Source organism: Paenibacillus sp. FSL R7-277, assembly GCF_000517965.1.
In the GTDB taxonomy this organism is placed as follows: domain Bacteria; phylum Bacillota; class Bacilli; order Paenibacillales; family Paenibacillaceae; genus Paenibacillus_AQ; species Paenibacillus_AQ silagei.
Window position 1 is genome coordinate 1 of record NZ_ASPX01000085.1, and the last position, 57,671, is coordinate 57,671.

The 57,671-nt window shown below is 55.7% G+C and carries 35 protein-coding genes; 4 read left to right on the top strand and 31 right to left on the bottom strand.

Annotation, left to right across the window (positions count from 1 at the left end):
- Nucleotides 1-246: 246 nt before the first annotated feature.
- The 8 genes from C173_RS25565 to xylA form a co-directional block, all read right to left on the bottom strand.
- Nucleotides 247-2,634 carry a glycoside hydrolase family 95 protein gene (locus C173_RS25565; RefSeq protein ID WP_036730349.1) on the bottom strand — a complete coding sequence of 796 codons (2,388 nt, stop codon included), beginning with the start codon at nucleotides 2,632-2,634 and terminating at the stop codon, nucleotides 247-249.
- 108 nt (nucleotides 2,635-2,742) lie between these two features.
- Nucleotides 2,743-4,485 carry an ABC transporter substrate-binding protein gene (locus tag C173_RS25570; protein WP_036730350.1) on the bottom strand — a complete coding sequence of 581 codons (1,743 nt, stop codon included), beginning with the start codon at nucleotides 4,483-4,485 and terminating at the stop codon, nucleotides 2,743-2,745.
- A gap of 192 nt (nucleotides 4,486-4,677) precedes the next feature.
- Entirely contained in the window at nucleotides 4,678-5,577 is a 900-nt protein-coding gene (locus C173_RS25575) for a carbohydrate ABC transporter permease (RefSeq protein WP_036730353.1), read from the bottom strand.
- 14 nt (nucleotides 5,578-5,591) lie between these two features.
- A complete protein-coding gene (locus C173_RS25580; RefSeq protein ID WP_081751337.1) occupies nucleotides 5,592-6,578 on the bottom strand; it encodes an ABC transporter permease in 987 nt (328 codons plus the stop codon).
- A gap of 127 nt (nucleotides 6,579-6,705) precedes the next feature.
- Nucleotides 6,706-8,484 (bottom strand): sensor histidine kinase, encoded by a 1,779-nt coding sequence (locus C173_RS25585; protein ID WP_081751338.1) that lies wholly within the window; start codon nucleotides 8,482-8,484, stop codon nucleotides 6,706-6,708.
- A gap of 184 nt (nucleotides 8,485-8,668) precedes the next feature.
- On the bottom strand, nucleotides 8,669-10,222 hold the full coding sequence (locus C173_RS25590) for a response regulator transcription factor (protein WP_036730357.1): 1,554 nt from the start codon (nucleotides 10,220-10,222) through the stop codon (nucleotides 8,669-8,671).
- 221 nt (nucleotides 10,223-10,443) lie between these two features.
- Entirely contained in the window at nucleotides 10,444-11,940 is a 1,497-nt protein-coding gene (gene xylB, locus C173_RS25595) for a xylulokinase (protein ID WP_036730359.1), read from the bottom strand.
- Between the two features lie 707 nt (nucleotides 11,941-12,647).
- On the bottom strand, nucleotides 12,648-13,967 hold the full coding sequence (gene xylA / locus C173_RS25600) for a xylose isomerase (protein ID WP_036730361.1): 1,320 nt from the start codon (nucleotides 13,965-13,967) through the stop codon (nucleotides 12,648-12,650).
- Nucleotides 13,968-14,334: 367 nt separating this feature from the next.
- Here xylA and C173_RS25605 point away from each other — a divergent pair, with 367 nt between their 5' ends.
- Both C173_RS25605 and C173_RS25610 read left to right on the top strand, forming a co-directional pair.
- Nucleotides 14,335-15,495: an ROK family transcriptional regulator gene (locus C173_RS25605; protein WP_036730363.1), complete on the top strand. Its 1,161-nt coding sequence runs from the start codon at nucleotides 14,335-14,337 to the stop codon at nucleotides 15,493-15,495.
- 142 nt (nucleotides 15,496-15,637) lie between these two features.
- Entirely contained in the window at nucleotides 15,638-15,832 is a 195-nt protein-coding gene (locus C173_RS25610) for a hypothetical protein (RefSeq protein WP_036694925.1), read from the top strand.
- A gap of 179 nt (nucleotides 15,833-16,011) precedes the next feature.
- Here the strand turns inward: C173_RS25610 and C173_RS25615 are convergent, their stop codons facing one another.
- From C173_RS25615 to bglB, 14 genes are all read right to left on the bottom strand, one after another.
- On the bottom strand, nucleotides 16,012-16,248 hold the full coding sequence (locus C173_RS25615; protein ID WP_036694922.1) for a glutaredoxin family protein: 237 nt from the start codon (nucleotides 16,246-16,248) through the stop codon (nucleotides 16,012-16,014).
- A gap of 83 nt (nucleotides 16,249-16,331) precedes the next feature.
- Nucleotides 16,332-17,273 (bottom strand): thioredoxin-disulfide reductase, encoded by a 942-nt coding sequence (gene trxB, locus C173_RS25620; RefSeq protein ID WP_036730365.1) that lies wholly within the window; start codon nucleotides 17,271-17,273, stop codon nucleotides 16,332-16,334.
- 162 nt (nucleotides 17,274-17,435) lie between these two features.
- A complete protein-coding gene (locus C173_RS25625; RefSeq protein ID WP_036730543.1) occupies nucleotides 17,436-19,382 on the bottom strand; it encodes a heavy metal translocating P-type ATPase in 1,947 nt (648 codons plus the stop codon).
- A 438-nt stretch (nucleotides 19,383-19,820) separates the two neighbouring features.
- Complete coding sequence (locus tag C173_RS25630) at nucleotides 19,821-22,316, bottom strand: GH36-type glycosyl hydrolase domain-containing protein (protein ID WP_036730367.1); 2,496 nt, start codon at nucleotides 22,314-22,316, stop codon at nucleotides 19,821-19,823.
- Nucleotides 22,313-26,731: a glycoside hydrolase family 2 protein gene (locus C173_RS35105; RefSeq protein WP_036730369.1), complete on the bottom strand. Its 4,419-nt coding sequence runs from the start codon at nucleotides 26,729-26,731 to the stop codon at nucleotides 22,313-22,315. The genes C173_RS25630 and C173_RS35105 overlap by 4 nt, the downstream gene beginning before the upstream one ends.
- A gap of 2 nt (nucleotides 26,732-26,733) precedes the next feature.
- Nucleotides 26,734-27,399, bottom strand: coding sequence for a hypothetical protein (locus C173_RS25640; RefSeq protein WP_036730371.1), 666 nt, complete (start codon nucleotides 27,397-27,399; stop codon nucleotides 26,734-26,736).
- Between the two features lie 644 nt (nucleotides 27,400-28,043).
- Nucleotides 28,044-30,323, bottom strand: coding sequence for a helix-turn-helix domain-containing protein (locus tag C173_RS25645; protein WP_036730373.1), 2,280 nt, complete (start codon nucleotides 30,321-30,323; stop codon nucleotides 28,044-28,046).
- A gap of 82 nt (nucleotides 30,324-30,405) precedes the next feature.
- Nucleotides 30,406-34,485, bottom strand: coding sequence for an Ig-like domain-containing protein (locus C173_RS25650; RefSeq protein WP_036730375.1), 4,080 nt, complete (start codon nucleotides 34,483-34,485; stop codon nucleotides 30,406-30,408).
- Between the two features lie 35 nt (nucleotides 34,486-34,520).
- Complete coding sequence (locus tag C173_RS25655) at nucleotides 34,521-36,296, bottom strand: hypothetical protein (protein ID WP_036730378.1); 1,776 nt, start codon at nucleotides 36,294-36,296, stop codon at nucleotides 34,521-34,523.
- A 30-nt stretch (nucleotides 36,297-36,326) separates the two neighbouring features.
- Nucleotides 36,327-37,991 (bottom strand): extracellular solute-binding protein, encoded by a 1,665-nt coding sequence (locus C173_RS25660; protein WP_036730379.1) that lies wholly within the window; start codon nucleotides 37,989-37,991, stop codon nucleotides 36,327-36,329.
- A 58-nt stretch (nucleotides 37,992-38,049) separates the two neighbouring features.
- Entirely contained in the window at nucleotides 38,050-38,925 is an 876-nt protein-coding gene (locus tag C173_RS25665; protein ID WP_036730382.1) for a carbohydrate ABC transporter permease, read from the bottom strand.
- A gap of 16 nt (nucleotides 38,926-38,941) precedes the next feature.
- Nucleotides 38,942-39,925: an ABC transporter permease gene (locus C173_RS25670; protein ID WP_081751341.1), complete on the bottom strand. Its 984-nt coding sequence runs from the start codon at nucleotides 39,923-39,925 to the stop codon at nucleotides 38,942-38,944.
- 170 nt (nucleotides 39,926-40,095) lie between these two features.
- The gene (locus tag C173_RS25675) at nucleotides 40,096-41,148 is read right to left on the bottom strand and encodes an SGNH/GDSL hydrolase family protein (protein ID WP_051478412.1); all 1,053 of its coding nucleotides are present in this window, start codon (nucleotides 41,146-41,148) and stop codon (nucleotides 40,096-40,098) included.
- Nucleotides 41,141-42,205, bottom strand: a complete 1,065-nt coding sequence (bglB, locus tag C173_RS25680) for a beta-galactosidase BglB (RefSeq protein WP_036730383.1) — start codon at nucleotides 42,203-42,205, stop codon at nucleotides 41,141-41,143. Before bglB ends, C173_RS25675 begins: the two co-directional genes overlap by 8 nt.
- A 324-nt stretch (nucleotides 42,206-42,529) precedes the next feature.
- Here bglB and C173_RS25685 point away from each other — a divergent pair, with 324 nt between their 5' ends.
- Nucleotides 42,530-43,330, top strand: coding sequence for a polysaccharide deacetylase family protein (locus tag C173_RS25685; RefSeq protein ID WP_036730385.1), 801 nt, complete (start codon nucleotides 42,530-42,532; stop codon nucleotides 43,328-43,330).
- Nucleotides 43,331-44,200: 870 nt separating this feature from the next.
- Here the strand turns inward: C173_RS25685 and C173_RS25690 are convergent.
- From C173_RS25690 to C173_RS25725, 8 genes are all read right to left on the bottom strand, one after another.
- Complete coding sequence (locus C173_RS25690; RefSeq protein ID WP_036730387.1) at nucleotides 44,201-45,265, bottom strand: hypothetical protein; 1,065 nt, start codon at nucleotides 45,263-45,265, stop codon at nucleotides 44,201-44,203.
- A gap of 773 nt (nucleotides 45,266-46,038) precedes the next feature.
- Nucleotides 46,039-47,334 (bottom strand): homocysteine synthase, encoded by a 1,296-nt coding sequence (locus C173_RS25695; RefSeq protein WP_036730388.1) that lies wholly within the window; start codon nucleotides 47,332-47,334, stop codon nucleotides 46,039-46,041.
- A gap of 145 nt (nucleotides 47,335-47,479) precedes the next feature.
- Nucleotides 47,480-48,454 (bottom strand): alpha/beta fold hydrolase, encoded by a 975-nt coding sequence (locus C173_RS25700; RefSeq protein WP_235192023.1) that lies wholly within the window; start codon nucleotides 48,452-48,454, stop codon nucleotides 47,480-47,482.
- Nucleotides 48,455-48,756: 302 nt separating this feature from the next.
- The gene (locus C173_RS25705) at nucleotides 48,757-49,503 is read right to left on the bottom strand and encodes a GntR family transcriptional regulator (protein ID WP_200869589.1); all 747 of its coding nucleotides are present in this window, start codon (nucleotides 49,501-49,503) and stop codon (nucleotides 48,757-48,759) included.
- Nucleotides 49,490-50,503: a sugar kinase gene (locus C173_RS25710; RefSeq protein ID WP_036730392.1), complete on the bottom strand. Its 1,014-nt coding sequence runs from the start codon at nucleotides 50,501-50,503 to the stop codon at nucleotides 49,490-49,492. The genes C173_RS25705 and C173_RS25710 overlap by 14 nt, the downstream gene beginning before the upstream one ends.
- Nucleotides 50,496-51,251 carry a 2-dehydro-3-deoxy-phosphogluconate aldolase gene (dagF, locus tag C173_RS25715; RefSeq protein WP_036730394.1) on the bottom strand — a complete coding sequence of 252 codons (756 nt, stop codon included), beginning with the start codon at nucleotides 51,249-51,251 and terminating at the stop codon, nucleotides 50,496-50,498. Before dagF ends, C173_RS25710 begins: the two co-directional genes overlap by 8 nt.
- Complete coding sequence (locus tag C173_RS25720) at nucleotides 51,251-52,357, bottom strand: DgaE family pyridoxal phosphate-dependent ammonia lyase (RefSeq protein WP_036730396.1); 1,107 nt, start codon at nucleotides 52,355-52,357, stop codon at nucleotides 51,251-51,253. The genes dagF and C173_RS25720 overlap by 1 nt, the downstream gene beginning before the upstream one ends.
- Nucleotides 52,335-53,435: an amidohydrolase/deacetylase family metallohydrolase gene (locus C173_RS25725; protein ID WP_442792674.1), complete on the bottom strand. Its 1,101-nt coding sequence runs from the start codon at nucleotides 53,433-53,435 to the stop codon at nucleotides 52,335-52,337. Before C173_RS25725 ends, C173_RS25720 begins: the two co-directional genes overlap by 23 nt.
- A 270-nt stretch (nucleotides 53,436-53,705) precedes the next feature.
- On the opposite strand from C173_RS25725, the gene C173_RS25730 reads away from it, so the two are divergent.
- Complete coding sequence (locus tag C173_RS25730; protein WP_063830956.1) at nucleotides 53,706-56,042, top strand: helix-turn-helix domain-containing protein; 2,337 nt, start codon at nucleotides 53,706-53,708, stop codon at nucleotides 56,040-56,042.
- Nucleotides 56,043-56,472: 430 nt separating this feature from the next.
- Here the strand turns inward: C173_RS25730 and C173_RS25735 are convergent, their stop codons facing one another.
- Complete coding sequence (locus tag C173_RS25735) at nucleotides 56,473-57,489, bottom strand: glycosidase (RefSeq protein WP_036730400.1); 1,017 nt, start codon at nucleotides 57,487-57,489, stop codon at nucleotides 56,473-56,475.
- Nucleotides 57,490-57,671: the final 182 nt, after the last annotated feature.

Sequence of the window (57,671 nt, forward strand, 5' to 3'; positions counted from 1 at the left end):
CCCCAGCTACTGGACTGGCCCTTCAATTGAAGGTACAGCCTGTTGGTGTCCTGGCTCACCTGACCGATCTTCGTCTGCAGGCGCCGGACTTCATCTTCGTTAAATACTAGCTTTGTTGATGCCATAACCATCCTTTCCGCCGAATGCTAAAACTCACTGGCTTCTAATTTTAATCAATAAATCTCCCTTAGTCATACAGGCTACCTCCTATTACTATCGGATTTATTTTCCATTATATTTATAGTTTTACACCTCCACCCAATACACCCCGCCAGCCGTAACCTCAAGCGCACCACTCACTGTCTGGAGGCGTCCGTCTGCAAGCTTCAGCTTCAGCTTCAGCTCTTGCGTATAGCCGAGCCACAGTGTTCCATCGAACCGGGCTGTAATCCGCGCGTATACCAGAACTCCGGCCCGCCATTCGAGGTCCACCTCATACCCGCCGCGCGCCTTAAGACCCCGGATACGGCCATTCTTCCAGGCTCCAGGCAGCGCCGGAAGCAGTGTAAGCTCCCCGAGATGACTCTGAAGCAGCATCTCTGCGATGCCGGCAGCCGCGCCGAAATTACCGTCAATCTGAAACGGCGGATGCGCGTCGAACAGGTTGGGATAGACGGAGCGGGTTAACAGCGCGCGAACATAGCCGTAAGCCGCATCGCCGTCTGCGAGCCGGGCATAGAGGTTAATCAGCCAAGCACAGCTCCAGCCGGTATGTCCCCCGCCGGAAGCAACCCGCTGCTCCAGCGTTAAGCGGCTGGCTTCCAGCAGCTTCGGCGTGTCCCGCCTGTTAATCCGGCTGCCCGGATACAGGCTGTACAGATGGGAGACATGGCGGTGCCCCGGCTCGGCTTCAGCGAAGTCATAGAGCCATTCCTGCACCCGTCCATCCTTGCTAATCCTCAGCGGAGACAGCCGGGCAAGCGTCTGTTCCAGCTCCTCCTGTAGCTCAGCGTCCACGCCGAGAATGCGCGCAGCCTCCAGGCAATGCTGCATCAGCTCAGCGATCAGGCTCATATCCATGGCCGAACCCATAGATATACTGCAAGCTCTGCCGTCCTCCGTGATGAACCGGTTCTCCGGCGAAGTAGACGGACTGGTAACGAGCCACCCATCCGTTCCTTCCACCAGCCAATCCAGGCAGAAGAGAGCAGCTCCTTTCATTAGCGGATAAGCGGTCTCACTCAAAACCTTCACATCCGGGTTGAATTCGTAATGCTCCCACAGGTGACGGCATAGCCACACGCCGCCCATGGGCCAGAAGGCCCAGCTGGCATCTCCGCCGGACGGTGTGGAGGCCCGCCACAGGTCAACATTATGATGGGCTACCCAGCCGCGCGCCCCGTAATGAATAGCAGCCGTTCTGGCCCCGGTCTCACTAAGCTCCTTAATCAGCTCAAGGAGCGGCTCATGACATTCGCTGAGATTGCAGACCTCCGCCAGCCAGTAGTTCATCTGTGTATTGATATTGGTCGTGTAATTGCTGTTCCATGGCGGCTGAACATGGGCATTCCATATCCCCTGCAGATTCGCTGCCTGGGTTCCGGCGCGCGAGCTACCCATCAGCAGATAGCGGCCATATTGGAACAGCAGAGCTTCCAACGCCGGGTCTTCTGCCCCCTGCTGATATGCGGCCAGACGTTCATCGGTGGGCCGCTCATCCGCCTCGTGACCGCCAAGATCCAGATCCATCCGGCGGAAGATCGCCTGATGATCTGCAACGTGGCGTGCGTACAGCTCCTCATAAGTCTTACCGGCCGCAGCGCTTAATCTGCTCGCGCACAGCTCCGCCGGACTTATCCCAGCTGCGGAATACGATGCTGACGCAGCGGATCTATGACTTGCTCTGGACCGCACCTCCTCATAGTCCGTTCCGGCAGCCAGCAGCAGCAGCACACGATCTGCGCCGGTGATCACGAGCTTGCCTGCGGAATGCCGGATACTCCCCCCGGTTACCTGTACATGCAGGTGCAGCTCGAACGCAACTCCAAGCCCCGCTTCATAGAGCACCGCAAGCGGATGATCCTGGTGGTAATTGTCGGCAATATGCGAGGGACAGCGCCCCTGCATTACCAGCCGGTTCCCTTCCCCGGGACTAACGCTATGCTGTAATTGGCTGTCCAGTGCCAGCTCTAGCTGAATTCCCCCGGGCTGATCGCTTGTCAGATGCACGACACCGACCTGGTCCGGGGTACTGATAAATACTTCACGGGTGAAGGCTCCCTGCCCTGTCTTATAGGTCACTCTGGCAACTCCGCTATCCAGATCCAGCTCTCTTTTATAGGCTGTATAGTTCTCTGCGCCCGGCTGCGTAAGAATCAGATCCCCGAGCGGCATATAGGCCTGGGCGTTGACCCCCAGCATATGAGCATTCACCATATCCTCGGCCTCCCCATACTGGCCTGCAGCGATTAGCTCCCGGGTTCTTTTCAAATACCTGAGCGCTTCGTAATTATTGGTATCCCGGGGGAACCCGGACCATAAGGTATCCTCATTCAGCGAGATCAGCTCTTTATCCGTACCGCCGAATACCATAGCCCCCATATGCCCGTTCCCGAGCGGCAGCGCCTCTTCCCAGACAGCTGCGGGCTGACGGTATCTGAGCTTCCATGCGGATGTATTTTGTTTAGTTTCCATGTTCTCCTCACCCTTCGTACTAAGTTCTGGATACAACAAAAGGCCCTGACCTAAGTCGGGCCTTCTGCTTTCTGCTGTACACTTGATCATGCTACATCCCGTTAGGATTTACAGATTTTTGCCTGTCCACAGGGATACTCTCTTTTTCACCAGCTCAGTGAATTCTTTTTCCATATCCTGAGCACCGGCTTTGTCCAGCTCGGCCAGGAAGGCGTCATAGACTTTATCGAAATCAGCCGGTTTGGACAGAATCGCTTCCGGGATACGTTTACGTACGATATCCTGGGTCTTTTTGAAGATGACCTGATATTTACCGTCTGTCGGAACCGGCAGGTTGTACAGGGCACCTGTTTCTTTTACAGGGAATTCATCCTCTTTCGGGAACAGGTCCTTCCAGGTAGTCGCCTTATATCCGGCAAGGGATTCCTTCTCAGCTTCGGAGTACGAAGCAACAATCTGCTCAGGGAAGCTTGTGGTGTAATAGTTGTCTGTTGAATCCTTCACGCCGTCGCCATACCGTGCACCGAAGATCAGGTACTGGCCGATCCCGGTTGTTTTTTGAGTGTTCGCTGTATCATTGGCTAGGCCGTCACGGATCTCAGGCAGAACCTCACGCTTGCCATTGGCATCCACAGTATAGTGCTTATCTTTAATCCCCCAGGTTCTCAGGACCTGGCCTTCATCGGAGGACATCCAATCCAGCCATTTGATGATCCGCTCAGGATCTTTGGCTGCCGTAGTGATTGCAATCCCGTAGCCGTCAATTCCCGTCTGCATGAAGGAATGATCCTTATACTCTTCGGTCAGGGTTACAGGGAAGTGTCCATAGGTATACTCGTCTTTGCCGGCAGCCTTCAGGGCATTCTCACCGTCGGAGTATTCCCATTCCTGGGAGATCAGACCGAGTACACGGCCGCTGGCCACTTTCGCTTTGTATTGGTCATCCTTTTGTACGAAGGTGTCCTTGTCGAGCAGGCCTTGATTGTACATGCCGTTCAGCCAGCGGAAATATTCCTTTTCTTCGGCGCGTTTGTAGTGAAGCTTCGCTTCGAAGGTCTCAGGGTCCACATAATATTCACCATCATCCGGTGCGCCGGTTGTAGTGAAGGCCGGGTTCGTCACGGTGATCATAATCTTCCAGTCATCGGCGTTCAGCGTCAGAGGAATGGTGGGCTGTCCATCGGTTTCCGGATGCAGCTTCACATAATCCTTAAGCACCTTTTCAAAATCAGCTACAGTCCGCACCTTCGGATAGCCAAGCTCTTTAAGCACACGATGCTGAATTTCAAATCCGCCTGTGGCATCAAAGGATTTTTGGCCGACACCCACATTCGTAGGGATCTGATAAATGCTCTGGTCATCCAGGCTGTACTTCAGCCGGTTCATATTCTCGCCGTAGACCTTCTTGAGGTTGGGGCCATATTTGTCAATCAGGTCCGTCATATCAATGATCAGGCCCGCATCCACCAGGGTACTCAGACTTCCTTTAGCGAAAATAATATCAGGAACGTCGCCGCTCGCCGCCATCATCGCAATCTTCTGGTCGCCGCCGCCGCTGCCTACATCGAATTCAGCTTCAAGGGTAACCCCTGTCTTCTCCGTAATCGCTTTACCTACATCATCCTGCATCTTGTTCCAGTTCGGGCTGGCATCCGCACCGAAGAAGGTGAACGTAGCCGGTGAGGTATCTAGAGCCGTATCATCTGCTGCGGCAGTAGCATCAGGTGTAGTTCCTGAGTTGTTAGGCGTCGTATTGTTGGCTGCATTATTGCCGTTGCCTCCACAACCGGCGATCAGCATCGAGCTCATCAGCAGGAGTGTGAAGATCGTCTTGGTACTCTTGCGGTTCATTGTGTATCCCCCTTGTATCTTAATATGTTGCCTCTATGCATATCAGGTGAGACCTGAATATACCATTGTGAACGCTTGCAAAACTACTATAAATATAAATTACCACTAATTAACACTTCACCTTAAGCGGGTTAGCTGCCCGGCTCTGCACTGAACCCGGCAGCTTCTCCCCCTGTCACTCTGGGTTAAGGCCTAAGCCTTGACTGCACCCAGCGTCATCCCGCCGACAAAATACTTTTGCAGGAACGGATAGACCACGAGAATCGGCACCGTTACGACAATGGTAATCGCCATCTTGATCGACTCCGGTGAAATCTGCGCCATCTGTCTGGCCATATCATTCGCATTTGCCATGCCGCTGCCCTGATTGGTCGAAGACAGGACCTTCATCAGCTCGAACTGCAGCGTAGTCAGATGCGGCTTGTTGCCGTTGTAGAGATAGGTGGTGAACCACTCATTCCATTGCCCCACGGCCAGGAACAAGGCGATAGTCGCCAGCACCGGCTTACAGAGCGGAAGAATGATTTTGTAGAAAATCATAAAGTCATTCGCCCCATCCAGCTTAGCGGATTCCTGCAGGGCAAACGGCAGGCCGTCCATGAAAGAGCGGATAATGAACACGTTGAACGCGGATACCATACCCGGCAGGATGTAGATCCAGAACGTTCCGATCAGATTCAGGTCCTTCATGAGAATGTACATCGGCACCATACCGCCGGAGAAATACATGGTCAGGGCCAGGAATACCGAGACGAATCTTCTGGCTCTGAACTCCGGACGGCTGAGGGTAAAGGCCAGCATGGAAGCACTGATCAGCCCCAGAAGAGTACCGGAAAGGGTACGCAGAATCGATATTTTGAAGCCTTGAATCAGCCCCGTATAGCTGAAGATCCGCTGGTAATTCTCTAGAGTCCAGACCCGCGGGAAGATATAGATGCCACCCCGGACCGTATCTGTAGATTCATTGAAGGAAATCGCCAGCACGTTCAGAAAGGGATATAACGTCACAATCATAATCAGGATTAGAGCGATGTAGAGAAAAATATCGAAGACACGTTCACCTTTTGACATTTGGAATGCTTTGCCACCCATGGATGATCCCCTCCTTACATAATGCTTTCTTTGGCAAATTTCTTCATCAGACCGTTAGCGGTGAACAGCAGGATGACACTGACTACCGAGGTGAACATGCTTATCGCGGTACCATAGGAGAACCGTCCAATCTGTATCCCGTATTTAAGCGCATACAAATCCAGCACTTCCGAATAATCGGTAACCATGTTGTTCTGCAGCTGGAATTGCTTCTCGAAGCCGATCCCGACCAGATGGCCGATATTCATAATCAGCAGCACCATCACCGTTGTGCGGATACCCGGCAGCGTAATATTGAACATCTGCTTGACCCGTCCTGCACCATCGACTTTGGCCGCTTCATACAGCTCTTTATCAATGCCTGTAATCGCTGCCAGATAGATGATCGCGTTCCAGCCCGTTTCCTTCCAAATGTCAGCAGCCGTTAAGACTCCCCAGAAGTATTTCCCTTTGGCCATGAACTGAATCGGCTCATCAATCACATTCATCCAGAGCAGCAAATCGTTCACGATCCCTCCATCGATGGCAAGCGTCTTGTAGACAATCCCGCCTACAACGACCCAGGATACAAAGTGGGGCAGGTAAGATATCGTCTGAACCGATCTCTTGAAGACGTTCCCGCGCAGCTCGTTGAGCATCACGGCGAACAGGATAGGAACCACGAAGCCGAAGATCAGTCCCAGCATGCTCATCGCCAGTGTATTTCTTAATACGAGGTAGAAGCGTTCATCCTGGAACAGCTCCCTGAAGTTGTCCAGTCCGACCCATTTCTGCTCGCTGAACGACCTGACCGGCTTATAATTCTGGAAGGCCATTAGCCATCCCCATATAGGCACATAGCTGAATATAAATACCCAGATTACGAATGGAAGGGACATCAGGTATAAGTACTTTTGCTGGAGTACGCTTTTCCAAAATCCACTATTCCGTTTCGCAGGTGGGCGGGGGGTTACGCTTTCATTTGCTGTAACACCGCTTTCAGTGAGCGCTTTCACGATCATTATTCCCCCTTCGCTTTGATAGCTTTATCTTATCCCAGCGCCGGGGGCGAGAATACCCAACAGATTTCACGTAAAAACCTATAGAAATTAGACATTCTCCCCGCCTGTATCCCCTTAAGCCTTCAAATCACTGTCCCTTCGGGATTGAAAATGTAATCCGGGTCCCCTCTCCCTCCCGGCTTGAGATGTTCAGCCCGTGCTCCGCTCCGTAATACAGAGTCAGTCTCTGCTGCACATTGCGCAGCCCGATCCGGCCCTGCTCCTCTTCTTCCGCCTTGGTGATGACCTCCATAATCTCGGCCAGCCGTCCTTCCTTCATGCCGATCCCGTCATCCATTACAATCACCTGAATCTCCTGATTCTCCGTGAGGGTAATGGCGATGCTGACGTGCACCGTGCCTTCCTTGTTCTCGAGACCATGAACGACAGAATTCTCCACCAGCGGCTGGATAATCAGCGGCGGAATCATCACCTCAGCGGCGTCGGGATCGAAGGCAATCTCATACTCCAGCCTGTCCTCGTACCGGAACTTCTGAATCTCCAGATAGGAGCGGATCATCTCAACTTCTTCCTTGATCGGCGCCCGTTCCCTGCCTACTTCCAGGTTCTTGCGCATAAGCTTACCGAGCAGTCTGACGATATTCGCAATTTCCTTCTCGCCCTTAAGATGGGCATTCATGCGGATCGATTCCAGCGCGTTGAACAGAAAATGCGGATGAATCTGGCTGGCCATCATCTTCAGCTTAATCTCCCGCTGCGCGATCTCCAGCGTACTGTTCTTCTCATTGCTCTCTATCACCTGGGTAATCAGCTGGTTGATGCTGGCTACCATGTAGTTGAACTGGCGCGACAGCTGGCCGATCTCGTCTGTTCCGTCAATGTGGGAGACGACGTTCAGGTTCCCGAGAGCCACTTGATTGAGCTGGCGGCTCAGCCGCAGCAGCCGGTTGCTCGTCAGCAGCGAGATAGTATAGACCAGTACAAGCGCAACCAGCAGCACCCCGATTACGATAAACAGCCCCAGCTGACTCACCTTGTTGGCATCGCTCAGAATGCTTTTGGTTTCAAATACGGAAATGATCTTTAGCTTGCTGACACTCAGCTCAGGGATCATCTCATCGATCATGACGTAGGAATCCTTATCCTTCACCTGGGTCATGAACACACCTTTGGATTGCGACTGCACATTTATCCCTATGTCAAAAGCATCCACCGTGCTGCCTACCAGCTGCGGATTTTTGGCGGATACAATATAGCCCTGCTCATCAATAATGATCGTCTCGAACGGCTCCTGGTGCAGCATCTGGTTCAGCTCATCCTGATTCACCTGCACCATCAGAATTCCTGACTTGCTGTATTCAGGGTAGGGAACCTGGCGGATCAGACTCAGCTTGTTGATGGTCCCTTTGGGGCTGTTGATATAAGGGTCCTTGTCGTGGATATACATCCAGTAGATCTGATTGTTCTGCATAGCCTGTGTATACCAGTTTCTCGTACGGATCTCCGGCGTTACCGGCGCGATAGACATATCATCCACCAGTGTGGGATTATCGATGAAAAAGCGGATATTGGAGATTTCCCGGTACCGCAGCACATATTCCTTGAGGTCGGTATAATTCAGATAAGCCTTGGTCAGCTCCAGAATACTCGGATAATGCGTATTGACCAGCCGCTCCAGATCCTCATCGAAATAGAGCAGATTCGAAATATCTGTAGGGACACGCAGCTTGCTGTACAACTGGCTTTTGATCTTTTCTACGTTGTTGGTGGCCTGATCAATCGCTCTGTTCAAGGCTCCCTCCCGAAAATAATTCGTTAGAATCACCCCTGCAATCAGCACGGGAATCATCACCACTATGATATAAAAGAAGATCAGCTTGTATTTCAGCTTCATGTTATTGACCATCCGCACCAGCTTCTTGATATCAATCTCCCCTCTCTATACAAACAGGCTGCTCCCGGATCTTCTGCAAGAAGGGGAACAGCCTGTATATCATAAGCCTCATACCTGATCCTCTGCAAGCTTACCGCGACCTACAGTTTCAAATTCCCCCTCCGCTTCTTTTTGCTTTTCGTTAAATGCCTTAAGTCTAGTTCTCCTTGCGGTACGCGCTTGGGGAGACGCCGACATATTTGCGGAATTTGGCATTGAAATAATCAGAGTTCATGTATCCGACCTGCTCGGCCACCTCATAGACCTTCATGCCCTGGGTCAGCAGCTGCTTGGCCTTCTCGATCCGCACCTTATCCAGATATGTGTTGAAGTGCTCACCCACCTGGTTCTTGAACATTTTACCCAAGTAGGCGCTATTGTAGTTAAAAATCTCCGCAAGTGTGCCCAGCTTCAAATTCTCCTTATACCGGCGCTGGATCAGATCCGTAATCCGCTTAATCTCATCGCCGCGTCCGCTTCCGCTGCCCGTCAGCCTGGAAAGCTGCTCCATATAGCCCGACACCAGCCGCTCTGCATCATGCAGGTATCTGCTGCTGTAGACCTCGCCCATCGGCGAGGCTTGTCCGGCAATCAGCGGGCGCAGCTCAGGACTCGCCGCCTCCAGCCGGGCAATCGTGCTGCTGACAATCCGCAGCAGCTGGTCCTTGATATAGGTCTCGTCCCGCTGGGTATGCACGAGCTTGCGGATAATCTGCAACGTAAGCTCCCTGGCTACCTCGCTACTGCCAGCCTCTACTGCCAGCAGCAGCTGCACCTCGATATCACGCTCGGGGTCCAGCTCCTCCTCCGGTTCAACCGCGCCTTGTGCAGGCTGCTCCCACAGGTTCGGCATTCCACAGAGCAGTGTGTTCTTCTGCCCGAAGAAGGCATCCTCCAGCCGGGCGCGCGCAGCCCCGAAGGACTCTCCGGCCTCCTCCGGCCGGCCGGCTGTTCCGCCCGCTGCGGCCACGAACTCCAGCCCCTCCTTCGAGATCAGGTGGTGCAGCTCCTGCCAGAGCGCCGCCCGGGCGCGTTCATCCCGAAGCGGCTCCTTCAGCAGAATTCCCATGTATGGGGGGAGGGTGAAGAAGAAGCCGTGCCCCTCCTGCTCCTGCCAATGCCGCTCCATCAGCCGCTTCACCGCATCCTCACGGGCATCCTCGCCCTTGTTAAGCCCTTTCAATTCCAGCAGCACCACTTCGCAGCCGCTGTCCGTGAGGCCCAGTTCAGCCGCGGCTTCCCCGCCTTCCTTCGAATTCGACTGCAGCAGCTCCCGCACCAGCACCTCGGTGGTTCTTGCCGGCTCCAGCGCCTGCCATTCGTTGATCCGCTCTTCCAGGCTGATCTTCTCCCGCAGCTCCTGCAGATAGCTGATCAGTTCCTCCTCATCCACCGGCTTGAGCAAGTATCCATCAATATGATAAGAGATGGCCTGCTTCGCATATTCAAAATCGGCATAGCCGCTTAGAATCAGCACATGGCAGCCCGGACTTTCCTTGCGCAGTTCAGCGATTAATTCCAGTCCGGTCATTCCCGGCATACGGATATCCGCCATCACAAGTCCAGGTTGCAGCTCACGGAATTTGTCCAGCGCTTCATAACCGTTAGCCGCTGTCGCCACCACGGTATACCCCTCTTCCTCCCAGGGAATCAAGGTGCGCATCCCTTCCCTCAGCTTGGGCTCATCATCCACAATCAGTACTTTGATCAATAGGGGGCCTCCCTTCATGCCGTACTCGAGCTTCCGAGCCGGAATTTATCATACTAAATAAGGAACACTTAAAATTGTACTTGAAGCAGTGTCGTAACTGCGGTGAACATTTGGACTTCCGGCCGCTGTTGTCACCAGATAGTCTTCTTATATAGATCTTATACCCTAAAGAAAACAAGCTGCCACCCTTTACAGGATGGCAGTCATTCCGTGCGGATATTCTATTTACGGTAAGAAGCCAGCTTCTCATTCAGCTCGCGGGTCTGGCCGTATACATCCTGATACAAAGCGAAGATCCCGTCATATAGCGCCGCCTGATCTGCATTAGGGGTATAGGTCTCTGCCGGACGGATGAAGGCTTCCGCACATGCACCCAGGGACTCGAACCAGCCTGCGCCATAGGCTGCCAGCATAGCTGCGCCCATAGCCGGACCCTGCTCGCTCTCCAGCTTGATGATCGTAGCGCCGAAGATATCAGCCTGCATCTGTAGCCAGGCTTCATTCTTAGCCCCGCCGCCGATCGCCACGACCTCGGTAATCTCTTTGCCGGATTCACGCACAATCTCAATCGATTCACGCAGCGAGAACGTGATGCCTTCCAGGACAGCGCGGGTAAAGTGGGACAGGGTATGTCCGGAATCCATACCGATGAAGCTGCCACGGATGCTGGCATCCGGGTGCGGTGTACGTTCCCCGCTGATGTAAGGGGTGAACAAGAGACCGCTGCTGCCAGCCGGGATATCGTTCACTCCCTGCAGCAGCTCGTCGAAGCTCTTGTCTGCTGCAAAGGTCTCCTTGAACCAAGTCAGGCTGTGTCCTGCCGCCAGGGTAACACCCATGATATAGAAGGCATCCTTCTCACTGTGGTTGAAGAAATGCACCTTGCCTTCGAGGTTAAGATCCTTGTTGCTCTCGTAGGACAATACCACACCGGAAGTCCCGATGCTGCACATCGTCCGGCCTTCACCCAGAATGCCGGCTCCCAGTGCGCCGCAGGCATTGTCTGCCCCGCCGGCGAACACCTTGGTGGTAGGAAGCAGGCCGGAGGCTTCGGCCACCGCCGGAAGCAGGGTTCCGGTCTGCTCGAAGGATTCCACGAGTCTCGGGCAGAGGGAGACCGGCAGATCGAACGCTCCGGCAATCTCTGCACTCCACTGCTTCGCGCCTACGTCGAGCAGCAGAGTTCCGGCTGCGTCAGAGTAGTCCATAGCGTAGTCACCCGTCAGGTGGTAGCGCACATAATCCTTCGGCAGCAGGAACAATTCAGCCTTCGCGAGCACCTCAGGCTCATGCTCCTGGACCCACAGAATCTTCGGAAGCGTGAAGCCTTCGAGCGCGCGGTTGCGGGCGATATCGATCAGCTTGCTGCCGAGCTTCTTCTCAATTTTGCGGCATTCCGCAGTCGTACGCGTATCATTCCATAGAATGGCGGGACGCAGCGCCTTGCCTTCGCCGTCAACGAGCACAAGCCCGTGCATCTGGCCGGAGAAGCTGATACCGTCGATCTGTCCAGGCTCTGCACCCGATACTTCCATCAGACGCTTCAGACTGGCGATGGTTCCCTTCACCCAATCCTCCGGGTTCTGCTCACTCCAGTTCGGCTGGGGTCTGCTGAGCGGATACGCTTCAGAATGCTCGAAAGCCACCTTGCCCTGAGGATCTACCAGTACAGTCTTGACCGCACTGGTTCCAAGATCGACACCAATTACATATTTCATAGTTATCCTCCTAAAAGTTATATGAAGCATTACTTCTCTTGGAACATCTCCGCAATATAACTCGCTTCGTAAGCATAATCTTAAGTTTTGCGGGGTTCCGCATCATGTATTCTCTTCGAGCAAAACTCGCTTCGTAAGCATCAGCCGTTCCAACGGTTTCAATCCACTGAAGATGCGGCAGCGATTGTATTTCCTGCAATAGATTCTCGTTAAATCGGCCGAAAATCCTAGGCAATTGTACTTTGTACACTAGAATTCCATGAAAAGGCTGTTTTGTACGGTATCCTCAAATATCTGTTGTATGGAATACAGCAGAATGCTATTTTGCAGCCAAATTAGAGCATTCTACTGCACAAAATACACTCACACAGTCCTAGTAGAGCATCAGAGCTAAACAAGCTGAACCGAGCCAATTGGTGATAGTTGTATTCTGTACATCTAAATACAGTGAAAAGAAAGGTTTTCCTCCTCTAACTGTACTCAGTACAACTAAATCTGCCCAAATAGGCAAAAACCCGGGTACGGAGGCAGTTTAATTGTACGAAATACAACTAAACGGATATTCGGCGATACATAAGATGATTTAGTTGTATAAAATGCATTTCCAGTATTAAAAAAGGGGCTGCCGAAGAATGCTCTCTTCAGCAACCCCCGTTGCGTGTCTTCTCTAATGAATCTGCGGGCAATCCCGCAAATCCGGCAGCGTCTTACTCAGCAGTCAGGATGTACTGGTTAAGTGTAGCTCTCAGCAGTTCCTGACGTCCGGATTTGTTCGGACGCGGGCTCTCGTTGTTCAGCGCGTAGTCAGCCAGCGAAGCCAGTGTCGCTTTGCCGGATACGATGTCAGCGCCAACGCCTTCGTTGAAGCTGCTGTAACGCTCAGCGATGAAGTTCTCGAATACGCCATCTTCCAGCAGCTTAGCAGCTACCTTCAGGCCCTTAGCGTATACGTCCATACCGGAGATGTGTGCCAGGAACAGATCCTCAGGCTCGAAGGAAGGACGGCGTACTTTGGAGTCAAAGTTGATTCCGCCTTTGCCCAGACCATCGTTCTTCAGTACTTCATAGAGAGTCAGTGTAGCATCGTAGATGCTTGCAGGGAATTCATCTGTATCCCAGCCGAGCAACGGATCGCCCTGGTTCGCATCGAGTGATCCCAGCATGCCGTTAATACGGGCTACATGCAGTTCATGCTCGAAGGTGTGGCCAGCGAGTGTAGCATGGTTCGCTTCAAGGTTCAGCTTGAAGTGCTTATCCAGGTTGTACTTCTGCAGGAATGCGATGCAGGTTGCTGCATCGAAGTCATATTGGTGCTTGGTAGGCTCTTTCGGCTTAGGCTCGATCAGGAACTGGCCGTCGAAGCCGATTTCCTTCGCATAATCTACAGCCATGCTGAACAGGCGGGCAATGTTGTCCTGCTCCAGCTGCATATTGGTGTTCAGCAGTGTCTCATAACCTTCACGGCCGCCCCAGAATACATAGTTGTCAGCGCCCAGACGTTTACCCACTTCCAGACCTTTCTTCACTTGTGCAGCAGCGTGTGCGAATACGTCAGCGTTGCACGTGGAGCCTGCACCGTGCATGTAGCGCGGGTTGGTGAACATGTTGGCAGTGTTCCACAGCAGTTTTTTGCCGGAAGCCTTCATGCCTTGTTCAAGGATGTCTACGATCGTATCGATGTTGCTGTAGAATTCACGCAGGGACGCGCCTTCAGGAGCGATGTCCACATCATGGAAGCAGTAGTACTGCAGGTCCATCTTCTCCATGAATTCGAATGCTGCTTCTGCACGGGCCTTAGCCTTGTCCAGCGTGCTCAGTTTGTCCCAAGCGCGGACTGCAGTTTCAGCGCCGAACGGGTCGGAACCGCCAGCTGTTAATGTATGCCAGTAAGCCATTGCAAATTTCAGGTGTTCTTCCATTGTTTTGCCGGCTACGATTTCTGTAGGATTGTAGAATTTGAATGCATAAGGGTTGGTGGAACGGCTTCCCTCGTAAGAGATCTTGCTCACTGTTTCAAAATAAGCCATTTGTAAAATCCTCCTCGATATTTTGCTTCGCCCGCAAGCGTTTACAGCATCATCTTAACACATCTCTTTGACTTTGTATATTGGTTAAACAAAGTTTTTTTATTTTTATTTTTCCCGCTGTTTCGCGTGTCTACCGGAGCTTATATTCACCTTCATAAGTTCCAGTTATTTAAAAATATGTAACGTTCGGACCGTCCAGCTCCAACGGATATAGTTGCATTTTTACGCTCTTCATTCTAGACTAGGGGGCATACCCGCGCAGCGGAGAGCGTCTTCACAGCTACCCTCTTCCCGCCTGTGCAAGGGCCCAGTAATCTACTCGGTTCTATACTGATAAATTCTTATATTGTAAAAGGAAGTGTGCTTCTTGAAAGTTACCGGTGATCAGGCGCTGGTCAAAAAAATAAACAAATCGATTATTTTACATACCATCCGTATGCATTCCCCCATCTCACGGGCCAAGGTGTCCGAGGTGACAGGATTGAATAAAGCTACCGTCTCCAATCTGGTAGCCGAGCTATGCGGGCAGCAGCTCGTAACCGAGGCTGGACCCGGAGAATCCAGCGGCGGGCGTAAGCCGCTGATGCTGCATTTTAACGAAATGGCGGGAAGTGTGATCGGGATCGAGCTGCGCGTGAAACAGCTTAAGGCCGTACTCTGCAACCTGGGGGGCGGCATTCTTCATGAACGGGACAGTGTGCTGGAGAACCACGACTTCCCTTATGTGCTCGGGCAGATGCAGCAGATGATTTCGGAGCTAATCGCTACGGCCCCGCCTTCACATTATGGACTCGTCGGCATTGGTGTCGGCGTCCCGGGAATGGTCGATGAGCACGGCGTTGTCCTGTTCGCGCCCAACCTGGGCTGGGAGATGGTAGACCTGCGTTCGATTCTGGAAAGCGCCTTCGCGGTGCCAGTCACCATTGATAATGAGGCCAACGCAGGGGCTCAGGGTGAGCTGAACTTCGGGGCGGCCCGCGATGTGCGCCATCTGCTGTATATCAGCGCAGGCTCGGGGATCGGGTCGGGGATTATTATCGGCGGAGAATTGTACAAGGGCGCGCGCGGCTATGCGGGTGAGACTGGACATATGACGATTGAAGCGGAAGGCAAGCCTTGCAGCTGCGGCAGCCGGGGTTGCTGGGAGCTGTACGCCTCCGAGAAAACCTATGATAACCCCGGCCTCTCCCTCCCGGCCCGCACAACGACCGGACTGGTCAAGTATGCGCTTGAGGGGCAGCCCGATACGCTAAGCCATTTCAACTCCATTGGAGAGTATCTGGGGATCGGAGTTACCAATCTGATCAACAGCTTCAACCCAGAGCTGATCGTGATCGGCGGCGCTCTATCGGAGGCGGAGCCGTGGCTCGGCGAGCCGCTGCGCCGGGTGGTAGCTGAGCGTACCCTCCCCTACCACAAGCAGCAGCTCGAAATCACCTTCTCCAGGCTGGGAAGCCGGGGAACCATGATTGGAGCGGGTTTTTCAGCGGTGATGCATTTTCTGGGCAACATCCGCGTCACTCTATAGACCCTTAAATTCTTATATTTCTTAAAATCGCCGCATTTTTTTCTGCATTTCCTGCTCTATAAGGAGTGGCTATCCTATATAATAAGGATACTCGTGTGACATTTGTCACCACACCCCTTTTTCTGAAATGGAGAGAGAATCCATGACTTATGTTGATACGTCTGATATTTCGGCGAAGATGTTCATCGCAGTGCTGCTGCTGCTGCTCATCATTGCTCCGCTCGTCAGCCTCGGTGTCCTGCGTCTGTTCCAGTCGCGGAAGAAATCGGGATTCCTCCTTATCGCAAGCGGCATTGCCGTCTATGCTGTCTTTCAGATGTTCATGTCTCTTACCTGAGGTCTGCAAGCAGACAGAAATGACGTAAGCAAGTAGAGAAGCAGCATTTAAGATTGTTCATTTTCGCTAAAACAGGCCTGGCCAATGGGCAGATTTAAATGTTGTTTTTCCTCCGCATGCACCGCAAAAAGCCGCCTCCCACCGGGAAGCGGCTCTATATATTTCAGGACTGCCGGCTATTATTCCGTCGCAGCCAAAGCCTTGTCGAACTTGGTCTTGTTCATGCCGACGATCTTCATATCCCCGATCACCGTAATCGGCACAGCTCTCATGCCCATATCCCACACCTGCTGGGCGTACTCTTCATTCTGCTCGATGTTGCGTTCTTCGTAGGCTACCCCTTTATCGCTCAGGAAGCTTTTCACCTGACGGCAATGCGGGCAATTCGTCGATGTGTACACAATTACATTCTCCATAGTATGATTTCCTCCTCGTATCTAAGTATTAGACTCTGAGCTCTATTGTAGCACCGTAATCCCTGCTTCTCCAAATGCCAGACTTACATAATTACTGCGCTGTGCTCCAGGCTCTCGATATATTTCTCGGCATCCATAGCCGCCATACAGCCGCTGCCCGCAGCCGTAATGGCCTGTCTGTAACGGGTATCCTGCACGTCGCCGCAGGCGAATACGCCGGGAATGTTCGTCTCGGAGGTGCCGGGATTCGATACGATATAACCGTTGGCATCCGTAGTGATCTGTCCGCCCAGGAATGCCGTATTCGGATGATGGCCAACCGCCACGAATACCCCGCTGGCTTCAATGAACTCTTCTTCGCCAGTCTCGTTGTTGATCACCTTCAGGCCAGTTACACCCTTGTCTTCGGCAATCACTTCAACAGGGGTACGGTTCAGTCCCCAGGTCACTTTGGCGTTATCGCGGACACGGTCCTGCATAATCTTCGAGGCCCGCAGCTCTTCGCGGCGGTGCACCAGGGTTACCTTGGATGCAAAACGTGTCAGGAAGCCCGCTTCTTCAAGCGCGGAATCGCCGCCGCCGACCACCACGATCTCTTTGCCGCGGAAGAAAAATCCGTCACAGGTAGCACAAGTGCTGACCCCGCGGCCAATATTATCTTGTTCCCCGGGAATTCCGAGATACTTGGCTGTGGCACCCGTGGAGATAATCAGCGTATCCGTAATCAGTGTGCCCATACCCTCCACGTTAAGCTTGAACGGACGGTCGCCCAGCTCCACGCTGTTCACCCAGCCGGTCACGAACTGTGCGCCGAATCGCTCAGCCTGCTTGCGCATATTATCCATCAGATCGGGACCCAGAATGCCTTCCGGGAATCCCGGGAAGTTCTCGATCTCCGTTGTAGTTGTAAGCTGTCCGCCTGGCTGCGGACCTTCGATAACTAGCGGGTTCAGGTTCGCACGGGCCAAATATATAGCAGCTGTCAATCCGGCCGGTCCAGTACCGACAATAATTGATTTGTACATGATGATATCCCCCTTGAGATGGACGGAAAAGACGCCATTCCTTATTTAAAATAATTATAATCTAGTATTTATTATGATCACCTCAAGGGGAGTTGTCAATATACCAGACCCGTTGTAAACGCTCCATTTTGTGAACAATTCAATTTTAAGCAATCTAAAGTGTTATCGCAAAAGACGCAGGCCGTTAAGGATGACGAGAATCGTACTTCCCTCATGCCCGACCACCCCGAACGGCAGCGCAATCCCCTGCACAAAGTTGCTGATCATCAAGGCGGCAATGACCGTTACGGCAAAAATCATATTCTGCTTCACAATCCGCTGCGTCCGGCGCGCCAGGGCAATCGTCCCGGCAATCTCCTCAATGTTGTCATTCATCAGCACCACATCGGCAATCTCCAGGGCAGCCCCGCTGCCCTTCATCCCCATGCCCATGCCAACCGTTGCGGTAGCGAGCGCAGGTGCATCATTCACCCCGTCGCCTACCATGATGACATGCCCGTATTGCTCCCGCAGCGCTTTGATGTGTGATACCTTATCTTCCGGCAAAAGCCCGGCGAACACGAGATCGACGCCGCTCTCACCCGCAATGACCCGGGCTGTAGCCTCGCGGTCACCGGTCAGCATCGCTACCTTGATCCCCAGATCATGCAGCTTGCGCACGGCAGCCGCCGCCTGGGGGCGAACGGTGTCCCGCAGGGCAATCATTCCGGCGATCGTCTCTCCGGCAAGGATCAGCGATACCGTTTTGCCTTCCTGTTCCAGCCTGCTGCGCAGAGCCTTCCAATTGTCCGTATCCCCCCCGGCAGCCGCCCCTTCCGCTTCATCCAGCAGATTCGACTTGCCGATCCGCCACAGCTGGCCGTCGATGACGCCTTCAATTCCCCAGCCGGTGACCGACTGGCTCTCTTCAATATCCCGCAGTCCGATCTGTTCCGCTTCCGCCAGCGCGACAATGGCCTCTGCCAGCGGATGCCCCGACAGCTTCTCAATAGAGGCGCTCACGGCCAGCAGCTCTTCCCGCACATAGCCTTCTCCGGCGATGAAGTCCGTGACCTGCGGGATGCCTTCCGTCAGGGTACCCGTTTTGTCAAAAGCAACGACCGAGGTCCGCGCCATATTCTCCAGATGTACCCCGCCTTTGAACAGGATGCCTTTGCGGGCGCTCTTGGAGATGGCCGACAGCATGGCGGGCATGATGGACGATACCAGCGCACACGGGGAAGCCACGACCAGGAACACCATTGCCTTGTAGAACGTATTGCTCCAGCTCCAGTCCAGCACAAACGGCGGCAAGGTGATCAGCAGGACCGTGGCAGCCACGACAACTCGGGCATATACGGATTCAAGCCGTTTGATAAAACGCTGCGAATCCGGCACCTCATTCTCAGCCTCTTCGACCATGCGGATGATTTTGGCGAACAGCGTATTCTCGGCCGTCTTCGTCACTTCTATATAGAGGGGGCCTTCTCCATTGACGGTACCGGCGAATACTTCACTGCCGGCAGCTTTGTCTACGGGAAGCGATTCTCCCGTGATGGAAGCCTGATTCACAGAGGATTCCCCCCGGCATACCTTGCCGTCAGCGGGAACCAGCTCACCCGGACGGATCAGCAGCAGATCTCCGAGCATGAGCTCATCAATCGTTACCTCACTCATCGCCCCCTGCTCAATCCGGACCGCAGTGGCAGGCTTGAGGGCCAGCAGAGCGGAGATGTCCTTTTTGCTGCGCTCCATCGTGTAGCTCTCCAGTGCTCCACTTAGGGCAAAGATGAAGATCAGCATCGCCCCTTCATTCCAGTAGCCGATGGAGGCGGCACCCAGCGCTGCAGCGATCATCAGCAGGTTGACATCCAGGTCACGTTCCTTGACCAGCGTCTCCACGCCCTCCTTCGCCTTCATCCAGCCGCCCAGCGTGTAAGAGATCACATAGAGGATGACGGATAAGACCTCCGACCAGCCGCTGGTGGCCCAGGCTATGAGCATAATCAGCCCGCTTCCCAGAGCGGCCTGCATTTCGGAGTTGCTGAGCATCGCCAGCGGATCGAAGCGGCGCGGTCCCGGAGTGCGGGGCTGCTGCGCCCCTCCTTGACGCGCTATGGATTTGGGCATTGATTTCGAGGTTGCTTGCATGAACAATCACCTTCCTGAATGGTTTTGGTTAAGCGCACACTTGAGAATGAGAGCCATTATTAACACCCTTAAAATGACACATGCTGCCCCGGCATCGCCGGGACAGCATGTTGAATGGGTATGGTAGTTGAGGATAATGACTGAGAGATAAATGAGAATGATAATCATTGTTGCAATAGAGCAACTATATTTCCTTCGTGCAACTTATAACTATACTATACCACGCCAGGCGTAAAAGTAAACCCGGGGGCAAGCCTGATTTTTGGGAAAGAGGGGGTTGCATCAACCGGCTGTCGTTGAACACTAACAAAAAGTCCCGCCGGGGCGCTGCTAAAGCCGTTAGCGGGACACTTTTTATACACTGCTTATATACTCTGAATCTAACTTAGACACTCTGTCTATACAGAAAGCCTATCGTTATAATATGACCTCCACTTTCACTGATTGCTTGTGCGGATATGCGGGAATGACTGTTCCTTCGAGACGCTCGCCGTCCACCCGGATTTCTTGGACGCCTGAGCAGACATGGCTGTTGTTCTTCACGGTAATCTCATACTCGCAGCCACGGAACCGCCGGGTGACCGAGAAGCCCTCCCAGGCAGACGGGATGCACGGGTTAATGGACAGTCCGGCCAGCACCGGCTTGATGCCCATAATGTACTGTGTAGCAGCTACATACATCCACGCAGCCGTCCCGGTCAGCCAGGATACATTCGCCAGACCGAAGCGGTCGGACTCTGGCCCGAACAGGTTCGAGGCATAGACATACGGTTCTGCCTTGTAGCGCCAGATTCCGGCTTGCTCCATAGCGATGTTCGGGATCAGCTGGCGATAATATTTGTACGCCTGATCCCCTCTGCCCAGCATGCACTCCGCAATAATCGCCCAGGTATTGGCGTGGCAGAAGACGGCCCCGTTCTCCCCGGTTCCTTTGTTATAGTTGGTTAACGGATCGGCGGGATCGGGAAAGGTGGTGATGGACGGATGCAGTTTTTTGATACCCAGCTCTGTATCGAGAATATCGCGCACACTGTCCATCGCCTTCAGCCCCTTATCAGGCTCGGCCATGCCGGACAGGGTCGCCCAAGTCTGGGCGTTGAGCCAGATCTGGGCCTCCTCATGCTCGGCGGTACCCAGATACCGCCCGTCATCCATCACCGCCCGCCGGAACCACTTCCCGTCCCAGCCCAGCGTGTTCACGAGCGACTTCTGCTCCCCGTAGAGCCGGTCATAGTACGCCGCATGCTCCGGGTAACCGGAAGCCGCCGCCAGATCCTTCATACGCAGCAGCACCGTCCCGAACTGCATCGCTGTCCAGATGCTCTCTCCCCTGCCCTCACGGCATACGCGGAAAAGCTGGTCATTCCAGTCCGAGCGCAGCATCAGCGGGAAGCCGTTCGGCCCCAGCCGGGAGACGGTGAAGTCCACCGCCCGCTTCAAATGATCATAGAGCGGCGCTTCACCGCCGTCATAGAAGGGAATAGTCTCCTGAAGGAATGCGGCTTCTCCGGTCTCGGCAAGAATGTCCCAGACGGCCAGCGCCGTCCACAGGTGATCATCCGAATGGATGCTGGTCACCGGGTCCCAGCCCTCATTCGGGAAAAAGTAATGATTCACATGCCCGTCCTGATACTGCTGCCCCAGGAGCAGTCGCACTTTATCTTTGGCTGCCTCGGGATCGTATGGTACGACTGCCAGAATATCCTGTGCCGTATCCCGGTAGCCTACGCCCCGGAAGGTACCGGTGGCATAGTACGAAATATTGCGCGAAAAAAGGAAGTTCCGCTGCGACTGGTACGGATTCCAGGTGTTGAGCATACGCTGCGCATCCTGATCCGGCAGCTCACAATTCCAGGCCCCGAGGTAACGCGCCCAGTTCTCCTGAAGCGCCGCGTAGGAACGGGTGACGAAATCCGCCTCCCGCGAATGGCTGATGGCCCGTTCAATCTCGCTCTCGTTCATCGCTGTTCCGAGGAAAAAGTTCACGGTGCGGGTCTCGCCAGGCGCAAGCTTTACCCGGACCTGGAGTGCGCCGCAGGGGTCGCCTCCCAGAATGGCCGAGCCGGTGCAGCCCCCCTGCTCAATAGCGGCCGGATTGGATTCACTGCGGTAGCTGCCGATGAATTCTTCACGGTCTCCGTCATACCCGGCGAGCGGTGCATCGGACATCATATAGACGAGCGGAGTTTCGTCCGGCTTGGGCTGATTTTCCACCCCGTATTTGTAGATCAGTGCTTCCTTCTCATGATACTGCACCGACACCTGATGCTTGTTATAGCATTGCCATTGCAGCTCGCGCATGAATTCCATCATCCCAAATTCGGCATAGGCATACACGTTCAGCTCCTTGACCTTGCTGCTATGGTTGGTCAGCGTCAGATTCCAGATCAGCGAGTTCTCATAAGGCCCGACAAAATAAACCGTCTTCGCCGCCAGCTCATCCGCCTGCGCTTCGAAGCGGGTATAGCCCATGCCATGGCTGCTCCGCCACTCCTGCGGCTTCCGGAAGGCCGGCTCATACGTGGGACACCAGTAGCTGCCTGTTCCGGCATCCTGCAAGTAGATATAAGGACCGGAGCGGTCGGTCGGCAGATGGAAAAAACGGTAGCGGGTAATCCGCCAGATCTGCGGAGACTTATAGAAGGCCAATCCCCCGCCCGCATGGGACAGCATGGTATGGAAGGTTCCGTTGGATAAATAGTTCAGCCAGGGGGTCGGCATATCATGCCGCTTGAACTCTACCTCCCTCGCGTCATCATTGAAGGCGAAATACTGGTCCAGCTCTGTATCGCGGCCGGGAGGGCCTGCGGGTGGAGTGAGTGATGTGGGTGGTACGGATGATGCAGATGCTGCGGATGGCACCTGTTCATTGGCGTTCATATCGGTCTGCTCCTCTCCATTGGTTCTGCTCACTTGGGCTCCACCTCATCCATCGTCAGGCGGAACTCCAGATCATTCATATACGTGCCGTCTGTATTCAGGAACACCATGCCGAAGGCGATATCCTCCTGTGCTCCCCGAACGATGGCGATCAGGCGGTTGATCCCGCTGGCCAGCGTAATCTCCTGTTCAGGATCTGCCACCAGCCTGCCATTCATATAGATCTCAAAAGCACAGGCCGAGTTCACCCGTAGTCTGCCGGTTCTCGTTCCACCCGGCTTCCCGCTGCCTGCGGCTGCTTCGGTTGCATCCCCCGTCTCCGGCAGATGCACGAAGCAGCTCAGGAACAGGGGCCGGCCCTCCGGTGAGGGGATGAGGAAGGTTCCGTCCGGGCGTCGTTCTTTTTTCTTCATCCAGCCGTATAGGCCTTCCCCCAAATTGTTCAGGGAGAATTCGGGGTCGGTATAGTAGTCCTTCATCACCTCGTAGTCGGTATGCGGCGGACAGAACAGTGTCATTGCGGACTCCACCGCCCACTGCGCATCTCCCTTATCATGAAGCAGCAGCTCATCGGCGAAAGCGGCCCCGAGATTGCCGAGCAGGCGCGTGTAGAGCCTGAGACTCTTGTCGCTATCCGGGTCGGCGAGCAGCTGCGAGCAGACGATCTCTCCTGCTCCGGCCGCCTGCCGGATCACAAAAGCTCCCGGGGCAGCCGCCTTCCTGCGGTTCAGCTCGACCAGCGCCAGCCTGCTGTATTCCGCCGTATGCTGCCCGGCGAAATAGTCCTTCCAGGCTGTGTCTTCGACGCTGGTGCACAGCACCTCCGCATCTGGCACCTCCAGCCTGTACCCGGCCAGCTTCCGGTTGACGACATCCCGGGGCGAGAGATGCACCTTGTCGAAGCCGAACAGGTCGACGGGGCTGATGCCCTGCATGGCGGCGTGCGCATAGTCCGCCACCAGATGATACGTCCCGTGCGGCGCGATGCGCACGGAAGCATGCAGCAGGCGGGCAAGCGCCTCCTGCCCGCCTTGCTCTGCCGGCAGCACCAGCACGCTGCCGCCGGCCAGGGCTGCCTGGCGCACGGCTTCCGCCGCGCCCGGTGCGCCCAGCAGTGCGGCCTCCACGACGAGGAGGCCAGGGGTCAGGCCGGACAAGCCTGCGGCGCTGTCCAGCCTCTGGCCCTTCAGGCGGAGCTTGCCGAGCAAGGCTGCCGCCGGACTGTCGCTGCGAACCCAGACCGCAGCGGACCTTGCCGCGGCTGGATCGGCTGCTGCGGGCTGCACCGCAGCCGGGGCTGGAGCAGTTACGGCTGCGGTAAGATCGGTGCAAGATGGAACGGTAGCGCATTGCTCCTCTACGACGGACCTGGCGGCGGTGGCAAGATCGGCTGCTGCGGTCTCCGGCGCGGCGGACCGCAGCGCAACAGCCGCCGGACCAGCGGCCGCGTGGACTGCGCGGCCCGCATACTGCAGCAGGCTGCGCAGCAGCAGCTGCGCCTGAGGAACCCGCTGGAGATGGTCCATAATCTCCAGCTGATTCGCCAGAAACATGCCTGCTCCGCTGCGGTATTCGAGCAGCGGCGACCACAAATCGCCGCCGTCTCCGAAGTCCCCTGCGCTGCATTCCAGCAGCAGGGTGAAGTCGCCGATTACCGGCTTCTCGAACGCCGCATGGATGATCGGCAGCGGCCCGTCCTCGCGCAGCTCCTCATGCCAGTACATCAGATCTTCCGGGCCTAATCCCCGGAGCACCGGATGCCCGTAATCCCCGGCATGTGCGCGGATGAATTCCCGGCGGGTGAGCGGCAGTCTGCCGCAAGAGAGATGAAGCTGCTCCAGCAGCAGCAGCCGGCCGCCCCGCTGCACGAATCCTCTCAGCCTCCGGTCAAGCGACCCATCCTTATCCTCCATTTTGCTGCCGGCAATCAGCAGGCTTCCAGCCGCAAGCTTATCTACCGCTTCCGGCTCTGCCCGGACCAGAGCGGGCACCAGCGCGTGAATCGCCTGGAAGTCCCGGTCAGAGCCGATGTATGCTGCGGACAGGGCAATCTCTACCGGCTCGGTCCGGCAGCTGCCGGACAGCAGGCGGTAGCTTACCTCAAGCTCATGCATCAGCTCGCTGCCATGGAACAGCCGGGCAGACAGAGTGGCTTCTCCTTCACCTAGTGGTGCTCCTACTCCGGCCCCCTCTCCTCCTTTTGCCCCTTTTCCTACTCCTGCCCCATCTTGTACTGATGTCCCATCTTGTACTGATGTCCCATCTCCTGCTGCTACCCCAGCTCCTTCGCCATGGACTGCCTCCGGCATCCACTCCAGCCGGATGCTCCGGCGCTGAGCAGGCTCATGACGGAAGCGGAAGGTCTCGCTGTGTACGCTGCGCCCGCCCTGCATGACTTCACATTCCACCGTTACTTCCTGCGTGGACAGTGTATCGTTATAGACATCGAAGCTGCGGGAGACCGGCGTATCATCGAAGAAGCAGCGGTTGTATTCGGCGGCAATCAGCGTTACCGGCTTGAAGGCCGCAGCCATAATAGCAAAAGCCGGATTAGGCCTGTAGACCGGATACGCCTCCGGCAGCAGCCCGTTGTTCAGCGAGAGCGAGTAGGCCGGAATCACAGCAGGCTTAGGGCCGGGGGTGGTCAGGTCAGCCTGCGGCAGCTTGATCTCCTGCTCCGGCATCGCCCGCATGAAGTAATGGACAAAGTTAAAGGTAGAGATGCCTGAAACTCCCTGCCGCCTTGCATATTCCACGAACAGCCGCTCCTTGCGGGCCAGCCCAGCAGCACTTGCGTCTGAATCTTTATATACATCCATTCCCGAGTACATGCTGCTGTTTTGCGGACAGATGTACCACCAGCCGCCATGTTCGCCGAAGGTGAGCGGAGCCTGCCGGTCCCACTGCGCGATGGTGCCGTCAATATTGTAATGGCGGCTCTCCACCTCGGTCTGCTGCCTGGAGACCAGGCGGTTATCTCCTTCTACCATGACCGGACGGGTATCATCCAGCGCCTTCATCAGCTCAATCAGGCCGGGGATATGCTGCTTGTATTCATCGCGTCCGTCCACCCAGCGCATCTCGTTCTGCACACTCCACAGGATGACCGAGGGGTGATTCTTGTCCCGCTGCACCAGCCGCTGCACATGCGCGCGGCAATTGCCGATGAAATCTGGATGGGCGGCATCCATGCTTTTGCTGGAGCCGTAGATAGCCGTCTCATCGACAATCAGCATCCCCTCCTCATCGGCAATCCGCAGATAATCTGACGGATACGGCTGCGCATGGAGCCGGATGCTGTTAATGCCTGCCTGCCGGCACATCCGGTACCAGTTACGGATATAGTCCTCTGTCTGCTGGGCGGCACCCTGAAAATGCCAAGAGTCCCCCCGCAGATTAACGGGAATCCCGTTCAGCATAAACTGCGGCCCTTCGCACCAGAACTCCCGGAAGCCGAAGGTCTCGCTCCGGCGGTCCAGAACGACATCGCCCGATTGAAGCACTAGCTCCAGCTCATACAGGACAGGGGAATCCGGACTCCACAGCATGGCCTCCTGCCAGGGCAGGCTGAATGCCGCTCCTCCCCACTCCCGGCTGCCGGTATTTCTGCATAACTGCCGTCCGGCCGCAGCCTCCGCAGGGCGAAGCGCTACTGCGGCTTCCGCTTCAAGTACGGGCAGCGGACGGGCGGCCGCCAGCTTCTGCGACAGATGGGGCGGCTCTGTCCGTGCGGCCGGAACGCCGGACGTTCGCTCCCTGACCTGCAAAAGCACCCGCAGTCCTTCGGACAAGGGACCGTCTACTGTGCCGCTTATCAGGGCATCCACTTCCAGCCTTCCTTGCCGGACAGAGGTGCGGATCGTAAGATCCTCCAGCGATACCGGCGGATAGGCCTCCAGGAAGACATCCTGCCAGATGCCCCGGGCGATTCTGCCGAACCAGGAGCCGGAGAGTCCGGTGATTTTGGTCTCCCCGGAGGGAAGCACCGCCGTGTCGAAGCTACCGCAGACCACGTGCAGCTGCTGCTCCCGGCCGGGCTTCACCAGCCCGGTGATATCCAGCCGCAAGGGCAGGAAGCCGTCCTCCCAGAGCGCAATCCGCTCGCGGTCCAGATAGATGGCCGCTTTTTGCATAATGCCATCGAACCGAAGTACGACCCGCTGCTCCAGCATTGTCTCCGGCACCTGAAAGCTGCGGTGAAGCACCCCGGCTTCGGCTGCATTCCATTCCTCCGGGTAGCTGTACACATCGAAGGGCTGAAAATTATGGTCGGCGACTTCGCCGAATTTGCTGCCCGAAGGCGCAGTATAGCTGTAGCGCCAGCTCGATGGAACCTGTATTTTACGGGCCTCGTATTGCAATTTCTCCGGAAGGGCGCGAGTGCGCGGCTGGTCATAGAGCGGCATGAAATCCCACTCACCATTGAGACATATCGATGTACGTAGCATAATCATTCTCCTTTTTCCGCATAGGGGCGGGGGATGGTTAGGACGAGCGTAAGCTTTTTCCAAATGGCCTGATCCGGCGGCATCTCACTCCATTTCCTGAAATGCGGGTCCATCACCTCACCCCAGTTGTCCGGCCGGAGATTCGTGGTAAGCTTCCCGGCGTACGGGGCAGGCTCCACCGTTGCAGGCAGCTCGGAATAAAAAAACAGCAGGTTCTCATGCAGCCCGATAATCCCATATTTGTCACCGTCTCCCGGGCGCTCCTCCTGATACTGGTAATGGTGATACACATAGCTTGCGACCTGCTCCGGCTTCAGCGCCGCCACTCTTCCGTAGGGGGTTCCCGCCGCATGACTGCGCTTCCAATGCTCTGCGGAGACCGGCTGCTGATAATGGAAAATATCCATCATAGGCACCCACAACCGGGGCTGCTCCCCTCCCGGCCATTCCTTGAGCATCTCTGCCGCGCCCTGAAATAGCTGCTCCGGCTCCACCTCCCGGCGGGTGCACTCATAGTATAGAAACAGCTCCTTGCCATCCTGTAAAATACTAAGCCGTCCCAGGCCCAGCCTGTCCATGCGTTCATTCAGCAGCCCGGTCTGTGCCTCCCAGAACGTCGACGGATCAGCATCCTCCCTGCACTCGGCTCTATATAAACAACGCTGCATCGTGTCCCTCCAGCCTTATGTCATCTACCCTTCTAGAGTAACGTATCCGGCGGGCCGATTCCTTGACGATCATGCCCTTCTTTAGCATAATAACGACATGCAAAAATGCAGCTATACGTGCACATGATGCGGCAACCGAATCCGGGCTTACTGTCAGCGCTGTGCAGACTACCCGCCAATGTTTCAGAATAAAGGAGAGGCTTGTTCCGGGAGAAAATAAGATGCTGATCGAGGCCTGCCAACGCCGGCACTGGGGGGGACATATACACTTGACTCTTGCGCCAACAGTGCTATTCCAGTAAATACGGTGTATTTATCCCTTCATCCGTGCGCCGACGGTAGATTTACGTAAATGCAGTGTATTTATACCCTTCATCATTGGGCTCGCACGCAGACACGTGAACCAATGTATGCGGAAAACAGCATACATGCGCCAACGGTGGATTTACGGAAATGTGGTGTATTTATGCACTTCATTCGTGCGCCGATGTTGTTTTCCAGAATGGCAGCGCCTCAGCAGCAAGCAGACGAACAAGACGGCCGGAAACCCCGGCCGTCTTGTTACACACCTATACCCCGTAGCTTCGCCAACTATAACCGGCTAATCGCTGTGCGCCCCGCTCACATCACATGGCCATATGAGCCTAACTCTCCCCATCACCCTCACTATCACCACCATGCAGGGGACTCCCCTGGGCTTTGCGGTATTCGCCCGGCGTGATACCTTCGAGCTTCTTGAAGACGCGGATGAAGGACATGGGGTACAGATACCCCACACGCTCCGCGATGCTCTGCACTGGTTCGGAGGTTCCGGTCAGCAGGCGCTTAGCCTCCTCCATACGCAGGCGGGCCAGATAATCGACGAAGTTCTCGCCGATCTCCTCCTTGAAGATCCGGCTTACCGTCTTGGTGTTCATGGCGAAGCTGTCGGCAACATGGGTCAGGGAGAAGTCGGGGTCCGCGTAATTGCAGCCAATGTATTCGCGCACCTTATTGGCGAGTGTGTACTGCTCCCGGTTCATCCGCAGGCTGCTCAGCGCCTCCTCCATCTCCTCCAGCGAAGAGACCAGTTCCCCGTGCAGCTCCTCAATCCATTCAAAAGACTCCGGTGAATGCGGAATGCCCCGCAGCCGTCCGTTATTCCAGATCCCCTTCATCTCCGGCGGCAGCTCCTGCATCTCCCGGGACAGCCCGGTCTCCAGCAGCCTCAGCAGCCGGACGATATCCTCCTTGGAGTAGTTGCCGCCTGCCAGCAGTTCAAAAATCCGCTCGATCAGCGGCTTCCACTCTGCGTTCCCCAGCCGGTACAGCTGGGGAACGGCACCGATGGCCTGGACCAGCACATCCATTCCTTCAGCCGGAGGCAGCGAGCCGGCAGGCGCCGCATAGACGCGGCCTGGGCCAGCGGTTATTTTGCGGTCCAACGCCCCCAGGGCCTGGCGGTACGCACCCGATAAGCTGCTGAGACCGGCGGCAGGTCCGCTGATGCCGAAGGTAGCCGTGAACTTGAGATGCTGCTTCACCCAGGACCGGGCAGATTCAGCAATGATCAGCGTCTTCTCTGTGATGTCCGCTGCCTCCTCATCCGCAGAGCGGCGGAACAGCAGTCCCAGACGGACCGGTCCGATCCACTCAGTCCACAGGGACACCCCTTCCTTCTCGGAAATCTCCTGAATCACACTGCGCAGGGTGAATTTGAACAATGCCTGATCCCGTGCCGAGTAACCTGCGGCAAAAGCCTCATAGAAATCAATCTCGGCAATGCCCACCACCGCACCTGCGAATTCACCGTCCATCCCGATCCGTTCCGCTTCCCTGCTCCAGTTATCCGCCGACATCTGGCCGCTGTTCTCCAGCAGCTCCTTGAATAACTGATTCCGCCTGTGCAGAATCCCCTCGACCTGCTGCTTCTCATAGCTGTTGGTCTGCTCGATCAGGCTCTCCAGCGCATGGCCGATGAAGGCAAATTCGTCGCCTTCCTTGCTCTGCGGCTTCCAGCCGAAGGCACGGTCCTCTCCGAACCTGTAGATCCGGCTCATGACCTGCTCAATCGGACGGTAATTCCGGTGGCTGATATAGGTCATGGCCGCAATCCCGCCAACGACAGCCGCAAAGCCCAGAATGGCCCAGATATTGGAGAAGGCCGACAGCAGCGAGAAGGCCTCCGCCCGCGCCATTCCAACCTTGATCGTCCAGCCGGTATAGGGGGACATCCGGCTAACCGCCCGATCCTGAACCTGCGGGTCAGAACAGGTATCCGCACCTGCAAAAGCAATCCCTCCGGCATCCTTCAGACAGATCTCCGTATTCGCCATGTTCATATCCTGGATCAGCGTCTGCAGAGATTCCTTGCGCACATTAATGACAATCAGTCCCTGCTCGCCGGAGAAGTAAGGCACCTGCTCCACAAGTGAAATGACCGACTTCGGCTGGTCCTCCCCGGAGAAAAGCTGCAAGTCACGGATTCCGCTCCAGATATAGCTCGGGGCATTCCCCATCGCAGTCTCAATAAAGCTGCGGTCCCCGAAGTCTGGCAGGCGGGAGGCGAAATGCTGCATCAGCACCTTGCCGTCGGTTGCGCGGTATAGATAGACCGAATCAATCATCGGCAGCGGCGACATGAAATCCAGCAGCACCTCCGCGACCCCGTAATCCTGATAAGGGTCAAGCTTCCCCGGCCGGTCGAAATAACTGCCAACCTTCTCATCCAGCAGCAGGCTTTTGATCGTGGTGGTCTCCAGGTTGCGCAGGGTGGTGTCCACAATCTGCAGCACATTTTCCGCGTACACGCCGTTTGCCTGAGCCGTCTGTCTCTCCATCGCTTCATTTAAGGTCAGGAAGAATAAAATGATGAGGCAAAATACTACGGCAAACAGAATCGGCAGGTAGGAAAGAATCAGTCGGTACAGCCATTTCTTATGCATCGGTGTCATCCCCTGTAAGTCCAGATGTTGGCTATCTCATTAATGATATGGGCTGCGCACCCGGATTCATAAGCTTATGCTGTCAATCTCCCAGCTCCGTGCTCGCATTGCGGGAGACCAGCCCGAAGTACCCCGCTTCACCAATCGCCCCTGCGGCGGTATCCAGATAATTAAAGATCTGCACCCCGTCCACCTTCAGGATCAGACGCACACCCCCGGACTCTTGAAAAGCGCCCAGCTGAACGCGGCTCTGCACCCCGAAGGTAATGGCTGTATTCGGAATCGCTGGCCCGCCGAGGCTGGTCAGGCCATCAATCTTGCCGTAGATCACAGTTCGTACCCCCTCGTTGAAGCGGTGCAGCTCGATGCCCGATGTCCCTATGACCACCAGATACATGCTGCCGGTGCTATAGCTCAGCTCCTTGCTCTGGTTATTGAGCATCAGGGCGTACCAGTTGGTAGAGGCTGCGCTGTCATTGATCTTCATCTTGAAATCCAGCAGCTCATTCTGGTATTTGCGGTTCTGGTAGATGACATGCCCTCCGGGGGCCCTCAGCGTAAGGCTGTCTTGCCCGGTCTCCTTCAGCCCGTTCGCCGTTGCCGATACATACCAGCCATCAGGGTCTTGCAGTTCCGCCGTCAGGGGATGTTCGTATTGGCTGGCCTCATTCCACACCTTAACTTCATATTGCCCCTGGGTCACGGTGCCCAGATATTCGGCCGATAACGTGAGAGTAGCCGAGCCGGTCTGATGCCCCGTCAACAGGCCGGTGCCGCTTACGCTGACGATGGAAGGATTGCTGCTGGTATAGGTGACTTCCTCCAGCTCCTCGTGGTTGCCGAACAGCGTCTCGCCGTAAGGCTGCAATTGCAGGTCGGTGCCTTCACGGATATACGCCACATTGCCGTCATGCCCCTCCAGGCGGACCGTGGCTAAGGTATCGCCCACAAATACATCCGTTGTGATTGTCCGCAAAATGGAGCCGTTAATGATGTTCACGATAAGCTTCGTCTGTCCCTGGGTCAGTCCGGTGACCACGCCCGCGCTACTAACCGAGGCTACGGCCGGATCGAGAATGCTGTAATAGAGGCTGCTGGTTTCCTTGCCCAGCGGCTGGTCTTTGCCGTTCATGGCATGGACGGAGACCTGTCCGCTGCCGCCTGCGGCCAGCTTGAGCGGATCAAGCTTCCAGCGGCTGACCTGCCCTTCTGCTGCAGAGGCATATTCCGGCTCCAGCCCGGCCTGATCAATGATCGAGCGTGCCGCCTGAGGCCACTCTGCATCCGGCCGGACCGTATTGTTCTCAAACAGAACATTGCGCCCGTTGTTGGTATAGCCGTCAGTAGTTGTATAGTTGTTCACGAAATCCACATCATGGATGGTCGGCACATACGCCATCGCCCAACGGAGCGATGAATGCCATAGCGGAGCATCCTTCAGGTCGATCACATTATGCTCAAATTTCCAGTAAGCGGAGCCTTCATCCGTGTAAAGGGCGGAATTGCCGTCCATCTGGTTGCGGATGTAGTTGCCGCTGACCAGATTTTTGTCCTCTGCGGTGGCTCCGGTAGGTCCGAGACTGTAGATAGCGCCTCCGTCACGCAAGCCCATTCCCATAAGGTCATAGATCAGGTTATCCTGAATCTTCACGTTCCGGGTAGCTGCGTCGAACAGCTTATCCCAGCCATAACCGACATGAGTTCCGCTGTAAGGCAGATTGTACATTTCATTATGACTGATATCCATGTCCACCGGATACCCGGCGGATACAGCGGAAGCCGATTTGTAGTCAATACCGATGTCGTGGATCACATTGTTCAGCACATCATTATTCTTCATCAGCAGCCTGTGGTCTGCAGGATGGTAGATATTCCGGTCGGAGGAATTCGGCTGCCCCACATTCAACGCACTGCCAGAAATATCATAGAAGCGGTTGCCCTCAACCTGGCTGTTCTGAACCCCGTTCTGCATCCGCACCGCCGTAATGCCGAGCTTGGTGAACTCATTGTTGCGGAAATTCACCGTGTTGGCCAGCTCCAGCATTACCGCCGCATCGGTCAGCTCATCGGGGATGGACGGATAACGCAGATGGTTATTCTGTGAATCGGAATGTCCCGCCGCCGTACTCGGGCGGTTCCAGGTGGTGTACATGAATTTCAGGCCTTCAAAATTCAGATTGCGCACCGGTTCATCCGCCGATATACCATACACTGTGGCGAGCTGCTCCAGTACCGGAACCACAACCCCGGCCGTGGACAGATCCTCCCAGGCACGCGGTTTGTAATACAGCATACCTTCATTCCGGTTATAGTACCATTCCCCGGACTCATCCAGCAGCTCCATAGCATTCTGGTAATAGACGGGCACAGTCGCCGAGGTTAATCCCCGGTTAAAGACCGCGCTCCGGCCCGGCTCCTGCAGGACTATCTGTGCTTTGCCGCCTGAAGCGGTTACCGACTCTACCTTAATCCGGGAATTCGTCCACAGCTCATTGAACACCAGCTCCATATCGGACGTATTGCTCCACCCGGCCAGCTCCGTATTATCCGAGGTATAGCCGGTTGCCGTCTTCAGCGGATTCACGAGTCCCGCTGTGCTCCGGGCCCGGACTGCCCGGATACCATCCACGAACAGCTGCCTTGTCTGAAGGCCGGTTCCGACATTTGCCCGGTAGATGCCCTTGGCGCTGTCAAACACCGTCCAGCCTGTGACGGACCGCCCGCCGCTGATGGCCGCCTGCTCCCCGGGATAGCTGCGGTAGGTGACAAAATATCCGTTCGTCCCGGAATCCTCCGGTGTGAATTCCAGCGGTTCCGTCAGCGTGTAGGTCCCTTCCCGCAGATTGACGATGATGTCAGCGTCCATATCCTCATTCAGCTGCCGGACCTCGGCCTGCGCCCGGGCAATCGTCCGGAAGGGCGAGGCTTCCGTGCCGTCATTGTTGTTGTCGTCCCCGCCCGGAGCGACATACAGCTCCTGTCCGGTTGTCCGTCCGGTTACGGTAACGGATGTCTCGGCCCGGACGCTTCCGGTCTCATCCGTGACGAACACGGTAGTTGTTCCGGCGCTTACCCCCGTCAGCTCTCCGTAGCGGTCAATCACGGCGATGCTCTCATCCTCCGTTCCCCACAGGATGCCTGTATCCGTATTGTCTTCCGGTGTTACTGTTGCCTGTAACAGCACACGGGAGCCTGCGGGAACCGCCCGCTGAAGCGGAGCCAATACAATATCCGTGATCGGATCTTCGTAGACGGCTACCGTAGCGGTTACCGCCGGAAGCGCTTCGTTCGGCTCAGCTGTAACGGTCGTCACCCCCTCACGGATGCCGGTAACCAGACCGTTGGCGTCCACAGTTGCCACCTCCTCGCTGCCGGTGGACCAGGCTGCAGTCTGATCCGTTGCATCTGCAGGTGTGAACTGGAGCGGCAAGGACAGCTTCTCCCCTCTTCGCAGCCCGTAAGACTGCTGGGAGAAGGCTGCACTTACCGCCTGCTTGTATCCGCTTACAATAAAATTGTCAAAACCTATCTTGCCGATGCTGTCCTTATAAAAACCCATGTAGAATAAGGCTAACGCTCCTCCCTCGGCCATTGGCTCCCTCGTCAGCAGACGCTTGCCGTCAATGGACAGATCGAAGGTATGGCTGCCGCTGTCGAGGGCAACCCGTACGTCATACCACACCCCTGCCGATATTGGCAGTACGGAGGTCCATGATCCGGCACCTTTTTTCATATAACTGAACGCACCATTATTAATGGCGAATTTCACCAGCGTCACAGAACCGCTCTGCGGGGTGGGCAGGTAGATCACCGCTCCGGTCTGCTCCGCTCTGAACGAATAGCTTAACAGGCTTCTGTACGTAACATCCGTAACGGATCTGCTTATAATGTAGCTGCCCGCTGCTTTGGCTGCCTGCTGAATCTCCAGCAGCTTGCCGGCGTAGCCTTCCCAGGTCTGTACGGCAACGCTCACCCCCTGCGGCGGCGTCTTGATGGTCCAGCCGGCCGGCTTCGCACCGGGACTATAAGATTCAAAGGTCTCCTCCAGCTTATAATTACTATCCGCCCGGGCCACAGAACCAAGGTCTGCCGGGAGCAGACCCATCAGCAGAACCAAAATGATAGCGTATACAAAATACGGTTTCCGACTTGATTTTCTCATAATAGCCACCTTTCCGTATGGAAGCAAGTATAGTGTTACGGTGCATAAGGATCAACGGTGAGCTGAACCGGCGGCTGATTGCCTGCTGTCAGCACAATGTCCCGCAGCAGGGACCAGGGCTGTCTCGGCACCTCCCGGTCATCTCTCTCAGTGTCCCCGATCCGCACCGCATCCAGCAGTGTGCGGATTGCGCCGTCTTCCGCAGCTTCATCGAGACATATCACGGCCCAGCCCGCTTCCAGGCGGTGCTGCGCCAGAACGGCACTGTCCCCGAAATAGAGCACCTGGCGGAGCCTGATCCTTCCCTCCTCGCGTACAACAGTGACGGGCAGCGCAGCTCGGGCATCTGCCCCGGCATCAATGCCTTTGAGCGCCGTGACCGCCACCGCACAGCCCGGATAACGCAGCACGAGCCATTCCCTGTCCCCGGCTGTATTCATCACCTGTTCCACCTCACCGTCATAGCGATGGATGACCCATTCATCCGCAATCTCCGCTGCCCGGTTATGCAGCCGGGTCATAGAGCGGACCACCACCAGCGCATTCGCCTGCTGGGCCGTTCGTGTCTCCACCTCCGGGTACAGCGGCTCTGCAAACAGCGCGGGCATCAGATAGGCCGTGCGGTAATCCTCCGCCGGATGCGTTCGCACGGCGGCGGAATCATCCACGTACCACCGCAGATAGGATACCTGCTGATCCTTCACGCTGAAGCTGACCGGGAAGCTCTGCCAGCCCAGACCCCAGGCGGGGTGCTGGTAGCTGCCCGGCATGACCGGAAAGCGGTTGATGCTGCCCAGTCGGGTATGCTGTCCGATCCAGCTGTAGGAACGGGCAGCATCGAAGATCCGCTCCTCCAGCATCCGGGGTACGGGCAGCGCGGCCAAAGGGGCACCCCCTTGAAGCAAATCTTCTTCGAACAGGAGCAGTGCCGCCACATCATTAAGCGAGAATGTCTGCTCTGCCAGACGGTCCAGCCCCGTCACACCCGCAATCACCCACAGCAGGCTAGGCCGCTCCGTCTCTCCCCGGAAGTTGTAGCTGCGGATGGTCGGAACCAATTCCTCCCCGTCATGGAATACGAGAATGCTCTTCAGGGTATCCATCCGCTCTGACAGCTGCCCGGCCAGCTCCCGGTCATGCTGCTGAAGCACCGAACCGGCAATCCTCAGCGCATTCATCATCACTCCCTGGTAGACGAGGCTGACATTCTCCCCCCAGCCCCAGCCCCGGCGGGCCGTATATTCCTCCCATCTGGCGAAATATCCGCTTGCGGTCTGCAGATACTCCGGCTCATCCAGGAAGTGGGCGATAGCCAGCAGCATGGCGCCGTCGCTCATCGTCTTGTTCGGGTAGAACAGCTCCGGTGTCCGGCATTCTCTGGAGAACCAGGCTGCCGCATGACGGAACATCCGCTGCATCACCTCCAGATGACTGGCCGGGAATACATCCGGCTTGCAGAGGCGTACTGCCACAAGCGGCATAAGGATAAAGAATGCCGCATTCGAATCCTGAATGACGCTCTCCTCCCGGTACCAGAGGAACCCTCCGTAATCGGGATGCTCCGGATCGGTGAATTGCAGCCCGGCGATGGCTTCAAGCATCTCCAGTCCGGCCTGCTCCTCCAGCCGGCCCAGCAGTGTACCATAAGCATAATAGCCTGCCGAGAAGCGGGCTTCATGGCAATACGCCAGCTGTGAGACCTGCCGGGTATGTCCGGGCCAGTTATAGCGCACCAGCCCTTCTTCCACCACAATATTCTCCGTGGCCGCCGCCCAGCTCTGCTCCAGAATGGCTCTAACCCCATTGTTCAACTCTGCTCGCCCCCTAAGCTGTGACTCCATTTATTCAGCCGCATCCAGCTGCTTGCCCATCTCATAAATATCCTTCAGCATGATGGCATCCGCTTTATTGTCCTGATACCAGGCTGCGTAGAACTCATCGACCTTGGGTCCGCCCGCCTTCTCCCAGATGCCCTTGGCCTCCGCAATGAACTGGTCCACCGAAGCCGGATCGGAGCTTACAATGGCCTGCATGGCCCGGTCGAGAATCGTTTTATTCGCGTTCGTGTTGATCTGGGTCAGATCCTGCGGCAGCAGCGGCAGGAAGGCCTTTTGCGTAATGCCGACAATCGGGCGGTCAGGGTCCATGTACAGCTTCTCGGCCATTTCATAGATTTTGATTAAATTCTGCTCGGCAGGTGTAGGGTTGACCTTGTTCTTCAGCCCGTAATTCTTGCCGATCAGCGGAGTCAGCATCCCCATATCGCGGTTGTATTCCAGCTCCTTCTTGTTTTTCTCCGGATCAATTACCTCGGCCCGGCCGTCGGCGGTTTTGTTGTAATGCACCCCTTCCAGCCCGTTCTGAATGGTGGTGGTGTATGGGTCCGCAACCATGAAGTCGATCATCTTCATCACGGATTCCGGATCTTTGGCTGCAGCATTCACCATCCCCGTCATCTGGATCGGCGTGGTCAGGGTCGGGCTGAACTGACCGAATTCCGTCGTCGGCAAGGCAATCGGAATGACCTCAGCTTCAGGAGAATTCTTCTTCAGCGTCTCATAGGTGCCGATATCGGCACCGTTGCCTCCGTAAATCCCCAGCTTGCCGGAGATCCAGTCCTGCTTCTGCTTCTCGCCGTTCTTATCGGTGACGAAATCCTTATCCGCCACACCGGCCGCATACAGCTGCTTCTGGAAGGAGAGCGCCGCCTGAATCCGGTCCCAGTCATGCACAACCTTGTCGTTCTCCAGCACCCACGGATACTGGTCTTCCCCGAACAGCGTGAACCCGGTGCCGAACATGTTGTTCAGAATAATGCCGGCCACGAAGCTGAGCCCGGTCCCGTACGTATCCGCCTTGCCGTTGCCGTCGGGGTCCTGCTCGGTGAACGCTTTGGCCACATTCAGCAGTTCCTCCGGCGTAGTGGGCACCTGCAAATTCAGCTTCTTCAGCCAGTCATTGCGGATAAACAGATAATGCTGCGGACCGAACTGGACCGGGCGGCCCACCGTGTACAGCTTGCCGTCCGCCATCGTACCTGCCTTGCGCAGCGCCGGATACTTCTCCAGCATTGCCTTATATTCCGTACTGCTGCCTGCGATCAGATCATCCAGCGGAAGGAGCTGCTTCTGGTTGTAGAGCTGTCCCTGGTAAGCGGTATCAAATTCAAAGATCAGGTCGGGGGCCGACTTCGACGCGAACAGCACATTGAACTTCTGCAGGGATTCAAAACGCGGAACCGTAATGTATTTGACATTCACCGGCCCGTTCTCATTGACCCATCTCGTCCAGCGGTTGTCGCTCATCGTTCCTTCCTCTGCAGGCACCGTGCCCCGGTCATATAGAGAGACGGTGATGGACCCGCGTTTCCCGGAGGTGCCTTCCTTGCCCCCGTCTGCGCCCTGCGTGGCGGCATTATTGCCGCCGCAGCCTGTGACAGCGATTGCGAGCATCAGTGTAGCTGCACCGGCAGCACTTTTTTTGCTAAGCCAAAGTGGTTTGGACATATGAATGTGACCCTCCTATAATGGTGTTCTTGTACTTGCGGATATGAAGAGTGATGGCTCAGCCCTTGATCGCACCGATCGTTACGCCTTTGACAAAATACCGCTGCAGCAGCGGGTACACGATCAGCATCGGAATGACCATCACCATAATCCCGGCAGCCTTGATGCCCTCCGGTGTAATATTGACCACCTCCTGCGAGTTCATGGTATTCAGCTCCTGCAGAACGGCCTGGCTCTTCACCATCTGCTGGATAAGAACGGTCAGATTGATTTTCTCCGGGCTGTTCATGTAGATCATGACATTGAAGAAGGAGTTCCAGTAATATACGCCGTAAAAGAGTCCGATCGTCGCCAGCACCGGCAGGGACAGCGGCAGAATAATCCCCGCCAGCAGCCGCCATTCACCGGAGCCGTCGATTCTGGCCGCCTCGATTAGCTCCTCCGGAATGTTCTCGAAAAAAGACCGCATGATCATCATATTATAGGTACTGACCAGAGCCGGGAGCCACAGGGCTGCGTAGGAATCCACCAGACCGAGACTGCTGACCACGAGATAGGTCGGAATCAGTCCGCCGGTGAACAGCATCGTGAACACAATCGCCAGCGTCAGCGTGCGTCTTCCGTAGAAATCACGGCGGGACAAGGGATACGCGGCGAAAATGGTGAACAGCATGCTGGCCGCTACACCGACCAGAGTAATCAGGAGACTGTTGCCAAACGCACGCACCACCGGCGTTCCCTCGAAGAGCATGGTATAAGAGCTTATTGTGAAATCAACCGGCCACAGGGTGACAAAACCGGAGAGCACCGCGTCCTTGCCGCTGAGGGACAGGGAGGCCAGATGGAGCAGCGGCAGCAGACAGAGAATGCCTGCGAGCGTCAGCAGCAGATAATTGAAGCTGTAGAATACTTTTTCACCGTTTGTACTTTGCATAGATAGTGTCCTCCTGTTACCACAAGCCTTTGTTAAAGCGCCGGGCGATAGCGTTGGAGATCAGCACCAGGGTCAGTGCCACAAGAGAATCGAACATCCCCAGGGCAGCCGTCAGGCTGAACTGCCCGCCCTGCAGTCCAATCGCATAAATATACGTACTTATAACCTCGGAGATCCCCGATACAATCGAGTTCTGCAGCACGTACACATGGTCGAAGCCGACCTCCATCACCCGTCCCATAGCCAGAATCAGCATAATGACAATAGTCGGGCTGATCCCGGGAAGTGTGATGTTACGGATCTGCTTCCATTTGCCTGCCCCGTCCATACTCGCCGCTTCATAGAGGCTGGGATCAATGGAAGTCAGTGCCGCCAGATAGATGATTGCGTTGAAGCCCGCATCCTTCCAGATGCCCGAGCCGAGAAAGATGGATACCCAGGACCACTCCTTGAAAAGGAACGGAAACGGCTTGCCGAGCAGCTTCTCGACCAGCACATTGGCTACCCCGGTCTGGGCGAAGATCGTCACCACCAGCCCGCCGACAATGACCCATGAGAAGAAATAAGGCAGATACACCAGCGTCTGGACTGACTTTTTGAAAAATTTGTTCCTGACCTCATTCAGCATAATCGCCAGGGCAATCGGGAACGGAAAGCTGACCAGCACGGATAATATACTGAGCACAAGCGTATTTCGGATAATCTGCACCGACTGCGCCTGGGTGAACAGATTGGTGAAATTGTCCATGCCGACCCATTGGCTGCCCCATACTCCCTCATAGAAGGTATAATTCTTGAAGGCAATGACCAGTCCCAGCATGGGCGTGTATTTGAAAATAATATAGAATGCGATAACCGGAACGAACATGACCCACAGAGGAACATTGTTCTTGAATCGGCGGGTCTGCCAGAAGCGTCTGCGGCTGCTTCCGCTCTGCCGTGAGCTCTGCCTTGAACTGTCCAGCCGCAGCACCGCTTCACTTCTTGTATTCGCTTTCATCTCGGTGCCTCCTTTCGCTTGCGTGTTGTGCGTGATCCTGCTCGTGCGTGATTAAGTCTTGCGATGGAGCTGAAATGGCCGATTTCATGTCCTCACCATAGCCGCTTCAGCGGGTTAGGGCAATATTCAGTTTTTCTGTTAATCGGCGCGGACCCTTATACCGCCTGGGGTTACAGAATTCCGGCCAGCTCCCGGGCCAAATTCTCACCCATCCGTATATGTCCCTCATCCCCCGGGTGAATCAGGTCGCAGGACAGCCCGGCCAGATCATCCAGCACCCGGCTTCCTTCGATCAGGCTCAGCTTGGGGCGGGACAGACGCTGCACATGACTTCGCAGAATGTCGTTGAACTGAAGATCCTTCTCCGCTATTCCACTGCCGGGGAACACCGCAAAGTTGGGATACATCGTGATCACCGCTACCGGCTTCCCGGGATGTCTGCTCACCAGTTGGTCAAGCAGGTAGCCGCTCCGCTCACGGAATTCATCCGGCGACAGGTGGTCACGCATATTCACGCCCAGCTCCAGCGTCATGAATGACCAGTCCTCCTGCGCCGCAAGATAGTTGCTCATCTCCCGTTCACAATGGCAGGAGCCGCTCATGCCGAGATTGAGTACATCGGCCGCCAGCCTTCTTGCCGCGTGGGCAATATACGGCAGGCTGCTGTTCTCTCCATACGTGATGGATGAGCCGTAAGCAATCCAGCGTGTGCGGGGAATCTCCCCTTCCACCGGCGGGCGGAGCGGATGGCCGAAGGTCTCGATGCCACAGACCACACAAGCATACCGTCCGAAGCAGATCCGCCATACCTCCGGCGCGAATCCCGCTTCCATCAGCAGCTCACGCTCCGCCATCGCCAGACGCGGCGGTTCGCTTAGCTGGAGGGTGCGTATGCTCCCGGCCTGAAGCTCATGCCTGGAGTGGAACAGCCCGCCCTTGTATACCGTTACGCTGCCACCCGTCTCCGGCAAGGTCAGCGTGACACGGATATTCGGAGCCGGTGTGACGAACCTGAGCTCACAGCCGCCCGCTTCCCCGGCGATGAACCGGCCCCGCTCGTTCAGATGCTCCCTGACGCTGCGGGGAATGCGGCGGAGGTGCACGCCGTAGCCCGTTGCCGGCTCCAGCTCGGCAACATTATGGAAGGCGATCCGGTCCAGCCCCGGCAGCCCCTTGGTGGCGGAATTGATGCTGGCAGAATGGGTGCTGGCGGGATTATACATGCTTCATCGCCTCCACCAGCAGCAGCAGGGCCATGGATTGCCCGTAGGGCATCGGGCAGACCGGAATCTCCCGGTAGTCGTCAAGCGTAGCGCCCATCCCCGTGCCGTAGGAGACGCCCTGCACCACCCCTTCTTCATCGATCTGGCCCAGCACATAATGCAGTGCCGCCATTGCAGGCTTGCGGCAATCCTCAGGCAGCAGTCCTTGCCGCACCGCCTTCAGCATCCCGTAAGCAAAAGCGGCGGTGGACGAGGTCTCCAGATACGAGCTGCTGTCGTCCAGCAAGGTATGCCATGCGCCTTCCGGGGCTTGCAGCTCTGTCAGCTTGCGTACCTGCCGCGCAAGGGAGGACAGCAGGAAGCTGCTCACCCCTGACGGCAGCTCCACCATCTCCAGATAATCCACGAGCCCGGCGGTATACCAGGAATTGCCGCGTGCCCACAGGGCCCGGGCAAAGTGATGGCCGCCCTCGAAGGTCCAGCCGTGGAAGAACAAGCCGGTCACGGGATCGGTCAGATACTTCAGGTGGACGAGAAACTGGCGGATGCTCTCCTGTATACACGCCTCCTCCTTCAGCACGATCCCCATCCGGGCCACAAACAACACCGTCATATACAGCGTGTCGTCCCAGAGCTGCCCGGTATTCGGACTGCCGGTCACTTCATGCTGAAGACCGCCTTCCTCCGTGCGCGGCATATCATGCAGCGCATACTCCAGCCATTCCCGGCACAGCTGCATATAATCCGCGCGCCCGGTCTCCTCTGCCAGATAGCTAAGGGTAAGCATCGGACACATCGTATTAACATTTTTCGCCGGAATGCCTCCGTCAAGCTTGCTGTCGAACCAGCCCATCAGGTAGTGTAGAATCTCCTGCTCCCCGGTTTCCCGGTAATATCTGTATAAGGCAAATAATCCAACCCCCTGGGGCCACTCCCAATTGTCCATAGAGATGATGCCGATGGGTGCGGTTTCCTGAATGGAGCCTCTCATATCCTTCATCCGCTCAATGACGCGGGCGATATGGCCTTCGAGTACTGTCCGTGATACTGCTTCCATAATGCTCCTCCTTCTGCAATGTCCTGCTCTGAACCGGAAACCTGTAGCCTAAAACCTGGAACCTCAAACCTGGAACCTCAAACCTGGAGCCTAGAGCCTAGAGCCTGGAGCCTGGAGCCTGTTCCCGGCTGTTTAGCCCTGTTCGCAACCCCAGTGTAGTCAAGCGCCGCATTGCCGTCCATTAACAAGAATCTTGCTAATCGCTTTCACTTCTGGCATTGTTCATAATAGAGCTGTATTCCTCAGTTGGAAGAATACATGAGTAGAAGGAGTACATGCTCACGTTCTAATTCTGTATAAAGAAATCAGGGAGGGTAACAGGTAATGAGAATTAAGTTTGATCTTTTTCCGGGCGGAGTTTCTAAAGCGCTAACAACGAGCTGGGATGATGGAAGAATCCACGACAGACGTCTTGTGGAGATCCTTAACCGGCATGGGCTGAAGGGATCCTTCCATTTGAATTCGGGGTTGTTCGGCAAGGAGGGCTACATCTCACAGGACGAAGTGGCTGCGCTCTATGAGGGGCATGAGATCTCAGCACATACCAGTACTCATCCTTTCCTTACCATGACTCCGCGCGAGGGGATCGCCGACGAGATTCTGACGGACCGCAAGGCGCTGGAGGCGCTGGCCGGTTATCCGGTCCGGGGCATGTCCTATCCGTTCGGCAATTACAATGATCAGGTGATCGGCCTGCTGCCTGCCCTGGGCATTGAGTATTCCCGCACGGTGAATTCCCACCGCAGCTTCAGCCTGCCGGACAACCTGCTGGCTTGGCACCCTACCTGCCACCACAAGGAGATGCTGGCCCTGGGCAAGAAGTTCCTGGAGGAGAAGCCCCGCTTCTCGTATATGCAGCTGCTGTACGTCTGGGGACACAGCTATGAGTTCAATGACGATGATAACTGGGGAGAGCTGGAGCAGTTCGCCGCCATGATGGGCGGTCACGAGGACATCTGGTATGCCACCAATATCGAAATCGTAGACTATCTGTCCGCGCTGCAGGGACTGCGCTTCTCCGCTTCGCAGGAGATGGTTTATAATCCGTCGGCTACGGAGGTGTGGGTCTCTGTGGGGGATGAAGCCTGCCGCATTCCGGGCGGGGGGACGGTGAAGCTGGGGTAGGATTGGAATGAGACTCGGAAGCTGAATGAGGGCTAGAGAGCTGAATAGAGAGAAAATTCGGGGGAGACTGTGGCTAAACTTGGACGGTGGCTAGGCTGAGATTGGGGCTGGGCTGAGACTTGGGGCTGTCGTTGAAACTGAGATTATAGCTGGAACTGGGGCTGTGACAATGCAGTCAACTAGTTCCAATCCCGATCAGCCCCCACCGAGCCGCCACAAGAGTCCTCCCTTCAGCCTCAGCACAGCCACAGCTATAACTCTAACCGTGCCGTGCCCGAGTACGTGTAGGCGGCATACTTAATTGCACTCTGTACATCTAAATCGTCTGTTGTACCGCCGAATATTCGTTTAACTGTATTTCGTACAATTATAATAACGCTATAGCTGGATTCTTGCTCATTCGGGCTAATTTAGTTGTACCAACTACACTTAGAAGAGAAAAGTCTTCCTTTTCGCTGGTTTTAAATGTACAGAATACAACTACCGCTGAATGATCGCTGCGAATGAAAACATGGAGCTCCAAGCATAGCCTTATTACGCCGCAAAATGGAGTGAGCTTCCCTAATCATATGAATTTAAAACACATTACTTAAAACACATGAGATAAATCATACGACATAAAACACACCTATAAGTTAGTTTAAAAACCCGATTCCGCGCAGCCCCAGGGCTTGGCGAAATCGGGTTGTTGTGGGTTGTTGTGGGTTTTCGAGTGTTTTGCGGGTATTTCGTTGGCATACGTTTGTGCAGATGGTGGAGAATAGAGCGCTGTAGCAGTCGTTGCCTGGCCGATCCCGCTACTCGCGGCAGACCAGACAGTGTAGGCAGGCCAGGCCGCCGCTACTGCCAGCTACCGCCAGATACTTCCACCTACTGCCAACCTCCGGCGGCAGCATCAGGATGCTCCTGCCTCGCTATCCAGGTGAGGCAGGCCGCCCGCAGCAGCGCGTCGGTCCGCTGGGCCGCGCCGCAGAAGACCCCGCTCAGGCCGATCTCATACAGATCGGCCAGCGCGTACGCCGCCGGTGCCCCCGCGGCGAGCACTGCCGCCGCCGGCCGCACCCGGCGCACGGCGGCCAGCACCCCAGCCGCCGCCTGCGCGAAGCCCTCGGCGGCGTTCTCCCCCGGCGCGGCCTCCTCCGCCGCGCCGTCCAGCACCAGGAAATCGGCGATACGCGCGATTTCCCCTGCGGCAGCCGGCCCCACATCGGGCGCGAGCAGCGCCCCGATGCGGCAGGCTGCCGCATAAGCGTGGCCGAGAGTCTGCTCGGCCACGCCCTCAATGAATTCGCGCTGCGCCGCGAATTCCTCCAGGCTGGCGGGGTACGGCGCCAGCAGGTCAATGCGGCTGTCGCCGCCCAGCCGCTGGCTGTGCAGGGCGGCGGCGAACAGCGCGCCAAGCTGCGCATCCTGCAGCGTGGCCAGCCGGTCCGGGCGGGTGGCGAGCTCCACCGTGTAAGGCAGAGTGACTGCGGCCCATACGCCGTCCGCCGACTCCAGGAGGTCGGCAGCAGCAGCCCGCAGCCGGTGATAGATCCGCTGCAGGATACGCTCAGCCTGCACCGGCTCCTCATCCCCGCACGACATCCAGCGCGAGTAGAGCGCCGACAGTTCCGGCTCGTGCAGCCATTCCTCGCCCCGGATCAGGCAGGGCCCCGCAGGGTAGACGCCGGGCGGCTCACGGCGGACAGTTCCGTCCCCCCTGCCCTCGCGCAGCACCAGGAAGGCCTGGCGCTCCCCGGGACGGCGGATATACGTGCGGCTCGTACTCACGTTACTCTTGCGCAGGTCCCCCTCAGCAAGAAATTCCGCTGCGGCGGAGGCTACAGATGCGGACTGGCTCATCTCTGCACCAGCCGCCCGGCCACCGGGGTCAGACTGGAACGGATGCTCCTCATACTTTGGACCCTCATTCTGCTGGCGTTCAACCTTCATCCTCGCACCCACCTTTTCTCACTAGGATTACTGCCGTGCTGTTCCTTCTCAGGACTGCTGTCAACACCTCACATGCTTCATTCTATAGTTACGGGCAATGATGCTGAAATATGCAAACGGTATCAAATGAATGCGGCTGCGGCACCTTATCCGAATGGGTAGTGGACACGGTGGGGCGGCGAGTTGAGGGAAGTACGCGAGTTGGAGTAGGCGGGCGAGTTGAAGTCGGTGAGTAAGCTGGAGTAAGTCGGGCGAGCTGGAGTGGGTGAGTAAGCTGAAGTAAGTGGAGCGAGCTCAAGTGGGTAGGAAATAACTTTTACATATTTTGTTGTTAATCTCTAATGGCTTAGAACTGGGGTTGGGATTCGGGTTCGGCATGGTCCATAGCTGATCTAATGTATTTACTACAGCAGATTTTCTCTTTAGCGGTTGTAAAAAGCGATCTGTTGCAGTTTGTACAGCAGATTTTTGCGGGAGAGGTGTTTTGGGGCCGTATGCCGGAAATCTGTTGTATGGAATACATTAGAACGGATTTTAACGCCGAAAATGGCCTAATCCATTGCAGAAAGTACAATTGCCGTGCAACTTCAGCGCGAACACATACCTCACCAACCGTTTTACTCACAAACGATTCCCCCGCTGACACTCCTCTCTCTTCCCATTACTCCCAAACCCACCTCCTGCTAAAAAAACAAGACCACTGCCTAATGCAGCAATACGCTGCATCAAACAGTGGTCTGTAATTCCTCTTCCTATGCTGCAAGGAACAGCGCCTAAGCCTGCTGGCTGGCAGCGATCGCCTGCTCCAGATCATAGAGGATATCATCGATGGATTCAGTACCGATGGACAAGCGCAGCAGTTCCGGTGTAACACCGGCGGTAATCTGTTCTTCGTCCGACAGCTGCTGGTGAGTGGTGCTGGCCGGGTGGATGATCAGCGACTTGGAATCGCCGACATTGGCCAGATGGGAGAACAGCTTCACGTTCTCGATCAGCTTCACCCCTGCGGCCGCCCCGCCCTTAATTCCGAAGGTCAGAATCGCGCCCTGGCCCTTAGGCAGATATTTCTGTGCCAGCTCATACGAAGGGTGACTCTGTAGTCCAGCGTAGCTGACCCACTCTACCGAATCATGCGCCTCCAGATACTGGGCAACCTTGAGTGCATTCTGGCTGTGGCGCTCCAGACGCAGATGCAGCGTTTCGAGACCCTGCAAGAGCATCCACGAGTTGAACGGTGAAATGGCCGCGCCCAGGTCACGAAGCAGTTGAACCCGCGCCTTGATGATATAAGCGATAGGGCCTACAGCTTCAGTGTACACTACCCCGTGGTAGCTCGGGTCCGGTTCAGTAAGTCCAGGGAACCTTCCGCTGGCCTTCCAGTCGAACTTGCCGCCGTCCACGATGACTCCGCCGATAGAGGTACCGTGGCCGCCGATGAATTTGGTCGCCGAGTGTACGACGATATCCGCCCCGAATTCAATCGGACGCAGCAGATACGGACTTGGGAAGGTGTTGTCTACAATCAGCGGAATCCCGTGCTCGTGGGCGATGGCTGCAACCTTTTCGATATCCAGAACGTTCCCTTGCGGATTACCAATCGTCTCAGCGTAGAGCGCTTTGGTCTTGTCCGTAATCGCTGCCCGGAAGTTCTCCGGGTTATCGGAATCCACAAAATTCACCTTAATGCCCAGCTTGGGCAGCGTCGTGGAGAACAAATTATAAGTTCCGCCGTACAGGCTTGCGGAGGAGACAATCTCATCCCCTGCCCCGGCAATATTCAGAATAGAGAAGGAAATCGCTGCTGCTCCGGAAGCGGTCGCCAGTGCCCCTGCCCCGCCCTCCAGCGCGGCAAGACGCTGCTCAAACACATCAGTGGTCGGATTCATCAGCCGGGTATAGATGTTGCCGAACTCCTTGAGCGCGAACAGATTAGCAGCATGCTCCGCATCCCGGAAACCGTAGGATGTAGTCTGATACAGCGGCACGGCACGGGCTAAAGTAGTGGGATCAATCTCCTGGCCTGCGTGGATGGCGAGGGTTTCAAAGGACAGCTTGCGCTCTTCTGACATGGGTATTTCCTCCTCTAAAATAGGTAATGTCAAATGTTAACTCTATAAGATTGTACCTATTCTCTCACAAACCATGTCATTTGAAAAGATAAAATTCTTATTAATTCACTGTGTTTTATTAAGTTTAGTAAGCCCCGGCATAGCCTCATGGCTGCTGCGCTATCCCCTTCATGAAGCTCATGAATTTCTCCGCAATTTCTTTGGGATGGGAACGGTACAAATAATGATTGGCATCCAGCAGCTCCATTTCGGCATGTACGGAATTCTTAATCAGCTTCTCATGCTCAGGAATCCATTGATCGGTTGCCGGATGCTCCGCTTGAACAAAGAGAAGGACAGGGAGATTGGGAGGGAAAGTTACCCTCCGCTGTTCAGCCTCTTCAAAATTGGAAAACATACTCTCCGCCTCATTTAACTGAGTAGTATTGTACATATTTTTGTGTATCAGCAGTTTCAATTGTTCTTTGGTATGTTCATCATATGCCAGTCCCTCATAAGGGTCAGCACTCAGCTTCAATTGCAGCCGGGCGAAGCCCAGATCGCGGAACCATTTAACCATGCTTGTCTCTGAAGACTCTATTTTCTTCTCGCTCAGCGAGGGTACACTGCTATCCAGTCCGACAAATGTACTTACTTCATCTGAGTATTTATTCACATAATCCAGACTATAAATTCCTGAAATAGAATGGCCCATAAGGATATAACGGTCAATATCGAGCTGCTGCAGCGCTTCATGGATTTCATTTACGATATTCTCTGAGGTTCGTTCTTTCTTCGTTGCGTCGCTTAAGCCGTAGCCGAAAGGCTCAACCACTACAACCTTATAATGCGGAGACAGCTCATCGATGAGCAGCTTGAAATCAAGCGCCGGTGAAGCTGTTCCGAAGCCGGGAAGCAGCACGACCGTGTCCGGTCCATCTCCTTGAATGAACACATTCATATTTTTGCCGTCTACGGATACATGCTGGCCGTAAGGCTCAATCCTTTTGGACTCGGCATTGCTGCTGATTACATTCGTGATATACACAATCCCCACAAAAATCACAATAGCGAGCAGGATGGCTCCCAATATTTTAAGCAGAATCTTGCGCAGTTTCTTGAACCCCGTTTGATTTCCCATTATGTTATTCGCCGATGGTCTCATGTTCATCTTCCCCTATCTTAACTGGTAGTAAGCTTGCTTCATTGCCGTTAATGCAAGCTTACCGAACGAAGATGTACTCTTTATGACGACAATATGAACAGAATATGAACCGAATATGTACTATCAGGCGGACGCTACCGCTCCTACAGTTCCAAAATTCCCCTCCGCCACTTTCCCTTTCCGTATATTTTCAAGTTCAATCTATATAAGCAAAAATGCTACAGTTACCTACAAGCGAGCTTGTGTGCAACCGTAGCATAGAATGAGAGTGACGAGCCTCAGGTGTCGTAGCTGACCAGATAATGATGGAGCTCCGTATTATAGCTGCCGATGCTGTGTTCGATCAGCCTGCCTTCCCCGTCATAGGAGTTGCGCAGGCGCTTCAGCACAGGCGTCCCCGGCGGAAGCTTCAGCAGCAGGCATACCTCGGGTGGTGCTGACTCGACAAAAAACCGGTCCCTGAAGTTCTCCAGCACGATGTCGTTCTCCTCCAGCGAGTCGTACAGGGACTGGATGTCCGCCCCCAGCTCTGCTGACCCTCCACCCGGCAGGGCTGCTGCCGTCAAGAAGTGCACTAGATGGATATAAGGCTGTCCATCCAGAATATACAGACGTTCAATCCGCTGGCAATACGGCCCGTAGCGGCTGTATTCCTCTGTCCCAGTCTCATTGGTGACCAGACTTGTGCTCAGCAGCTTCTTTTCCAGCTTATGGCCTGCTTCAACCAGCAGCTCTGTGAACCGTTTGCCCTTAGAGAGCTTCTGATAGGCGGTATTGCGCATGACAATGGTTCCGACACCGCTTTTCTTCTGCACATAGCCTTCCTGGGCCAGCTCCTGGACCGCACCTCGGACCGTCATTTTGCTGACACCGAACTCCTTCTCCAGCTGCGGCTCGGAAGGGATAATGCTGCCGAGCGGGTATACCCCGTGCAGAATCCGGTCCTTGAGGATCTTCTGGATCTGCTGGTATAAGGGGCCTTGCTTGCGTTTCAGAGACACCTTACGTTCACTACCTTTCAACATCTGAGGTATGGCCATCCAGCGCGCGGAGCACCTCGCTCTCGGTGAACAACGCTGTATCGCCCGGGATGGTATGGGCCAGCATCGCTGCGGCCGCTGCCATATCCACCGTCTGCTGCTGCGGATAATCCTGCAATTCACCATGAATAATGGCACTGGCATAAGCATCCCCGGCACCGATCCGGTCATACACCGGGAAGGTGAGCTTACGGGAGAACGCGAACGTACCTTGACGGTACAGATATCCTGTGAGGGAATGCGTATTGTCTGCGTTAATCTCACGGTGGGTGCCCGCTGCCGCTGCGATTCCGAAGCGCTCCGCCACAGCGGGCACCGCTTGCTTCAACTGTGTTATTCTATCATAATCTGCCGCTGCGGTGCCAAGAATGTACAGCGCATCCTTCTCGTTCATCAGCACCAGATCGGCAAGCGTAAGCAGCTCTTCGTAATGCGGGCGGGCCTTGGCATAACCCTCCTCGCCCCATAACGCCGGACGGTAGTTACAGTCGAATACCACCCTGCCCCCCGCACGCTTCACCTCTGCCGCAAGCTGCTTCATTTGCCCGCGCACCCTGTCATTCATAGCCAGCGTAATGCCGCATAGATGAAGCACATCCACCCGGGAAACCAGCGCCGCCATATCATACTGATCAGCCTCAGCGGTATTGAAGCTGCTGCCCAGCCGGTCGGTATACGTGACTCTTCCGGGGCGGGCACCGAACCCATTCTCCAGGAAGTACATCCCGAGGTGCTTGCCGCCCCGGCGGATCAGTGACGTATCTACCCCAAGCTTGCGCAGATAAGCGATTGCGGCTTCCCCTACCGGAGTCTCCGGCAAGGTCGTGATTAATGCTCCGTTATGGCCATATCTGGCCAGCGCTGCCGTTACATTTACCCCGCTGCCCGAAAAAGAGTACTCCAGCCTGCTGCTCTGGGCCAGTGTCTCCACCCCCGGAACCTGCAGCCGCATCATCACTTCGCCAAATGCAGCGATTCTAGGCATACCGGTCCACCAGTGATTTCATCGCGCTGAGCAGCGTGCGGACATCCTGGATGTTCGTGTTCCCGGTCTGCGGATCGATGATCGAGGAATAGACATGCGGGATCACCTGCGGTACACCCGCCTGAAGCGCAATCTCCAGAATAGGTGCGAAGTTATCCAGATCGATGCCGCCCGTAGGCTCAAGGGCAAATCCGGCTTCTCCGCAGGCCTTGGCTACCGCACGATACTCTTCTTCCATCTCCAGCCCCTTCATCGGATAATATTTGAGCGCATTGCCGCCCATGTCCCGGACCAGAGCGATGGCAGCATGAACTGGAACGATAGCCTGCGAAGCATTCCCCGAGCTGACCGGTCCGGTGGATATATTGACATAGCCGGGCTGTCCGCATGGCGAGACCAGGCTGTTAATCCAGCTATCCTTCGCTCCCAGATTGGCACGGGTCGCGCCTACAGCCGGAAACACCTGATTGATATGGCTGCCCGCATAGCTTGAAGCAATCTCTGCGACTACCGCCGCCTGGCGGTTGTCCCCGGCTCCAAGCCCGATGGATACGGCGTCCTGAATCACCTGTCCATATTCCGTCATAGCGGCGGATGCTTCCCTGGCGTTGGCGTAATTTTTGGAGAGTACGCCTACCAGAACATGCCCTTCGGCAGCCTCGTAAATATCCTTGGCATTCCCGATACTGCCGGCTAGTACATTCAGTGCCGCTCTGTTCTTATAGAATCGCTCCTGAATCTTGCTCATTATGATCTGCCCCCTATAATCTCATGAATTCTGCTGACAATGACCTGCAGATCATCGCCCTGCAGCGGCCTTGGATCGATATCGAAATACCCTTGCTTCACTCCATAGTCCCGGGTGTACACTGCAATCTCGCCTTCCCGCAGGCGGTCATTGACCTCCCTTGCATCCACGCCCGCAGCAGCGGCATCAATCTGGATGCGTCCCCGGTAAATCGCCCGGCCCGCTTCATCCTGCACGGTGCGGACCGACACTCCGGGAAGACCGGCCAGCGGCTGAAGCGCCTCCAGTGCCTGCTTCTCCTGCTGGCTGTTGTCCGCCTTGTCCTGGTACTCGTCCAGAGCCTTGAGCAATCCGAAGGTCGTCTCTTTGCCGACCTTCATGCTGCGGCCGATCCCGTGCAGTTGCACCTTCAGCCACCCGATGTATTTCTTCCCGCCCGCTACAATGCCTGAAGTTGGACCTTCCACCGCCTTCGAGCCGCTGTAGATGGCCAGATCGGAATACTGGACATACTTCCGCAGATCCTCCTCCGCAGCCGCATCGACAATCATCGGTACTCCCCTGCGCTGTGCCACCTCCCAGGCTTCCTCCACCGAGATCATATTCTTCTGGACCGCATGGTGGGATTTCACATAGAGGATCGCTGCGGTACGTTCACCGATGGCCTGTTCAATATGCTCTGCACGGCCTTCGTTGGCATATCCCGCTTCAACCACCCGGCCGCCGCCGAGGAAAACCATCGTCTCCACCGGCGCTCCATACTGCACATTATGGCCCTTCAGCATAATGATCTCATTCTTCAGCACCTGCTCCTGGTGCAGGCGCAGACTGAGGCGGGGATCTCCAGCGGTCACAATGGCTGCCACCGACAGTGCAATGCCGCTGGAGGCCGAATTCACGACAACAGCCCCTTCCGAGCCGAGCAGGCGGGCGATGTACGCTCCCGATTTGTCCACCAGATCCGCAATCTCCACGTATTGCTGCCCGCCCTGCTTCATTGCCTCCATCACCGAATCTGTTGGCGCAGATACACCAAGGATGCTCATTCTTCCACTGGCATTAATCACACGCTTCAATCCATATTTAGCTTGTAATGAGTGATCCATTGATAAAGACTCCTTTTGCTTCAATATAGTGATTCGCGGTCCGGACATCGCCCTCCGAGTCTATAAGCTGCTTCTCTCCGGCTTCCAGAGCGAACAAAGTCAGGTTGGCCTGCTGCCCTATCCGGATCTGCCCAAGCTCCGGCTTGCCGAGCCACGCTGCGGCGCTGCTTGTGACTGCACGGATCACCTCTTCCAGGTTGTAGCCGAGATAGAGGAATTTGGTCAGTACATCCGCCATACTGTACACTGGACCATTTAGCCGGTTGCCCCGGTAGATGTCTGTGCTGATCGTATTCAGGGCAATCCCGGCCCGCTTGGCCTGCTCCGCCACTTGGAAGGAGAAGCTTGCCGTGCCGTGTCCTACATCCAGCAGGACGCCCCGGGCCACAGCGTCCAGCAGCTCGGGAAGCGGAGTGCCGCCCGCCTGGAACAGATTATTGGCTTTGCCGTTCAGGTAATGGGTAATTACATCGCCTGCCCGCAGCAGCTCCAGCACTTCGGAGATCGCAGGCGGAGCGGAGCCGATATGCACCATGAGCGGGAGCTTCATCTCATCCGATAAGGTACGCGCCAGCTTAAGCGGCTCAATGCCGCTGTCCTTGACGACACTTTGGCTGATGCGTGCCTTCAGGCCGACGATGAATTCCGGGTAGGCTGCCGCCGCTTCCACCGCCCTGGCCCGGTCAATCCACTCCAGCTGCGAGAGCTCATCGGTCCGCGTAAGGCCGATCCTTGAGATATTGAGCAGCGCGAATACCCGTGTATCCGCCAGAAGACTGGCACTATAAAAAGCCCCGATCCGGTCTGCCCCGCAGCTTCCGGCATCCACCACTGTCGTCACTCCCTGCTTCACCCCGATCTCGTCGATCACATCGCCGTAGGGGTCAAGCTCCGGCACAGCATGTACATGCAGATCAATCCATCCGCTGGAGCCGTATAACCCGGAACAGTCCAGCAGGGTCCTGCCTTCTGCCTGGCCCGGCGGGGTAATCGCGGTGATGATCCCATCCTGAATGGAGATATCCACCGTCCGGCCGTCCACCAGCCGCAAATTGCGCAGCACGTTCTCTGTGCCCACTTGTCCCATCTCCTTTTTTCCAAATACAGATTTACAGGGGAATTACAAAAAATGATTAATGACATGAACTCCATACATCCTTATATTTAACAAGTAGTAACGGACATGCCGTCCTCTTAGAAAAATATAAAGCTGCTCACTCCAAAGATTATAATGTTATAATGTTTATAGTAGCACAAGTGTAATCCAGAAGAGAACTGCAATTTCTAAGTCAAGAGGTTCCATCCTAGATTTCTAGTCCGAATATCTTAACACTGGAGGTACTGCTGTATGGCTAATTCCGCACCCAAGCCATCCTTGCTGAACCGGTTCCGGCTGACCTGGAATCATTTCAAGTCAAGGCTGCTGCTGAAATACGCTTTTTCCTATATCCTCATGTTCCTGATCCCGCTCACAGGTGTTACCATCTTCGTCTATGAAAACGCCGTCAAGGGCCTGCGGTTCGAAATTGAACAATCCAATGTCAATCAGCTCAATCAGGTGAAAAGCACCATCGACGGCCGGATGAACGAGCTTCAGGAGATCGCCGGAAGAATCGCCTATGACAAGCATCTGACTCCTTATATGGTCCGGCATCCCTATTACAGTCTGGAGGCGATTCAGGCACTGGCCAATTACAAGGCCAGCAGCAGCATCGCGGAGGATCTGTTCCTCTACTTCCACGGTGATTCCAATATCTATTCTTATCGCGGCCTGGCTGATCTTCATGTCACCTTCGATACCCTCTATCAGTTCGAGCGCTGGACCCCGGAGGAGCTGCGGCGCGACTTGAACGAGACCCGTCAGCCGCTCGTCCGTCCTGCCGAGAATGTGACCGTCAATTCCCGGATGGAGCCGATGCTCGCCATGCTTGTCCCGGTGAAGCCGAATGACCCGTTCCCTTACGGGACGGTCGTCTATCTGATGAAGGAATCCAATCTTACCGGCGTTATGGATTCGGTTCTGAGCGATTTCTCAGGCAGCAGCTATATCTTCGGCCCCTCCGGCGAGGTGCTGACCGCGAACAGCCATGGCGTCAGCTTTCCCCAGAACGAGCTTCAGACCCTATCCGCCCTTGAGCCGGGGATACACAATCTGGAGCTGGACGGGGAACAGTACTCCGTCGTGTCCGTGCAGTCGGAGGAGAATGGCTGGACCTACGTCACCACGATGCCCAGCTTCCAGTTCTTCAGCCGCGTTGCCCATGTCCAGACACTGATTCTGATTGTCTTCTGTATTACAGTCGTTACCGGCATAGCGGCCGCGCTGCTGCTGGCCAAGCGGCAGTATCACCCTATCCGCGATCTGATGGAGTTCGCCAAGCCGAGAGGTAACGGCAATGAGGCTCCGAAGCTGCGCGATGAATGGGAGTCCATCCGGCAGACGCTTCATGACTACAGTGCCCGGATTGATCTCCAGGAGCCTTTTGTCCGCAACCAGTGCATGCTGCTGCTGCTCAAGCACGGCCAGCCGGATGATCCCGAGATTGAACAGATGATCCTGAGCGCAGGCTTCCGGCATCCGCAGGGACAGGGCCTTTACTTCTCGGCCATCCTGTCCTGGGATGATACCGCTCCGGGCGGCAAGTCCTGGCAGGAACGCCATCTGCTGCAGGAGATGCTGAGCAATATCTGCCTGCCGGGCCCGGATGCGCAGATCTTCGGAATTGAATTCTCGGTCAAGGACCAGTTCGCCCTGATCATCTCCCTTCCAGGGGAGGGAGAACTGCCCGTTCAGAGCCGGATGGAGCAGGTGATTGAAGCGATTCAGGATGTGATCCGTGAACACTCGCAGCTTGCGCTGAGTATCGGTGTCGGTATGGCCTACCGTGATCTCGCCCGGCTGAACCAATCTTTCATTGAAGCCGCCGCCGCGCTGGAGCACCGGATGATCCGGCGCAGCGGCCAGGTCACCTACTTCGAGCAGCTTGCGGAGCTGAACCCTGCCGCTGCCGAGAGCTTCTGGATTCCGCGCAAAACCATGCTGAAGCTGGAGCAGAGTCTGAAGCAGGGCAACGAATCGGTAGCGGCCCAGATGATTACCGACACCATTGACACGATCAAGGACGAGCCGCTGCAGGTTCATCTGCTGCGGTGTATCTGCTTCGATCTGCTGAACGCTTTTCTGCGCACCGCCTCCGAGCTTGGTATGGATGAGGTGTTCACCAATATGCCGGAGCTGACCTCCTTCGAGACATTAGAGGAGCTGGAGAGCCGGCTGCTCTCGCTGGCTTCCGCCATTTGCGCGCAGGTCGAGCGGAACACAGAGACCAGTGAGTCTTCCCTGATGGATGACATTCTGGCGTATGTGGACCAGCAATTCGCAGATTACACCCTCAGCCTGGAGCATGTAGCGCTGAAGTTCGCCATCTCGACCTCTTATTTAAGCCGGAGCTTCAAGGAAAAGACCGGCAGCAATTTCTCGCAATATATCTGGCAGCGGCGTGTGGACGAGGTCATCCGGCTGCTGGAGAACACCAGCGCTCCGCTCAAGGAGATTATCGAGCAGGTCGGTTACCTGGATGCGCCCAACTTCATCCGCAAGTTCAAAAAAGAAACCGGTCTGACGCCGGGGCAATACCGCAAGGAACATGCCTTGAAGGGGGCCGCTGCGAAAAGACCGGTTTGATTGGGCGGAGCCTCCGCCCTGTGGCTAGGCTGAACCATGGATAGGCTGAACCTGAAATTGCGATGTCCAAGCAATTATTTATCCGGTGAATAGTTAATAGCCTGAACCCCTGAAATCTGGTGAGCACCCCTATAATCCTGCAACAAATGCAACATTTCCCGTATCGGTTTGGCCCGAATCCGCGATTGTTGCACAAAAGGCAGGATTTCACCTTTTTCAGGCCGCTTAGTAGGCAGATTGTTGAATTCTATGCAACAATCTGCCTGTATACCTGGCTACCTACGAACCGAAGCTGCAAAAAGTGCAACATTTATGTCCTCAATGCCTTATAAAGGAGTTCCCTGGCAGTTGGGAGTAAACCCCTCGCCCGCAGGGGAACCGGGACTGGTTGCTCCACTTCATTGCCTGCTCCGATTTCTGAAGCTGCCGCCTACTCCGCTTCCTTCAGGATATGCTCCACCAGTTCATCCAACGGCACCGTGGCGAGCGCGATCGCTGTGTCCGTTACGCCGTAGTAGATATAGAGCAGACCGTCCTTGACCACATTGCCGGTCGGGAAGATGACATTCGGAATCTGGAAGCCGAATTTCTCGTAATACGTCTCCGGCTCCATAATGAAGTTATGAGTCCGGGCGATGATTTTCTCCGGCTGCTCCAGATCCAGCAGCATCGCTCCTACACGGTAGACGATATCCTCATCTACGCCGTGATAGAGCACCAGCCAGCCCTTGTCTGTACGGATTGGAGGCGTAGAGCCGCCGATCTTCCGCGATTCCCAGGACAGGTTCCCGGCGGTGGCGAGCAGCTTGGGCTCTTCCCAATGCACGAGATCCTCGGAATAGGTAATCCACATGGCGGCTTTCTCCGTGCCGTAAGCCTCGCCCACATATTCTTCGGGGCGGCGGAGCAGCACGAATTTGCCGTTTATTTTCTCAGGAAACAGGATGTTGTCCCGGTCGTTAATGTCCAGCGGCGTGGTGTCCGCGACGAACTCCCAGTCCAGCAGATTGGTTGACTTCAGAATCGAGGAGCGGGTCAGCCAGTGGCCCTCCTCTTCCCCCCAGCCGTCCGGGTAGGCCGGAATGGAGCGCTCAGGGACGCCGCGCCCGGTAGGATAATAGCTCATGGCGCAAGGGCGCAGGGCGTAGTTCAGGTAGAACGTTCCGTCGATCTTCACAATGCGCGGGTCCTGCACACTGCCGTACGGGAAGCCCAGCATATCAGGTGTTACAATCGGCTCATCCTTCACATGGGTGAAGTTCACGCCGTCCTCGCTCTCCAGTAGACCCAGAAAGTTCTTGCACGGAGTCAGGGACCCGGCTGTACGCTCAATCATATAGAACTTGCCGTTATCGATGATAACCGCAGGATTGAACACGGTCACCTTGCGCCACTCATAGCCGCCCGGGACGACAATCGGATTATTGGGATGTCTTGTAATTTGCATGTCTATTCCTCCTGCGAATGATGTTGGTGGTATATAGGAAGCACTGTGGTATACAAGAAACACTTAGGATTTGAACTTGAAGCTTGATCGTCACTGCGGTGAACATTTGGACTTTCGGCCGCTGTTGTGTTTGAATTTCCTGATTATAACCGCTCCTCGCGGTAGAAATCCAAACACAAAGG

Excerpts from the sequence above, each read along its gene's own strand:
- bglB (WP_036730383.1), bottom strand. The coding sequence starts at position 42,205 with ATGGAAGCAGTATCACGGACAGTACTCGAAGGCCATATCGCCCGCGTC.
- C173_RS25640 (WP_036730371.1), bottom strand. The coding sequence starts at position 27,399 with ATGCAGCGTTGTTTATATAGAGCCGAGTGCAGGGAGGATGCTGATCCG.
- C173_RS25650 (WP_036730375.1), bottom strand. The coding sequence starts at position 34,485 with ATGAGAAAATCAAGTCGGAAACCGTATTTTGTATACGCTATCATTTTG.
- trxB (WP_036730365.1), bottom strand. The coding sequence starts at position 17,273 with ATGTACAAATCAATTATTGTCGGTACTGGACCGGCCGGATTGACAGCT.
- C173_RS25665 (WP_036730382.1), bottom strand. The coding sequence starts at position 38,925 with ATGCAAAGTACAAACGGTGAAAAAGTATTCTACAGCTTCAATTATCTG.
- C173_RS25615 (WP_036694922.1), bottom strand. The coding sequence starts at position 16,248 with ATGGAGAATGTAATTGTGTACACATCGACGAATTGCCCGCATTGCCGT.
- C173_RS25695 (WP_036730388.1), bottom strand. The coding sequence starts at position 47,334 with ATGTCAGAAGAGCGCAAGCTGTCCTTTGAAACCCTCGCCATCCACGCA.
- C173_RS25685 (WP_036730385.1), top strand. The coding sequence starts at position 42,530 with ATGAGAATTAAGTTTGATCTTTTTCCGGGCGGAGTTTCTAAAGCGCTA.
- xylB (WP_036730359.1), bottom strand. The coding sequence starts at position 11,940 with ATGAAATATGTAATTGGTGTCGATCTTGGAACCAGTGCGGTCAAGACT.
- C173_RS25660 (WP_036730379.1), bottom strand. The coding sequence starts at position 37,991 with ATGTCCAAACCACTTTGGCTTAGCAAAAAAAGTGCTGCCGGTGCAGCT.
- C173_RS25705 (WP_200869589.1), bottom strand. The coding sequence starts at position 49,503 with ATGTTGAAAGGTAGTGAACGTAAGGTGTCTCTGAAACGCAAGCAAGGC.
- C173_RS25570 (WP_036730350.1), bottom strand. The coding sequence starts at position 4,485 with ATGAACCGCAAGAGTACCAAGACGATCTTCACACTCCTGCTGATGAGC.
- C173_RS25670 (WP_081751341.1), bottom strand. The coding sequence starts at position 39,925 with ATGAAAGCGAATACAAGAAGTGAAGCGGTGCTGCGGCTGGACAGTTCA.
- C173_RS25610 (WP_036694925.1), top strand. The coding sequence starts at position 15,638 with ATGACTTATGTTGATACGTCTGATATTTCGGCGAAGATGTTCATCGCA.
- C173_RS25710 (WP_036730392.1), bottom strand. The coding sequence starts at position 50,503 with ATGCCTAGAATCGCTGCATTTGGCGAAGTGATGATGCGGCTGCAGGTT.
- C173_RS35105 (WP_036730369.1), bottom strand. The coding sequence starts at position 26,731 with ATGCTACGTACATCGATATGTCTCAATGGTGAGTGGGATTTCATGCCG.
- C173_RS25645 (WP_036730373.1), bottom strand. The coding sequence starts at position 30,323 with ATGCATAAGAAATGGCTGTACCGACTGATTCTTTCCTACCTGCCGATT.
- xylA (WP_036730361.1), bottom strand. The coding sequence starts at position 13,967 with ATGGCTTATTTTGAAACAGTGAGCAAGATCTCTTACGAGGGAAGCCGT.
- C173_RS25625 (WP_036730543.1), bottom strand. The coding sequence starts at position 19,382 with ATGCCCAAATCCATAGCGCGTCAAGGAGGGGCGCAGCAGCCCCGCACT.
- C173_RS25565 (WP_036730349.1), bottom strand. The coding sequence starts at position 2,634 with ATGGAAACTAAACAAAATACATCCGCATGGAAGCTCAGATACCGTCAG.
- C173_RS25675 (WP_051478412.1), bottom strand. The coding sequence starts at position 41,148 with ATGTATAATCCCGCCAGCACCCATTCTGCCAGCATCAATTCCGCCACC.
- C173_RS25690 (WP_036730387.1), bottom strand. The coding sequence starts at position 45,265 with ATGAAGGTTGAACGCCAGCAGAATGAGGGTCCAAAGTATGAGGAGCAT.
- C173_RS25735 (WP_036730400.1), bottom strand. The coding sequence starts at position 57,489 with ATGCAAATTACAAGACATCCCAATAATCCGATTGTCGTCCCGGGCGGC.
- C173_RS25580 (WP_081751337.1), bottom strand. The coding sequence starts at position 6,578 with ATGATCGTGAAAGCGCTCACTGAAAGCGGTGTTACAGCAAATGAAAGC.
- C173_RS25700 (WP_235192023.1), bottom strand. The coding sequence starts at position 48,454 with ATGGGAAATCAAACGGGGTTCAAGAAACTGCGCAAGATTCTGCTTAAA.
- C173_RS25575 (WP_036730353.1), bottom strand. The coding sequence starts at position 5,577 with ATGGGTGGCAAAGCATTCCAAATGTCAAAAGGTGAACGTGTCTTCGAT.
- dagF (WP_036730394.1), bottom strand. The coding sequence starts at position 51,251 with ATGAGCAAGATTCAGGAGCGATTCTATAAGAACAGAGCGGCACTGAAT.
- C173_RS25730 (WP_063830956.1), top strand. The coding sequence starts at position 53,706 with ATGGCTAATTCCGCACCCAAGCCATCCTTGCTGAACCGGTTCCGGCTG.
- C173_RS25720 (WP_036730396.1), bottom strand. The coding sequence starts at position 52,357 with ATGGATCACTCATTACAAGCTAAATATGGATTGAAGCGTGTGATTAAT.
- C173_RS25585 (WP_081751338.1), bottom strand. The coding sequence starts at position 8,484 with ATGGTCAATAACATGAAGCTGAAATACAAGCTGATCTTCTTTTATATC.